This is a genomic window from Rhodococcus sp. 14-1411-2a, assembly GCF_002259485.1.
Classification (GTDB): domain Bacteria; phylum Actinomycetota; class Actinomycetes; order Mycobacteriales; family Mycobacteriaceae; genus Rhodococcoides.
The window spans coordinates 346,030-403,700 of the sequence record NZ_NPGA01000020.1 but is presented as its reverse complement, the minus strand read 5'-3'; the positions used below and the strand labels follow the sequence as shown (position 1 = coordinate 403,700).

Below are 57,671 nucleotides of genomic sequence, written 5' to 3'. Positions count from 1 at the left end.
AGCCTGGGCTTCGAGATCTTTCCGCTCAGCGGCGGCGAGCAACCGCCGCTTCTCGCACTGTCCGAGAGACTGCGCCAGAACAAGGTGGTCTGCCTGCTCGGCGAGCGAGATCTCGCCAAGCACGGCGTGCCGGTCACCTTCTTCGGTGAACCGACCAGGATGCCCGCCGGTGCCGCGAAACTCGCGATCGACACCGGAGCGACGCTGTTGCCGGTACACGGCTATTTCGACGGCGACGGCTGGGGCTTCGACATTTCGCCTGCAGTGGACGTCTCGGCCGGAGTCGGTCCTGCCACCCAGACGTTGGCCGATCACTTCGCTGCCGGCATCCGAGCGCATCCGGCGGACTGGCACATGCTGCAACCGTTGTGGATGAGCGACTGGTCGGCCGAGCGACGTGCCCGAATCGAGGGCGCGTGAAGATCGGCATGGTGTGCCCGTACTCGTTCGACGTTCCCGGTGGAGTGCAGGCGCACGTTCAGCAGCTGGCCGAGGTGTTCATCGAACGCGGACATCGCGTCAGTGTCCTGGCTCCGGCGTCGGACGACGTCGAGTTGCCGGATTTCGTGGTGTCGGCGGGCGAGGCGCTCGCCATTCCCTACAACGGATCCGTCGCGCGGCTTCGATTCGGGCCGATCACGTATTCCCGAATCCGTAAGTGGATCTCCGACAACGATTTCGACGTGCTGCACATCCACGAACCGAACGCGCCCAGCCTGTCGATGTTGGCGCTCAAGGCCGCGGACGGACCGATCGTGGCAACCTTCCACACCTCGACGACGAAGTCCTTGGTGCTCAGCACCTTTCAGGGTGTGCTGCGGCCGTATCACGAGAAGATCAGCGGACGTATAGCTGTCTCGGAACTCGCCCGACGCTGGCAGGTCGAGGCCCTCGGCTCCGACGCCGTCGAGATCCCCAACGGAGTCGACGTTCCTGCCTTCGCCGACGCCCCTGTCCTGGAAGGCTATCCACGTGCCGGTCGCACGGTGCTCTTCCTCGGCCGCTTCGACGAACCACGCAAGGGAATGGCGGTCCTGCTCGGGGCACTGCCCACCCTCGTCGAATCCCATCCCGACATCGAGATCCTCATCGTCGGCCGCGGCGACGAGGACAAGCTCCGCAAGGACGCAGGCGCACTCGCCTCGCACCTGACGTTCCTGGGGCAGGTGGACGATGCGACCAAGGCATCGGCGATGCGCAGCGCGGACGTCTACTGCGCACCCAACCTCGGCGGTGAGAGCTTCGGCATCGTCCTCGTCGAGGCCATGGCCGCCGGAACTCCGGTGGTGGCAAGCGAACTCGACGCATTCCGGCGGGTGCTCAAGGACGGCACCTGCGGACTGCTGGTTCCGATCGACGATTCCGATGCCGTCGCCGCCGCAGTGACCGCGATCCTCTCCGACGACACCGTTCGTGCTCGCCTCGTCGATGCCGCCTCGGTCGCCGTGGCCGCCTACGACTGGCCCGTCGTCGCCGAGCAGATCCTGCGGGTCTACGAAACCGTCACCCTCGGGGGCCAGAAAGTGCGGGCGGCGAACTGATGACCCTCTCGGCGCTCACGATCCTGGTACTCGGTCTGGTCGCGGTACTGATTCTCGTCGTCGGCCTGTGGGCGTACGGCACGGCGAACCGACTGGACCGCTTGCACGTGCGTACCGACCTTGCCTGGCAGGCACTCGATGCAGCACTGGCCCGCCGTGCCGTCGTCGCGCGAGCGGTGTCCGCTGCCACCCGCGACACGGCCTCGGCGAGCAGAGAACTCGCCGCACTGGCCGATCGGGCCGAACGCGCCGACCGGTCGCAGCGGGAAGAGGCCGAGAACGCGGTGTCCATGGCTCTTGCCGTCGTCGAGCCGAACGCCCTGCCCCCGCAACTGGTCGCCGAACTGGCCGACGCCGAGGCCCGCGTGCTGATCGCACGGCGCTTCCACAACGACGCCGTCCGGGACACTCTGGCGCTGCGGGTCAGACGCCCGGTCCGGTGGTTGCATCTGGGTGGTACCGCGGCCCTGCCGTCGTATTTCGAGATCGCCGAGCGGTCTGCTGCCGCGACGTTCGGCAGCGAGAACAGAGCCACTCCGCGAACATCCGCTCGGGTGGTGCTGCTCGACGAACGGGGCCGCGTTCTGCTGTTGCGCGGACACGATCCGACGGTGCCCGACACCTTCTTCTGGTTCACCATCGGTGGGGCAGTGGAGAAGGGCGAGTCGCTCCGCGAAGCAGCGGTGCGCGAGGTGCACGAGGAAACCGGCCTGACCGTCGCGGCGGCAGATCTGCGCGGTCCACTGTGGCGACGGGTTGCCACGTTCCCGTTCAACGGAACCCTGATCCGTTCCGAGGAACTGTTCTTCGCGATCCGTACGCAGGAGTTCGAGCCCCACAGCGCCGGGTTCACCGATTTCGAGCGCCGCACCGTGACCGGCCATCAGTGGTGCACCGAGGCCGACATCCGTGCGCTCAGCGCAGTCGGCGAGAACGTCTATCCCCAGGACCTCGCGGAACTGCTGGACGAGGTGAACGTGGCTCTCGCGCGACGCGGCGACCCGGACGTGCGCGCTATCCGGTAGCAATCTGGACCCTTTTCGAGCAGTCCAGCAATCATGAAGTGGTTATGGGAAACTGTCGCCAGGAGGCCTACAGTTCTGGGCGCGACTTCGCGCCGCGCGTGATCGATTGCGCGACTGGACGTGGTCGCACATATCAGTCCGGAGCGCCACGAACGGTGCCCAGAACACAGGAGTCGGCTTGAGTACCCCACACGCATCCACTACACCCGCTGGATCTGCCGAAGGCGGTTCGGGCGAGAACGGAATCGGCACCGCGCGCGTCAAGCGGGGGATGGCCGAGATGCTCAAGGGCGGCGTCATCATGGACGTGGTCACCGCCGATCAGGCCAAGATCGCCGAAGACGCCGGAGCAGTTGCCGTCATGGCCCTCGAGCGCGTCCCCGCCGACATTCGCGCTCAGGGTGGGGTGTCGCGCATGAGCGACCCCGACATGATCGACAGCATCATCTCCTCGGTCAGCATCCCGGTGATGGCGAAAGCCCGCATCGGCCACTTCGTCGAAGCGCAGATTCTGCAGAGCCTCGGCGTCGACTACATCGACGAGTCCGAGGTGCTCACCCCGGCCGATTACGCCAACCACATCGACAAGTGGAACTTCACCGTTCCCTTCGTCTGTGGTGCCACCAACCTGGGTGAGGCGATGCGTCGAATCACCGAGGGGGCGGCCATGATTCGCTCCAAGGGCGAGGCCGGAACCGGCGACGTCTCGAACGCGACGACGCACATGCGCAAGATCCGCGACGAGATCCGTCGCCTCACCTCGCTCCCCGAGGACGAGCTGTACGTGGCGGCGAAGGAACTGCAGGCCCCGTACGACCTCGTCGTCGAGGTCGCCCGGGCCGGCAAACTGCCCGTCACACTGTTCACCGCCGGCGGCATCGCCACTCCCGCGGACGCAGCGATGATGATGCAGCTCGGTGCCGAGGGCGTGTTCGTCGGATCGGGAATCTTCAAGTCCGGCAACCCCAAGGAGCGCGCCGAGGCGATCGTCAAGGCCACCACGTTCTTCGACGACCCCGATGTGCTCGCCAAGGTCTCGCGCGGTCTCGGTGAGGCAATGGTCGGCATCAACGTCGACGACCTCCCCGTCGGACACCGTCTCGCCGAGCGTGGCTGGTGACGGTTCTGCGTCAGTAGCGTTCGAGTGCCGGGCGGTCGGGATGGTCCCATCGGACCAGAAGATCCGGCCGCTCGGCCGAGCCGTCGAGGCTCTCGTAGTACTCGAGCAACGGGGCGCAGGTCCACTGATCGGGGGCGCTCGTTCTGCGGCGTAAAGCGTTCGCGGACAGGCGTAGCTGCACCGACAGATCGACGTTCAATCCCCGTCCGAGCAGCATGGGTCCCGCGACCAGGACGATCTGATTCGCCGCCGCCGAGGTTGTGCGGGCCCGAGCCGAGCGGTCGGTGGCCTCATCCCACAGTCGCGGTAGAAAGTGACCTCCGCCACCGGGTCCCAGCGGGGCGATGACTTCTCGAACCAGGGCGTCGTAGTCGAACCACAGTGTGCGATAGCTCAATTCGTCGGTCCGCGAGTATTCGAATCGAATGGACGCAGGTCGGACGTAGTCGTGCAGGTCGACGACGGCAGCCGGACGGCCCCGAGAGCGGGCGTGTTCGGCTGTGCGCGTGGCGAAGTCGACCGGTCGCGCGGCATCGGCACCGTCGATCACGACGATCGAGCGGGCACCGTCCGGGCACGAATCGACGATCGACTCGACGAGAAGATCGGGAAATATCGGCATCGGTTGACCCACACCGACCATCTTGCCTGGTCCATCCATTGTTAGCCTGAGCCGTTGTCACAGAAAGGTGGACACCAGCCATGGCCAGCATCGAGGACATTCTCGAATTGGAACGGATCGAGAACGACATCTATCGGGGACGGACTTTCCCTTCTCGGTTGCCCCGTACGTTCGGCGGTCAGGTGGCGGGCCAGGCGCTCGTCGCGGCGGTGCGCACAGTGGCTCCCGAGTTTCGTGTGCACTCGCTGCACGGCTACTTTCTGCGTCCGGGCAATCCGAACGAACCGGCCGTCTTCATGGTCGATCGGATCCGCGACGGCCGGTCGTTCTGCACACGCCGCGTCACCGGAATTCAGCACGGCAAGGCGATCTTCACGATGTCTGCCTCGTTCCACGGCGACGACGACGGCATTTCGCACCAGGACGTCATGCCCGAGGTCGTCGGACCGGACAGCCTGCCCGATCCCACCACCCTCGCCGAATACGACCACTCGTACTACAAGGAGTGGTCGGAATGGGACATCCGTCTCATTCCCGAAGACCAGACCGTCAAGCATCCCAGTTTCGCTGCGCAGCAACGTGTGTGGTTCCGCTACCGCGATACGTTGCCCGACGATCAGGTGTTCCACGTCTGCGCACTCGCGTACATGAGCGACATGACGTTGATCGGCTCCGCCAAGGTGCCGCACCCGGACGCCGTCACCCAGACGGCCTCGCTCGATCACGCGCTGTGGTTCCTGCGGCCGTTCCGGGCAGACGAATGGTTGCTCTACGACCAGACGTCACCGTCGGCCGATTTCGGCCGGGCACTGGCTCAGGGGCGAATTTTCGACACGTCCGGACGCATGGTTGCCGCGGTGGTGCAAGAAGGGCTCATGCGTTACGAGCGGGACCCGGACGCGCCTCATGTCGATCCCTTCGGCCGCAAGTGACCGCTCCGACCATCGGTGTTCTCGCGCTGCAGGGCGACGTTCGCGAACACCTGGCTGCGCTCGAGTCGAGCGGTGCGCGCGGAGTCACCGTGCGGCGTCCTGCCGAACTGGCGCAGATCGACGGCTTGATCATCCCCGGCGGGGAATCGACGACCATGAGCAACCTGCTCGGCGTGTTCGAGCTCCTCGACCCGCTGCGCGCGCGGTTGGCGGAGGGACTGCCTGCCTACGGCTCCTGTGCGGGCATGATTCTGCTGGCGTCCGAGATTCTCGACACCAGGCCCGACGCCCGACATCTGGATTGCCTCGACATCACCGTGCGGCGCAACGCTTTCGGTCGTCAGGTCGATTCGTTCGAGACCGATCTCGACGTCACCGGTATCGACGGTGGGCCGGTGCGGGCGGTGTTCATTCGCGCGCCGTGGGTCGAGCGGGTGGGCGAGCGCGTCGAGGTGCTCGCCACCGTGCCGCACGGACCGGCCGCCGGACGCGTGGTTGCCGTTCGCCAGAACTCCGTTCTCGCGACGAGTTTTCATCCCGAGGTCACCGGCGACGATCGAGTGCACGCACTCTTCGTCGACATGGTGCGCAGCCGCTAGAACCTTCGACGGTCGGACGGTGCCGAGCGCGGTACCGGGCGAGTAAAGTCGACAACACTGATTTCGAGCAGGAAGGGGCCCTATCGCATGAGCGGCCACTCAAAATGGGCCACCACCAAGCACAAGAAGGCGGTGATCGACGCCCGACGTGGCAAGTCTTTCGCCAAGCTCATCAAGAACATCGAGGTGGCGGCCCGCACGGGTGGCGGTGACCCCACCGGCAACCCGACGCTCTTCGACGCCATTCAGAAGGCGAAGAAGACCTCGGTGCCCATCGACAACATCGAGCGGGCGCGCAAGCGAGGTGCAGGCGAGGAGACCGGCGGGGCCGATTGGCAGACCATCATGTACGAGGGCTACGGACCCAACGGTGTCGCCATCCTCATCGAGTGCCTCACCGACAACCGCAACCGCGCCGCAGGCGAGGTTCGTGTCGCGATGACCCGTAACGGCGGGAACATGGCCGACCCGGGTTCGGTGTCGTACCTGTTCTCGCGCAAGGGTGTGGTGACCCTGGAGAAGAACGGTCAGAGCGAGGACGACGTCCTGATGGCCGTTCTCGAAGCCGGTGCCGAGGAAGTCAACGACAACGGCGACACGTTCGAGGTCGTCAGCGAGCCGACCGACCTGGTCGCCGTGCGCACCGCGTTGCAGGAGGCCGGAATCGACTACGACTCGGCCGAGGCGAGCTTCCAGGCGTCGGTGAACGTCCCGGTCGACGCGGACGGTGCACGCAAGGTGTTCAAGCTCATCGATGCACTCGAAGACAGCGACGACGTCCAGAACGTGTGGTCCAACGTCGACCTCTCCGACGAGGTCATGGCCGAGCTCGACGCCGAGGACTGACGCCCCTCGCATCCGACGACGTGATCGACCGGGTGTCGTATCCCTGATCCGACGGGGGGCTCCGCTACGCTATCGAACAACAGTTCGTAAGCGGAAGGTGTGGTGGCGTGCGGGTGATGGGTGTCGACCCCGGTCTCACCAGGTGTGGGCTCAGTCTGATCGAGGGCGGTGTGGGCCGAACGGTGGTTGCGCTCGATGTCGATGTGGTGCGAACGCCCGCGGACATGGACCTCGCGCAGCGTCTGCTGCGGATTTCCGAGGCGGCGGAATACTGGCTCGATACCCACAAGCCCTCGGTGGTGGCGATCGAGCGAGTGTTCGCTCAACACAACGTTCGCACGGCCATGGGCACGGCCCAGGCCGGTGGCGTCATCGCCCTCGCAGCGGCCAGGCGTGGCGTCGACGTCTGCTTTCACACTCCCAGTGAGGTCAAGGCGGCCGTCACGGGCAACGGTTCGGCCGACAAGGCTCAGGTGACCGCCATGGTCATGCGCATTCTCGGACTGCAGACTGCACCGACTCCCGCCGACGCGGCCGACGCTTTGGCCCTCGGTATCTGTCACTGCTGGCGAGCACCCATGATCGCGCGGATGGCGAAGGCCGAAGCCATGGCCGCCGAGCAGAAACGCAAGTACGACGCGCGTCTGGCCGAGGAGCGCAAGGCTCGCGCCGTCGTGGCACGCAGGATCGAGAAAATGGCCAAGAAGGAGGCGGGCGCACGATGATCGCGTCGATCAGGGGTTCGGTGGTGGACATCGCGCTCGATCACACCGTGCTCGAGGCCGCGGGCGTCGGGTACCGGGTCAACGCCACTCCGGCGACGCTGGCCACGCTGCACCGGGGGAGCGAAGCGACCCTCCTGACGACCATGATCGTGCGCGAGGATTCGCAGACGCTGTACGGGTTCCCCGACAAGGAGTCGCGTGAGCTGTTCGAGTTGCTCCTCACCGTGACCGGCGTCGGCCCGCGAATCGCCATGGCGACTCTTGCCGTACACGAGCCCGATGCGCTGCGAACTGCGTTGGCGGACAGTGATATCGGAGCTCTGACCAGGGTGCCCGGTATCGGGAAGCGCGGCGCGGAGAGAATGGTCGTCGAGTTGCGCGACAAGGTCGACGCGGTGGTCGGGCGCGCCGGAAGCGCAGCCGTGCCGGGGTCCGGTGCCGGCAACTCGATGCGAGACCAGATCGTCGAAGCGCTGATCGGTCTCGGATTCCCCACCAAGCAGGCCGAGGAAGCCACCGATGCGGTGCTCGCCCAGCAGCCCGAGGCCACGACGTCGACCGCGTTGAGGTCGGCGCTGGCGTACCTCGGAAAGTCCAGGTAGGCCCGGGTGACCGAGGACGACCAGTTCGCCGAATCCCAGGTCGGTGCGGACGCGATGTCCGACGATCTGGATGTCGAGACGAGTCTGCGTCCGAAGAATCTCACCGATTTCATCGGTCAACCGCGCGTGCGAGAGCAGCTCCAGCTCGTGTTGTCGGGTGCCAAGATGCGCGGGGGAACCCCCGATCACATCCTGATGTCCGGTCCGCCGGGACTCGGCAAGACCAGCATGGCAATGATCATCGCCGCCGAGCTGGGAACCTCGCTGCGGCTCACGTCGGGTCCGGCGCTCGAGCGGGCAGGCGATCTCGCGGCGATGCTCAGCAATCTGGTCGAGGGGGACGTGCTGTTCATCGACGAGATCCATCGCATTGCCCGCCCGGCCGAGGAGATGCTGTACCTGGCGATGGAGGATTTCCGCGTCGACGTCATCGTCGGCAAGGGGCCGGGAGCGACGTCGATTCCACTCGAGGTGGCACCGTTCACCCTCGTCGGTGCCACCACCAGGTCGGGTGCGCTCACCGGGCCGCTGCGAGATCGCTTCGGATTCGTGGCGCACATGGACTTCTACGAGCCCAGCGAACTCGAGCGCGTCCTCATGCGGTCGGCGGGAATTCTGGGCGTACCGATCGACCGGGACGGCTGCGCGGAAATCGCCGGTCGTTCGCGCGGCACCCCCAGAATCGCGAACCGACTGCTTCGGCGAGTTCGTGACTACGCGGACGTGCGCGGCGACGGCACCGTCACCCAGGACACCGCGAAGGCCGCGCTGGTGGTCTACGACGTCGACAAGCTCGGGCTCGACCGACTCGATCGCGCGGTACTCAGCGCGCTCATCCGAAGCTTCGGCGGTGGGCCGGTGGGTGTATCGACACTGGCCGTCGCCGTCGGCGAGGAACCGTCGACGGTCGAGGAAGTGTGCGAGCCGTTTCTGGTGCGTGCCGGAATGATCGCCCGCACCCCCCGCGGGCGCGTGGCGACCGCTGCTGCGTGGCAACACCTCGGTCTGACACCGCCACCGGACCTCGCAGTGGGTGGGATTTCGGTCCGATCCTCGGAGGTCCAGCAGGGATTATTCGAATGAATCGGGCACAACAGGACACGAACGGACCGGACCGGTTCCAGGTAATGGCACACTGGGTAGCTGCGAGGCCCGCACCGGCGGCGTTCTCGCACGAGACAATGACGTATATCGAACCCGACTTCGAGGACTGACCTTCCGATGGATTTGCTGTTTCCGCTGCTGATCGTGGCCCTTCTGGTACCGCTGTTTCTCAATGCGCGTCGACAGAAGAAGGTGTTGGCCAAGACCACGGAAATGCAGGACTCGCTGAAGATCGGCGACGAGGTCGTCACCACCGCCGGTCTGTACGCCCGCGTCGTCCTGGTCGAGGACGACACGATCGACCTCGAGATCGCCGACGGCGTCATCACCACGTGGTCGCGCGCAGTCGTGCGTGAGGTGCTGCCCGACGATTCCGAGTTCGACGACACCGACATCGACGCCACCACCGAGGCGGACATCGCGGCCCTCGGCTCGAACAACACCGCGGGACCGTCGCTGAGCAAGACAGACGCGGCCCGGCCGGACGAGACCGTCGAGCAGACGGCGAAGAGGCTCGAAAAAGAGTGAGCTCGATGTGATCGACAACCGCTGTCGGAGACAGTATCCGGCAGCGGTTTTCTCTGCGGTGACCGATGTGGTGCACAATCGCACCGCTCACCGCTGACACAGCGGGCCGCCAGGCCCTGCAGGAACCGACATTTTCCATCGCCTCAGAGGAGAAACACACACCGTGGCACCTTCCAGCGGACCGGTGCAACCCGCCCGCTATCTCGCCGTTTTCGCGGTGCTGATGGCAGCGGTGTACGCCATGGTCTTCTTCACCGGAGACAAAGACCCCTCGCCGAAGTTGGGAATCGACCTGCAGGGCGGCACGCGCGTGACACTCACCGCGCGGACCCCCGACGGCAACGCACCGACGCAGGACAGCTTGCAGCAGGCGCAGCAGATCATCGAGACCCGCGTCAACGGTCTCGGTGTCTCCGGCTCCGAGGTGGTCATCGACGGCGACAACCTCGTCATCACGGTGCCCGGCGACGACAGCTCTCAGGCGCGCACCCTCGGGCAGACCGCGCGACTGTTCATCCGTCCCGTGATCGGATCCGTTGCTCCGTCGACGGGCGAGGGTGCAGGCACGCAGCAGACCCCGGTCGACCCGGCCGCGCCGGTCGATCCTGCGGCACCGGCAGACCCTGCTGCTTCCGCGGATCCGGCTGCACCCGCAGATCCGGCCACTCCGCAGCAACGTGTGTTCCCGGCGCAGGATCCGTCTGCAGTCGATCCGACTCCCGCTCCCGCCACTGATGCACCTGCCACGGATGCACCGGCCACCGACGCACCGGCCGAGGACCCCGCCACCGACGCTTCGCTGTCCGACGCCGATCGTGCCGCCCAGGAGATCGCCGACGCGAAGGCACTGCGGCAGAGCGAAGACCAGCAGGTCCAACAACTCGCGATGCAGTCCCTCGACTGCAACGCCGCCGACCCGCTCGCCGGCAACGACGATCCCGCTCTTCCCCTCGTCGCATGCTCGACCGATGGAACGGCCGTTTATCTACTCGGTCCGACGATCATCGACGGTCAGCAGATATCCGACGCGACCTCCGGGTTCGACAGTCAGCAGGCACAGTTCCAGGTGAGCCTGACGTTCGACACGGAGGGCTCGAACACCTGGGCTCAGTTCACCGCGGCCAACCTGCAGAAGCAGGCTGCGTTCGTGTTGGACTCCAAGGTGATCAGTGCGCCGGTCATCCAGGGGGCCACCCCAGCCGGCAGCGCCACCTCGATCACCGGCAACTTCAATGCCCAGACCTCCTCGGAGCTGGCCAACACGCTCAAGTACGGCTCATTGCCGCTGTCCTTCGTGTCCTCCGAGGCCGAAACTGTTTCGGCCACACTGGGATTGGCCTCGCTCGAAGCCGGACTGCTCGCAGGTGCCATCGGACTGGCGCTGGTGTTGGTCTACTGCCTGCTCTACTACCGTGCCCTCGGGCTGCTCACCGCGCTGTCGTTGGCGCTGGCCGGTCTCGTCGTCTACGGAATCATCGTTCTGTTGGGCAGATGGATCAGCTTCACGCTGGACCTGGCAGGAATCGCAGGCCTGATTATCGGTATCGGTATGACCGCGGACTCGTTCGTGGTGTTCTTCGAGCGCATCAAGGACGAGATCCGGGAGGGCCGCAGCTTCCGCTCGGCGGTTCCTCGTGGTTGGGCACGCGCACGCAAGACGATCCTGTCCGGCAACGCGGTCAGCTTCATCGCTGCCGCGGTGCTGTACGTGTTGGCCGTCGGTCAGGTCCGCGGCTTCGCGTTCACCCTCGGACTGACGACGATCCTGGACATCATCGTCGTGGTGCTGGTGACCTGGCCGCTGGTGTACCTGGCGTCGAAATCCACGTTCTGGTCCAAGCCATCGGTCAACGGCCTCGGTGCCGTCCAGCAGATCGCGCTCGAACGCAAGCGCGCAGCCAACAAGGCACTCGCCGTCAAGACCGGCACTGCGCCGTCGAAGGAGGCATGACATGTCGGACACGACCACGTCGACCCCATCGCCCCTCGACGATTCGGGCGTCGATCAATCCACCCAGCCCAAGCACAGCTGGCTGTCCAGGTTGTACACCGGCACCGGTGCCTTCGACATCGTCGGTCGTCGCCGGTTCTACTACATCCTCACCGGCGTCATCGTGCTGGTGTGCCTGCTGAGCTTCCTCGTCCGCGGCTTCACCCTCGGTATCGATTTCGAGGGCGGAACCCGGATCGCGCTGCCCGCCGCCGACAACATCTCCACCGAGCAGGTCGAAACCGTCTACGACGACTCGCTCGGCATGCCGCCGGTCTCGGTTCAGACCGTCGGTTCGGGTGCCGCAGCAACGGTGCAGATTCGTTCCGAAGCTCTCGACCCCGCCGAAGTGGACACCCTTCGCCAGGCGTTGTTCGAGGCCTTCCAGCCGCAGGACAACTCGGGTACCGCGACCCCGAACGCCATCAGCGTGTCCGACGTCAGTGAGACCTGGGGCAGCCAGATCACCCAGAAAGCCCTGATCGCACTCGTGGTCTTCCTGGTCATCGTCAGTATCTACATCGCGGTCCGATACGAGCGAGACATGGCGTTGGCGGCTCTGGCTGCCCTGGCCTTCGACCTTCTGGTGACCGCAGGTGTGTACTCGCTCGTCGGATTCGAGGTGACGCCTGCGACGGTCATCGGTCTGCTGACGATCCTCGGCTTCTCCCTGTACGACTCCGTGGTGGTGTTCGACAAGGTCGAGGAGAACACCCGCGGCATCCTCAACCTGCATCGCAAGACCTACGCCGAACAGGCGAACCTGGCCGTCAACCAGACCCTGATGCGCTCGATCAACACCACCGTGATCGGTGTTCTCCCGGTGATCGCACTGATGATCATCGCGGTGTGGCTACTCGGAGTGGGCACGCTCAAGGATCTGGCGCTGGTACAGCTGGTCGGCATGATCGTCGGTGCCTACTCGTCGATCTTCTTCGCCACTCCGTTGCTGGTGACGCTCAAGGAGAAGTGGGGCCCCGTCGCAGTCCACACCCGCAAGGTCCACTCCAAGCGTGCCGAGGCGGCGGCTCGCGCGGCCGGTCTCGCTCCTGAGCCGGTGGCTGTCGGCGTGGCCACTCCGAAGTCTTCTGCTCCCCAGCCGGGCAACCGCCCCACCGGGAAACGAAACAAGAAGCGTCGGTAGACCACCTTCGACAGGGACGGAGAGTGCACGTGAAACGACGGTGGATCGCGGCACTGGTGGCAGCGAGTGTCGGCGCGGTGTCCATCACGGCGTGTTCGTCGCCCGAGGACAAGGTGCCCTCGATCGGCTACTCGTTCGACAACGTGGTGAACACGTACAACGCCAGAACCGTCGACGGCGCGGCGTCGGGAGCCCGGCAGGCGTTCACCCGGGTGCAGGTGGGCTTCAGCTACCTCGGGCCCGAGGGAGACGCGTTGTCGGACAACGACATCGGAACAGTATCGGTGGTACCCGGTGACACCCTGACCGTGCAGTACTCCATCGCCCCGGCCGCGACGTACTCGGACGGTGCGCCTATGGCCTGCGACGACCTGGTGTTGGCCTGGGCGGCGAACAGCGGAAGGTTCGCCACCGACCGCCCCATGTTCGACGCGGCGTCGACGGCCGGGTACTCCGACATCGAGCGCATCGAGTGCGTTCCGGGGGCCAAGGAAGCCACCGTCGTCTTCGCATCCGGCCGCAGCTACCAGAACTGGCGAGCGCTGTTCGGTGCCACCGATCTGCTACCGGCGCATGTCGCGGCCCGGGTCGCAGGCGTGCCGAACGTCGTCGATCCCATCCTGGCCGAGGACGACGACGTGGTGCGCCGCATCGCCGACTTCTGGAACACCGGATGGACCCTGACGCCGGGTTCGATCGACACCTCGCTGTTGCCGTCGGCCGGCCCGTACCGGGTCGAGTCCTACACCGCCGAGGACGGTCTCGTGCTCGTGGCGAACGACGCCTGGTGGGGAAACCCGCCTCAGACCGAACAGGTGGTCGTCTGGCCCAAGGGCACCGACCTGGCGGCGAAGTCCGCGGACGGTTCGCTGGATGTGGTCGACCACGGTGCCGGTGCCGTCGATCTCGGGACCACCGAGGGTTTCACCACCACCGAGGAACCGTCGCGAGGCGTCGAGCAGTTGACGTTCTCGACCCAGGGGGTGCTGGGCCAGGCGAGTGCACGTCGAGCAGTGGCCGCATGCATCCCGAGATCGGACCTGTTCGACACACTGGGCCACCCCGGTTCCGAGGCGGCAGATGCGGGTCTCGGCTCTGGTGTCGTCGACTCGCGTCTCGTTCAGCCCGACACGCTGGTGTACCCGTCGGTCGCGGCGGTGGTGGGTGATCGCTACCAGCGCTCGGACCTGGACCAGGCCGGCCGAGAGCTCGAGGCCGCAGGCGAGAATGCAATGACCGTTCGTGTCGGCTACCGGGGACCGGACGCGCGGCGCGCCCAGGTGGTGAGCCGCATGGCCGCCGATTGTGCCGCCGCGGGCATCACCGTCGAGGATGCGAGCTCGCCGGACTTCACACCGTCCGTCCTGCGGGCCGGGGCGGTCGATGCCGTCCTGGGTAGCAGCGGATCGCTTCCTGGACCCTCGGGTTCGGCTGCCGCGGTGACCGCACGGTATTCGCTGCGCACTGGAATCGGTCTGAACGTCGGCGGATACAGCAACGGCAGGATCGATTCCATCGTCGATCAATTGGCGGTGACCGACGATCCCGAGGGCATTCTGGCGCTGGCCACCGAGGGCGAGAACATCCTGTGGAACGACATGCCGTCGCTTCCCCTGTACAACGAGCCGCGTACGACCGTCGTCAGTGACGGCATGCAGGACGTGGTGCCCAACCCGACTGCCGCTGGTGCCGGATGGAACATGGATCGGTGGGTGCTTCTTCGATGAACGATGCAGACGGTGCAGTGGGTGCGGCCGCTGCCGTGGCCAGGCTGACGCGGTGGGTGGACGATTTTCCCGTCCCCGGTGTGCGCTTCGGCGATCTGACACCGGTGTTCGCGGACGGGCCGGCGTTACGCAGCGTCGTATCGGAGTTGGCGCAGGGATTCGAGGACGTCGACCTGGTGGCGGGTATCGACGCACGGGGATTTCTGTTGGGGGCCGGAGTTGCCCTCGAACTCGGGTGCGGTGTGCTGGCGGTGCGCAAGGCGGGAAAGTTGCCGCCTCCGGTGCATTCACGGTCGTACGATCTCGAGTACGGAACCGCCGAATTGCAGATCCCGACTGCGATCGACGTGACCGGGAAGCGAGTGCTGGTGGTCGACGACGTACTGGCGACCGGCGGTACCGTCGATGCGACGGCTCGGTTGTTGGCCGAGCAGGGAGCAGTGATCGCCGGAGCCGCTGTGGTTCTCGAGATCGCTGTTCTGGGTGGGCGCGACAAGTGCAGTGGCTACCCGCTCGGCTGCCTGGTTCGAGTATGAGGACTAAAGTCGCTTTCACGAAGCGTTGACCGAACAATTCCGGCGACAACGCGGAACGTGTGGCAGGAGGTGATGAGAGTGACCCGTTACATCGATCAGCCCTTGCCCGATGGGCCTGCCGTCCCCGAACGGCCCGTTGCCGATCAGACCGGGGTCACCGAACGGACCGGTGTCGACGTCGTCACGACAGACGAGGCCGCGTCCGGTGATTCCCGCCCGGCCGTCGACACTCCGGTACCCCACGGCCCGGTGGCGAACGATGCGCAGGCTCCGTCGGGAACCCGTAATTCGGCACCCGTCCCCACCTCGGCATCGCGTCGGGTGCGGGCGCGTCTGGCGCGCCGCATCACCGCCGGACGCAGCGCGGCGGTCAAGCCGGTGCTCGAGCCACTGGTCAGCCTGCACCGCGAGCTCTATCCCAAGGCCGACCTGACATTGCTGCAGCGGGCCTACGACGTGGCCGACGAGCTGCACGCCTCGCAGATGCGCAAGTCCGGCGATCCCTACATCACGCATCCGCTCGCTGTGGCGAACATTCTGGCCGAACTCGGAATGGACACGACCACCCTGGTTGCGGCGCTGCTGCACGACACCGTCGAGGACACCGGGTATTCGCTGGCCAAGTTGACCGAGGAATTCGGCGACGAGGTGTCTCATCTCGTGGACGGAGTGACAAAGCTCGACAAGGTCGTGCTCGGAACTGCGGCCGAGGGCGAGACCATCCGCAAGATGATCATCGCGATGGCGCGAGATCCACGGGTGTTGGTCATCAAGGTCGCCGACCGGTTGCACAACATGCGCACCATGCGGTTCCTGCCCCCGGAGAAGCAGGCGCGCAAGGCCAAGGAGACGCTGGAAGTCATTGCGCCGCTTGCCCATCGGCTCGGAATGGCCACGGTCAAGTGGGAGCTCGAAGACCTGGCGTTCGCCATACTCCACCCCAAGAAGTACGACGAGATCGTGCGTCTGGTGGCCGATCGTGCGCCGTCCCGCGACACCTACCTCGAGAAGGTTCGGGCCGAGATCAACGCGACACTCGCCGCGTCGCGCATCAGTGCCGTCGTCGAGGGTCGCCCTAAGCACTACTGGTCGATCTACCAGAAGATGATCGTCAAGGGCCGCGACTTCGACGACATCCACGACCTCGTGGGCGTCCGCATCCTGTGCGACGAGATCCGCGACTGCTACGCCGCTGTCGGCGTGGTGCATTCGCTGTGGCAGCCGATGGCGGGCCGTTTCAAGGACTACATCGCGCAGCCGCGCTACGGGGTGTACCAGTCGCTGCACACCACGGTGATCGGACCCGAGGGCAAGCCCCTCGAGGTGCAGATCCGGACGCGGGACATGCACCGTACAGCCGAGTTCGGAATTGCGGCGCACTGGCGCTACAAGGAGACCAAGGGCAAGCATTCACAGGACAATGCCGAGGTCGACGACATGGCGTGGATGCGTCAGCTGCTCGACTGGCAGCGAGAAGCCGCCGATCCGGGAGAGTTCCTCGAGTCGCTGCGTTACGACCTCGCGGTCAAGGAGATCTTCGTCTTCACGCCCAAGGGCGACGTGGTCACCCTGCCCGCCGGATCGTGTCCGGTCGACTTCGCGTACGCGGTGCACACCGAGGTGGGGCATCGCTGTATCGGTGCGCGGGTCAACGGTCGACTCGTGGCACTGGAACGGACTCTCGACAACGGTGAAGTGGTCGAGGTGTTCACCTCGAAAGCCGCCACTGCCGGTCCGAGCCGGGACTGGCAGGGTTTCGTCGCCTCACCGCGTGCCAAGACCAAGATTCGCCAGTGGTTCGCCAAGGAGCGCCGCGAGGAAGCTCTCGAGGCGGGCAAGGACGGCATCGCCAAGGAGGTCCGTCGAGGCGGGCTACCCTTGCAGCGCTTGATGAATGCCGAGTCGATGTCGGCAATCGCGCACGAGCTACGGTACGTCGACGTCTCTGCGCTCTACACCGCGGTCGGCGAGAATCATGTGTCCGCTCGGCACGTGGTGCAGCGGCTGGTCGCCCATCTCGGCGGCGTCGGCGATGTCGAGGAAGAGCTCGCCGAGCGGTCGACCCCGTCGACCATCCCGACTCGACCCCGTCAGGTCGGCGACGCGGGCGTACTGGTCACCGGATCCGAGGGCGTCGTCGCGAAACTCGCCAAGTGCTGCACCCCGGTGCCGGGAGACGAGATCCTCGGATTCGTCACCCGTGGTGGATCGGTGAGTGTCCACCGCACCGACTGCACCAACGCACGGTCGCTCGAGGAACAGTCCGAACGGTTCATCGAGGTTCAGTGGGCGCCGTCGGCGTCGTCGGTGTTCCTGGTCGCCATTCAGATCGAGGCACTCGACCGTCATCGACTGCTGTCCGACGTCACCAAGGCGCTCGCCGACGAGAAGGTCAACATTCTTTCGGCGTCCGTCGCGACATCGGGGGACCGGGTGGCGATCAGCAAGTTCACGTTCGAGATGGGCGACCCGAAGCACCTCGGGCACGTGCTGAACGTGGTGCGCAACGTCGAGGGCGTCTACGACGTGTACCGCCTGACGTCTGCTGCCTGAGCGGCAGTCCGAGAACGACGAGAGGGTGAGCAGATGTTCTGCTCACCCTCTCGGCCTTCGAGCGCGAACTCAGGCGGCGGACTCCACGATCACCGGGTTCGCCGGTGCGCCGTCCTCGGAGCCACCGGTGACCCCGCCCGCAGCGATGGCGTCGAGGGTCTGCAGACCGGAGTCCGAGATCGTGCCGAACACCGTGTACTGCGGCGGCAGCACCGAATCGGCGTACACCAGGAAGAACTGGCTGCCGTTGGTATCTGGGCCTGCGTTGGCCATGGCCAACGTTCCTCGGGGATAGACCACCGGATTCTCGGCCTGGGCCGGGTCGTCGGTGTACGCGGTGGTGGGGTACTCGTTGGCGAAGGTGTATCCCGGTCCACCTCGACCGGACCCGGACGGATCACCGCACTGCAATACCTCGAGGCCCGGTGACGTCGTCAGTCGGTGACAGGGCGAGCCGTCGAAATATCCCTGCTGGACGAGGCCGACGACGCTGTTGACGGTGCACGGTGCCTGAGTGCGGTCGAGTGTGATGTCGATCGGACCCTGATTGGTGGACAGCGTCACGTCGACGTTTCCGAACACGTCGATGTTGTCGGTCGCAGGAGCGTCGACCTCCTTGGCGGCCGGCGACTCCGCCGGATACGAGCAGGACACCGTATCGGTCGTCGGCTGCGGCACGGGCGGCAACGCACCGAACCGGGACAGGTCGAGTGCAGGACGCGGCGCGGGTGCTTCGGTCGTCGTGGTCGTCGGCGACGACGGTGTGGTGGTCGGTGCGGCTGCCGGTTCGGTCGAACCGGAACACCCTGCGAGTACCAGCGCGGTGGCCGAGACCGCGATCGTCAGCGCCGAGGCGCGGTTCACAGGTCGCTCAGCATGGACGTGATGTCGACCGGTTCGGCGGGGGCTCCGTCGGATGCGCCGCCCTCCACACCCTTGGCCGCGATGGCGTCGAGTGTGGCAAGTCCGGTCTCGTCGATGGTGCCGAACGCGGTGTAGGCGGGCGGCAGTTCGGAATCGCCGTAGACGAGGAAGAACTGGCTGCCGTTGGTACCCGGGCCTGCGTTGGCCATGGCCAACGTTCCGCGCGGGTAGGAGATCGGGGTCTGTGCGGCGGGGTCGCCTTCGGCATAGGTATCGGTGGGGAATTCGTCGGCGAACTGGTACCCCGGCCCGCCGGACCCGGTGCCGGTGGGATCGCCGCACTGCAGCACCTGCAGGCCCGCGCCCGTGGTGAGTCGATGGCAGGTGGTGCCGTCGAAGTAGCCCTGGTTGGCGAGCGATACGAAGCTGTTGACCGTGCACGGAGCCTCGGGATTGTTCAGTGTCAGACCGATGTTGCCCGCAGACGTGGTCACGCTGTAGCTCAGCGGCTCGTCGCTGGTGGGGACGTTGTCGGTGCGCGGGGGAGTGTTCTCCTTGGCCGCCGGTTGCGTCGCAGCGGGATAGGAGCAGTTCACCGTCTCGGGCAGCGGCTCGGTGCGTCCCGCTGCGATGATCGAATCGGCGGGTGCCGACGTCGACGATTCCTGCGCGGTGCTCGCATCGTCGTCACCGCGCGTCACCACGAACACGACCGAGACGACGGCCACGACCGCGACGACGCCGAGAACGGAACCGACGATCGTCAATTGCTTACGACGCCGCGCTCGCTCGGCTCGGCGTACGAGTTGGCGTTCGAGCTTTCGTTTGGCAGCCTCGCGCCGTTGCTCGTTGCTGGGCAATTCGTGTTCCTCCCGCTTGTCGAAAAACGACCTCGCCCGCTCGCTGCACGGACCGATCGTGTGGTAACCGGCCGAGAATCGGCCAACGCGAGTTTGCCACTGTTGCCTGAGAGCATGCTGGGGGGACCCGACGCGAGCGGCCACACTAAGCTTGCTCGGTACTTCGGCCTCAGCCTTTAGGAGCGTTTGTCTTGCTCGTCACCGGATTCCCCGCAGGCATGTTTCAGACCAACTGTTACATCCTGGCCCAGGACGACGCGTCCGAGTGTGTCGTCGTCGATCCCGGTCAGGACGCCGCGGATCCGCTGATCGACTTCCTGACGCAGTCCTCGCTCACCCCCACCGCAGTGTTGCTCACGCACGGTCATCTGGACCACACGTGGTCGGTGGAGCCGATCTGCGAAAAGTACGGCATCCCGGCGTACATCGCACCCGAGGACCGCTACATGCTGGCCGATCCGATCAAGGGAACGGGTCCGACGTTGGCGGCAGTGCTGGGCGACCTCGAGTTCCACGAACCGGCCGAGGTGATCGAGCTCACGGACGGTCACCGGCTCGAGCTCGCCGGAATCGAGTTCACGGTGGTGCACACCCCCGGGCACACCCAGGGATCCGTCGTGTTCCTCGCCCATGCAGTCGGGCCCGACGGCTCGGTTCCGTTGGCACTGACCGGGGACACCCTCTTCGCGGGATCGATCGGGCGCAGCGACCTGCCCGGCGGCGATCATGATCAGCTGCTGCGATCGATCGCGAGTCGGCTGCTACCGCTCAGTGACGACACGGTGGTGCTCCCGGGGCACGGCGGACAGAGCTCGATAGGCCAGGAGCGCGAGTCCAATCCGTTCCTCGTTGGACTCACCGACCCCGAGCAAGGGAAGCTGTGAACGTGAGCAAGCCGACCGCCTTTTCTGCGCCCAAGGGCGTCCCCGATTACTTCCCCCCGAACTCGGCCGAGTTCGTCGCAGTACGCGAGGGGCTGCTCGACGCCGCCCGCAACGCCGGCTACGGCCACATCGAACTGCCGATCTTCGAGGACACCGGGCTGTTCGCCCGCGGAGTCGGGGAGTCGACCGATGTGGTGAGCAAGGAGATGTACACCTTCGCCGACCGCGGAGATCGATCGGTGACGCTGCGTCCCGAAGGCACTGCGGGAGTCATGCGCGCGGTGATCGAGCACGGATTGGATCGGGGAGCGCTGCCGGTCAAGCTCGCCTACGCCGGGCCCTTCTTCCGCTACGAACGCCCGCAGGCCGGCCGGTATCGGCAGCTGCAGCAGGTGGGTGTCGAGGCGATCGGCGTCGACGACCCGGCGCTGGACGCCGAGGTCATCGCCGTGGCCGACGCCGGTTTCCGTACCCTCGGGCTCACCGGGTTCCGGCTCGAGATCACCTCGCTCGGCGACGACACCTGCCGCCCGCAGTACCGAGAGCTGTTGCAGCAGTTCCTGTTCGCGCTTCCCCTCGACGAGGACACCCGTCGACGCGCCGAGATCAACCCGCTGCGGGTGCTCGACGACAAGCGCCCTGAGGTGCGCGCGATGACCGCAGACGCACCGCTGATGCTCGATCACCTCTCCAAATCGGCGAAGGAACACTTCGACGAAGTGCTGGCATACCTGGACGTGATGAACGTTCCGTACCTGGTGAATCCGCGGATGGTGCGGGGCCTGGACTACTACACCAAGACGACGTTCGAGTTCGTGCACGACGGGCTCGGCGCACAATCGGGCATCGGCGGCGGCGGACGCTACGACGGGCTGATGGAACAGCTGGGCGGGCAGGCGCTCTCCGGAATCGGGTTCGGCCTCGGCGTCGATCGCACCGTGCTGGCCCTCGCCGCCGAAGGCAAGACCGCGGGCGCAACGTCACGATGCCAGGTCTTCGGCGTTCCGATGGGTGCCGGCGCCAAGCTGGCGATCGTCGACATCGCGGCTCAGCTACGCGAACGAGGAATAGCCGTGGACATGGCCTACGGCAATCGCGGGATCAAGGGTGCCATGAAGGCCGCCGACCGGTCCGGGGCGCGGTTCGCGTTGATGCTCGGCGATCAGGAACTGGCTGCGGAATCGGTTCTGGTGAAAGACCTTTCGAACGGCGAGCAGGACACCGTTCCGATGGCCGACGTGGTCGACGCCCTCGGAGCGCGCCTTGCCCAGTGAGTCCCGGCCCGGTGACTCTCGGTCCAACGCGGGGCCGGTAGCCCTCGACCTGGTCTCGGTGGAGTTCCTGGCACCGCGCCTGCGCAAGATAATGGTCGGGTCGGCCGTGATCGGGATCGTTCTCGCCGTCGTCCTGGCGCTGTTCGCGCCGGTGTGGGTCGCAGTTCTCGTCGGGGTGATCGTCGGCGGTCCCGCAGTGCTGTCGGGTTGGCTCGGTCTGCGCCGACGGGTGTGGCTCGACGGCCCGCAACTGTGCGCGCGAGGGTTGCGCACTCGCCGGCTGAAAATGCCGGAGGTGGTGACGGCCGAACTGACAATTCGGACGGCCGGAATCGATCAGATCTCGCTGCGGCTCTACGACGGGCGTACACACATCGTGGTTCCGCTTGCGCTCTACACCAGGGACGGGGGCCGTGAGCTGCCGATTCTCGCGTTACGCAGCCTCGCCGACTCGCTGTGGACCACCGAGCTGGTACCAGCCGCAGCGATCGCATCGGTGCTGGTGGATCAGCTACGTGCCGAGGCGCGCGATGCCGGACTCGATCAGCGGCCGCTCTATCGCGCCGTCGAACTGGTTCGCAGCAAAGGGCGAACTCCGCAGGCGACGCTGACCGACCGCGAGGTCGCGCAGTTGCTCGACTGAACCGTGATCAGGTGACCAGGAAGGCGTCGAGCACGACGGCTTCGGCGGAGCGGGATCCGGACGTGACGACGAGTGCGCGGTTGAGATAGGTGAACTTCGGCACTGCGGTCGACACGCGGAGTGTGCCGCGGAAGTAGTACGTGGCGGGATCGACCTCTCGCTCGGGATCGTTCAGAGCTTCGATGACCTCGGCAGGCCCGAACTGAACCCCTCGGTAGTCCAAGGAGAGGTAGCCTCCGGTCGCCAATTCCAGAACGAGGTCGCTGCTGAACTCGGTGCATCCGTCGGACCGCGTCACGCTGACGACGGTCGACCCGGCTGCGAGAGTTCCCTCGATGTCGGGGCCGGGAGCTGCGCCGCCGAGCACGGTGGTGACGACCCGCTCGCCCGCGGGTACCGAACCGATGTCGATTCCAGGTCCGAGTGTGAGGCCGAGACGCAGAATGGGTTCGAGGGTCGGTGTGTTCGGGGCGGTCACGGCGGTGCACTCCTAGGATCGACTGGGGGCCTACGGTATCGCCTTCCCATGACCACACCCGAGCGGGGATCGGCAGTGGCGGGCCGGCCTTGACACGGCATAGAACAAATGTTCGACTGTGTGCATGCGATGGGCGGGTCAGACTCTCGACGCCGCGGACGACGGGGCGCTACCGGGGCTCAAGCGGTCGGGTTTGGTCCGCAGCGTGCAGACGCCGGAGTTCGAGGGCATCACCTTCCACGAGGTGCTGTGCAAGAGCGCCCTGAACGAGGTTCCGAGCGAATCGCAGGTGCCCTTCTCGTGGACCGTCAACCCGATGCGCGGATGCTCGCACGCATGTCGATACTGCTTCGCCCGCCCCACCCACGAGTACCTGGATCTGGACTCCGGCAACGACTTCGACTCGCAGATCGTCGTCAAGACCAACGTCGCGGCCGTTCTGCGCAAGGAGCTTTCGCGGCGATCGTGGAAGCGTGAGCCGGTGGCGCTGGGAACCAACACCGACCCCTACCAACGCGCGGAGGGCCGATATCGGTTGATGCCCGGCATCATTCGGGCGCTGACCGAATCTGGCACTCCGTTCTCGATTCTGACCAAGGGCACACTCTTGCGACGCGATCTACCCCTGTTGACGTTGGCTGCCCAGCAAGTCGACGTGCACGTGAGCATCAGCCTCGCTATTCACGACGCCGACCTGCAGAAGCAGCTCGAGCCCGGAACCCCCGGTCCGCGAGCACGATTGGACCTCGTTCGAGCGGTCCGCGACGCCGGACTGGAGTGCGGAGTTCTGGTGGCACCGGTCATTCCGTTCCTCACCGACGGGGCCAAGCAACTGGACGGCCTCATCGGTGCTCTGGCCGAGGCGGGTGCGACGACCGTGACGGCCCTGCCGATGCATCTGCGTTCGAGCACCAAAGACTGGTACATGAGCTGGCTGGTGAAGGAGCACCCCGCGTTGGTGCGGCGGTACCGTCAGCTCTACGGGCACGGGGCCTACGTGACTCCGGAGTACAAGCAGTGGCTACGTGGCCGCATCGATCCGTTGCTCGACAAGTACGGGTTCGCCCCAGAGCAGACCCGCTCGCTGCCCGTGAACGAACCTGCCGAACCCCGAGCGTCGGTGACCTCGGGGCCGGCCCTCACCTTGTTCTGACTACGTCGTTCCGACTACTTCGGGGATCAGGGATTGTTCAGGTCCCGCGCCGAGAACGTGTCGCAGGCCGCCACCTGCCCGGTCTCGTAGCCCGCGGTGAACCATGCCTGTCGCTGTGCAGACGAACCGTGCGTCCAGCCCTCGGGGTTGACGCTGCCGGTGGATGCCTGCTGAATCCGGTCGTCGCCCACCGACGACGCGGCGGAGAGAGCGTCATCGATGTCGGTGGTGGTCAGCGGCTCGAGGAACGGAACCCCGGTGTCCGGATCGACTGTGTCGGCTGCATAGTGCGCCCAGATTCCCGCGTAGCAATCGGCCTGCAGCTCCACCTTGACGCCACCGGACTCGGGTCCCTGAGGATCGGCCTGCGCGCGGCCGATGTCGCCCAGTTGGTTCTGCAGGTGATGGCCGACCTCGTGCGCCACCACGTACTCCTGCGCCAGGGGGCCGCCGCTCGAGCCGAACTGGTCGACGAGAACCTGGAAGAAGCTGGTGTCGAAGTAGGCGGTGGAATCGGCGGGGCAGTAGAACGGCCCGACGGCGCTGGTGGCGTTGCCGCAGCCGGTATTGGTCGCTCCCGAGAACAGATTCACGCCGGGCTGAACGTAGGCGACGCCGGTCTGAGCTTGCAGCTGCGATTCCCAGACGGTGTCCAGGCTCGACACCGTGAATCCGATACGGCAGTCGATCTTGGTGTTCGCGTCCGCCTCGGTCTCGCAGCCCTCGAGGGTCCCCGAGGTGCCGGAGTCGACCTGCCCCGCCGAGCTGTCACCGCCACTGATCTGATTGAGAATCGAACCGGGATCTCCGCCGAAGAGCAGCGCGATGACGATGATGATCAGGCCGCCTGCACCACCGCCGATGGCGAGTTTGCCACCGCGTCCGCCGCCACCGCTGCCGCCGACGGAGACTCGACCCCGCTCCATCCGCGAACCTTCTCTGAAGGTCATGCCCGAGTTCCTCTCCGCCGAGCTCCCACCCTGTGGCGAGAACACACATCGCTGCTGTCGGCCATAGCTTCGCATGCCGCGTCGCGATCTCGTTTCCTTCTACGGTCATGTGCTCCGTAGGATCGGTGAGCGAAGAACACGATCAGCGGATTTTTCTCGAAAGGACACCCGTGCTGCGCACCCACCTCGCCGGCTCATTACGCCCCGAGCACGTCGACCGAACCGTGACGCTGACGGGATGGGTGGCCCGCCGACGCGATCACGGCGGCGTCATCTTCATCGATCTGCGCGACGCGTCCGGTGTGTCCCAGGTCGTCTTCCGTGAGGGAGCAGCACTCGAGCAGGCCCATCGCCTGCGCGCCGAATACGTCGTGAAGGTCACCGGCAAGGTCGAGGGCCGCCCCGAGGGCAACGCCAACTACGAGATCCCCACCGGTGCGATCGAGGTCGAGGCCTCCGAGATCGAGGTTCTGTCCGAGGCGGCACCGCTGCCGTTCCAGCTCGACGACCAGCCGGGCGAAGAAGCGCGTCTGAAGTACCGCTACCTCGATCTGCGTCGTGAGGGCCCCGGGCATGCCATTCGCCTGCGCTCTCATGTCAACGCCGCCGCCCGCTCGGTGCTCGCGCACCACGAGTTCGTCGAGGTCGAGACTCCGACGCTCACGCGATCCACCCCCGAGGGTGCCCGCGACTTCCTGGTGCCGGCGCGGTTGCAGCCGGGTAGCTTCTACGCTCTGCCGCAGAGTCCGCAGCTGTTCAAGCAGCTGCTCATGGTCGGCGGTATCGAACGCTACTACCAGATTGCCCGGTGCTACCGAGACGAGGACTTCCGCGCCGACCGTCAGCCGGAGTTCACTCAGCTCGACGTCGAGATGAGCTTCGTCACCCAGGACGACGTCATCCTGTTGGCCGAGGAGATCCTGGCATCGCTGTGGAAGCTCGTCGGGCATCACTTCACGGCTCCGATTCCGCGGATCACCTACGCCGAGGCGATGCGTCGCTACGGTTCGGACAAGCCCGATCTTCGCTTCGAGATCGAACTGGTCGAGTGCACGGACTTCTTCTCCGACACCACCTTCCGAGTGTTCCAGGCCCCGTACGTCGGTGCGGTCGTCATGCCCGGTGGCGCGAGCCAGCCCCGGAAGCAGCTCGACCGATGGCAGGAATTCGCCAAGCAGCGTGGCCACAAGGGCCTCGCGTACGTTCTCGTGGGTGAGGACGGCACGCTGGGTGGTCCGGTTGCCAAGAACCTGACCGACGCCGAGCGCGACGGCCTCGCCGCACACGTCGGCGCGAAGAACGGAGATGCGATCTTCTTCTCCGCCGGCCCTGTCAAGGCATCCCGTGGATTGCTCGGTGCCGTGCGCGGCGAGATCGCTCGGAAGCTCGACCTGATCGACCCGAAGGCGTGGGCGTTCGTGTGGGTCGTCGATGCCCCGCTGTTCGAGCCCACGTCCGACGCCACCGCCAGTGGGGACGTAGCGGTCGGATCCGGTGCGTGGACGGCGGTGCACCATGCGTTCACCTCGCCGAAGCCGGAGTCGATGGATACGTTCGACACCGACCCCGGATCTGCTCTGGCCTACGCCTACGACATCGTCTGCAACGGAAACGAGATCGGCGGCGGCAGTATTCGTATCCACCGCAAGGACATTCAGGAACGGGTGTTCGCGATCATGGGTATCGGCAAGGAAGAAGCACAGGAGAAGTTCGGCTTTCTTCTCGATGCCTTCTCGTACGGCGCACCGCCGCACGGCGGCATCGCTTTCGGCTGGGATCGCATCACCGCGCTGCTCGCCGGAGTCGATTCCATCCGAGAGGTCATCGCGTTCCCCAAGTCCGGCGGCGGCATCGACCCGTTGACAGACGCGCCCGCACCCATCACGCCGCAGCAGCGTAAGGAATCGGGCGTCGACTTCAAGCCGGAGAAGAAGGAAGAACCAGCCGAGGCCTAGAAGGATCGAAAACGAATGTCCCCGTAACGCACTGCGCTACGGGGACATTCGTCTGTAGGGGGAGTTTTTTCAGGAGCAGTGGGTCAGCGTGCGGGGGACAGCGGACCGCCGGTGAGGACGCGGTAGGCGTAGTTGGTCGCGATCACCGAGATCGGGATGGTGAACAGCAGACCGAGGCCACACAGCAGCGCGCCGCCGATGTTGATCGCGGTCAACAGAAGTAGTAGCAGCAGCATCGGGCCGAAGTTCTTGACGGTCAGGTCGACACTCGACTTGATGGATTCGATCGCCGACTGGTTGCGATCGATCAGGAACGTCAAGGCGAAGTTCGCGAGGAAGCCGATCGCGATCAGAAGGACCGTTCCGAGGAACGGGATGAAACCGAGCACCACGCTGACGACGGTCCAGATCAACGCCAGGACGGCGATCTGGCCGACGTTGGTGAGTTGAAAGAACCGCCCGAACGACGGTTTCTCGGGAGCGCCGGTCTCGTCCAGGGCTCCGCGAACGTAGGCGGCGTTGACGAAATACGACACGAACGTGGCGATGGCCGTGACGACGATGGCCACCCCGGATGTCGTGGTCGTGAACGTCGTGTCACCGCTGTCGGCGGCTGCCATCGCCGCGGTGAACGTCGACGCGAAGATCAGGACGACCCCGATAGCACTGACAGCCCACACGATGGCCGTGATGGCGAGCCACGGGCCGACGTTGTCCTTGAACTTGGCAAAGCTGTAGCTCAGCGCTGCACCGACATCCAGGCGACCGGGATTGGGACCCAACGGCACCTGTCCGTACCCCTGGTTGCCGTAGTTCGCGTAGTTGCCGGGCGGGGGTGGATACGCACCGGGTGGCGGTGGATAGCTGCCGGGCGCGCCGATCTGAGGCGGGTAGTTTCCTGGCGGGGGTGGGTAGCCACCGGGAGGCGGGTAGCCGCCCTGAGGTCCCTGCGGTCGGTAGTTCCCCTGCGGCGGGTAGTTCCCGGGCGGGGGCAGATACTGACCGCCGGCAGGCGGCGGGGTGTTTCCCGTGTTCGGCGGGGGAGTGTTCGGCGTTTCGGGGCGGTCGGGATCGGAACCCTGGCCGGGCCGAGGTTCGTCGGTCGGATCGTCGTTCACGTCGTTCTCCTGGTCTGTGGTCGGGACGCGTGGGGTGGTTCGGAGCACCGAGACCCCGAAACACTGTGAACGCAGACGAGCGGGCCTCCGCCTGATGTCGGAGGTCCGCTCGTGCGTGGACGGGTTGTTACGAAATGCTGATGACCTGGGTTCCGCCGGCGATCTCGTCGTGCTTGCCCTGTTTGGTCGGGCTGGAGTTGATGGTCACCGCAACGACGATGTACGCCACGATCACCAGGAAACTGCCGACGAACGGCACGATGTTGAGCAGAAGGAAGGCATTGCGCTTGGCCGCCTCGGCCTGAGTGGGCAGTCCGCCTGCTGGGCCGAGGGTGCGTAGGCCGAGGAGTTGCTTGCCCAGAGTCTGGCCGCGGGAGGACTCGAGCAGCGTGAAGTACGCGAAGCCGAGGAGCGCAGTCGCGAGACCCATCAGGAAAGTTCCGAAGAACCCGCTGGGGAGAATCAAGTACAGGATGATCTGGACGATCGCGAGAATGAGCAAGTCCAGGAAGCGCGCCGCGAAACGTGATCCGAGGCTGCCGGGCTGCGCGCCGCCGGGCAACTGCGAGCCCAGTCCGAATCCGGCGTTTCCGCCTACCGGTGGCGGCGGATAGTTGCCCGGGGGCGGATAGTTGCCGGGCGGTGGGTAGTTGCCGGGCGGCGGGTAACCGGACGCTGGATTCGTGGGGTACTGGGGTTGGTTCGGATCGGAGCCGTACTGCGGTCCGTTGGGTGAATTGTCACTCACGAGATTCCCTTTGGTTGCAAAGTGTGGCGTGCGTCGAACGAATACTCGATTCTCGCCGAGCGAACCCCACCACGAAGAGGGTGTCAAGCACTACACACCTGCCCGGTCGGTACATTTCGGACACGATTTCTCGCCGAGCGCACCGGGCCCGGTCCTACTAGGGTTGGGTGTTCTACCCATACCGGGACTATCACGAGGGGCTCGCCGTGGGCATCAAGGTTGCACTCGAACACCGCACCAGCTACCGATTCGACCGCACCGTCAAGATCTTTCCGCACGAAATTCGGCTGCGACCGGCACCGCATTCGCGCACTCCCATCGAGGCGTACTCGCTGAAGATCGAGCCGGCGGAGCATTTCGTCAATTGGCAGCAGGACGTGTTCGGAAACTTCCTCGCTCGGGTGGTCTTCCCCGAGCGAACCGATCACCTGTCGATCACCGTCGGACTCGTCGCGGACATGGCGTCCATCAATCCCCTCGACTTCTTCGTCGAGGAATGGGCCGAGCACTACGGCTTCGCGTACGAAGAGCACGACCTGCCCGACCTCGAGCCGTATCTACGGCCGGTGGACGAGGGCAAGGCCGGATCCGGACCGGGACCGGTGGTCTCGGCCTGGGTGGAGAAGCTACAGGCGGCTGTCACCGAACGCGGAGAGTCGTTGCGCACCATCGATTTTCTCGTGATGGCAAACCAAGCCGTCATGGGCGACGTCGGGTACTCCGTGCGCATGGAACCCGGAGTGCAGACCCCCGATCTGACCCTGACGTCCGCCGTCGGGTCGTGCCGCGACTCGGCGTGGTTGCTGGTGTCGGTACTGCGTCAGATGGGTCTGGCAGCGCGGTTCGTCTCGGGTTACCTGGTTCAGTTGTCCTCCGACGTAAAGTCGCTGGACGGCCCGTCCGGGCCGGTGGAGGACTTCACCGATCTCCATGCCTGGACCGAGGTCTACCTCCCCGGTGCGGGCTGGGTCGGGATGGACCCGACATCGGGTCTGTTCGCCGGCGAGGGCCACATTCCACTGTCGGCCACACCGCACCCGTCGACGGCCGCCGCCATCTCCGGTGCGACGAGCAAGTGCAAGGCCGAACTCGACTTCTCGAACACCGTCGTCCGCGTCCACGAGGATCCGCGAACGACGTTGCCGTACACCGCCGAGCAGTGGGAATCGATCAAGGCCACAGCCGAGAAGATCGACGAGCGGATGATCGATCAGGACATTCGGTTGACCGTCGGCGGCGAGCCCACGTTCGTCGCGATCGAGAATCAGGAAGCGCCCGAGTGGAACACCACTGCCGACGGTCCGCACAAGCGCAAGCTGGCAAGTGTGCTCGCTGAACGGCTTCGCACCATCTACGCACCGGACGGTCTGGTGCAGCGCAGCCAGGGCAAGTGGTACCCCGGCGAACCTCTGCCGCGGTGGCAGGTGGGACTGTTCTGGCGTACCGACGGTCAAGCTCTGTGGCACGACTCCGATCTGATCGCCGATCCCTGGTTGGCCGAGGACCTGCGCCCGGATCCGGTGGACAATTCGGCGTCGCAGGCATTGATCGACGAGTTGGTCAAGGCGCTCGGACTGCCCGCCTCACAGGCGCGTCCCGCCTACGAGGACCCGTTGGTGAAACTGTTGGACCTGGTTCGCCAGCCCTACGGTGATCCGCCCGCCGACGACGAGGATCTCGAACCGGGAGCCGATTCCGCGGATGCCAGAAAGAAACTGCTCGAACGGCTCGATGCCAGTACCGACGAGCCTGCGGCATTCGTTCTGCCCATCTCGCGCACCGAGGACGGCTCCGGCTGGGAGAGCTCGGACTGGAAGTTGCGCCGCGGCCGAATAGTGTTGCTGGAGGGCGATTCTCCCGCGGGCCTGCGGCTGCCACTTCGCGCGATCTCCTGGGACGGCGGTCCCGTCGAGAACCCGGCAGACCCCACCGCGCCCAAGCCGGATCTGCCCACACCGCAGCTGACCCAGCAACCGCCGCGTGCGGTGAACCCGGCCGAGTCGCGTTACGCGCAGTTGGTGAACGAGACGTCCGGGGTGGGCGGCACCGCCGTCACCGCACTGGTCGCCGAGGTTCGCGACGGCGTCCTGCACGTGTTCATGCCGCCGATGGATCGGTTGGACGACTTCGTCGATCTCGTCTCGCGGGTCGAGCAGGCGGCGTCGACCATCGACACGCCCGTCGTGATCGAGGGCTACGGTCCGCCGTCCGATCCTCGTATCCAAACCCTCACCGTCACACCGGATCCCGGTGTGATCGAGGTCAACGTGCAACCGACCTCCTCGTGGGCGGAACAGAACGATCTGATGGAGCGTCTCTACCTCGAGGCGCGTCAGTCCCGTTTGAGCACAGAGGGATTCGACAACGACGGCACCACGCGTGGAACGGGCGGTGGAAACCACATCACGCTCGGCGGGGTGACGCCGGTGGATTCACCCGTTCTGCGTCGACCGGACCTGTTGGTCTCGCTGCTGACGCACTGGCAGCGGCACCCGTCGCTGTCGTACCTGTTCTCGGGCCGCTTCATCGGCACCACGTCGCAGGCTCCTCGCGCCGACGAGGGCCGCGAGGAATCGCTCTACGAGCTCGAGGTCGCATTCAGCGAGATCGAACGACTGACCGGGGCCGACCGATCGGCGTCGCCCTGGGTCGTCGACCGAGCGCTGCGGCACCTGCTCACCGACATCACCGGCAACACGCACCGCGCCGAGTTCTGCATCGACAAGCTCTACAGTCCCGACTCCACTCGCGGACGACTGGGACTGCTCGAACTGCGCGGGTTCGAGATGCCGCCGCACCATCAGATGGCGATGGTGCAGTCACTGCTCGTGCGATCGATGGTCTCGCGGTTCTGGGACACCCCGCTGAAGGCACCTCTCATCCGGCACGGTGCCAATCTGCACGGTCGGTACATGTTGCCGCACTTCGTCATCAACGATATCGGGCGTGTCGTCGAGGACCTCCGCGAGCACGGCATCGATTTCGACACCAGCTGGCTCGATCCGTTCACCGAGTTCAGATTCCCCCGAATCGGCACCACCGTGGTCGGTGACGCCGAGATCGAGCTGCGGGGTGCGATCGAGCCATGGAACACCCTCGGCGAAGAATCGACGTCCTCGGGCACCGCTCGGTACGTGGACTCTTCGGTGGAACGAATCCAGGTTCAGGTCGCCGGAGCCGACGCGGGCCGCTACATGGTGACGTGCAACGGGGTGCCGGTGCCGATGTTGCGGACCGAGCGTCAGGACGTGCAGGTCGCCGGTGTGCGTTACCGCGCTTGGCAGCCGCCGAGTGCTCTGCACCCGACGATCGAGGTGCAGAGTCCGCTGCGTTTCGATCTGGTGGAAATGCAGACCGGACGTGCGGTCGGCGGGTGCTCGTACCACGTGGTGCACCCGGGCGGTCGCTCGTACGAGGGACCGCCGGTCAACTCCGTGGAAGCCGAAGCGCGCCGTAACGGCCGCTTCGAGGAGGGCGGGTTCACCTCGGGCAAGGTGGACGTAGCAAGATTGCTCGAGATGCACGCTCGCCAAGCGATCGATGTGTCCGCGCCCGGCATGCTCGACCTGCGCCGGACCGGAGTCATCACGTCCTGACGCGCGACTGCACAGGAGAACGAGTCGACCGGTAGCGATCTCGGTCCGACGCGTATCGGGTGGTTCCGCAGGCAGCGGAGTCACCCGGCGGCGGAGTGTGATCGACCGACGGAAGGAACAACGGCTCGATGGTGCCCGTGGATACCACCCTGAGTGGAGCCGGCAGGAACGACGATGTTTCGAGTGGTGCCGGCAGGAACGACGACGTTTCGAGTGGGGCCGGCAGGAACGACGACGTTTCGAGTGGTGCCGGGTCGCCGTGGCTCGCGTATCGCGGTCGGCGTGAGGCTGTGACCGGTCGTGTCGATCGGTTCGACGAGATGCTCGATGCCGACGACGCCGTCCGTCCGCATTGGGCGGAATTAATCGACGGTATGCGCGAGGCCGGCTCGGGTGCCATGCAGACGTTGCAGTCGCGGGTGAGCCGTCTGGTCGACGACCACGGCATCACGTACAACCCGATTCCGTCGGGTGGCAGCGAGGCGTTGCCCAGTGCTGTTCGGTGGGGGTTGGACAGTGTTCCGTTGGTCGTCGCGGCCGACGAGTGGGACCGTCTGGAAGCAGGTTTGGTTCAGCGGTCGATGTTGCTCGATGCGATGCTCACCGACATCTACGGTGCTCAGGAAACCGTTCGTCGGGGGTTGATTCCGCCGGAGTTGGTCTTCGGCAACCCGGGCTATCTGCGGACGGCGCATGCGATCACCGTTCCGGGGCCGCATCAGCTGTTCATGCATGCCGCCGATGTCGCCCGAGGTTCCGACGGCGAATTCCGGGTCGTCGCCGACCGCACGCAGGCACCGTCGGGAGTGGGGTACGCGCTCGCCGATCGGCGGGTGATGTCGCGCGCGATGCCGGAGTTGTTCCAGGCCAGCAATCCCAGGCCGCTGTCCACGTTCGCTCGGGCGGTTCGTCTGGCGCTTCGCGATGCGGCACCCGCATCGGCCGAGAATCCGGTCGTGGTGGTGCTCAGTCCCGGTTCGCATTCCGAGACGGCATTCGATCAGGCTTATCTCGCAACGGTTCTCGGCTTTCCGCTCGTGGAGAATGCCGATCTCGTGGTCCGCGACGGCTGTCTGTGGATGCGGTCGCTCGGCAAGTTGCGCCGGGTCGATGTGGTGCTGCGCCGAGTCGACGCCGAGTTCGCCGACCCACTCGATCTGCGCCCGGATTCGCATCTGGGAGTCGTCGGTCTGGTCGAAGTGCTGCGGCGTGGGGCCGTGAGCGTCGTGAACACTCTCGGTAGTGGTGTCCTCGAGAACCCGGCTCTTCTTCCGTTGCTTCCGGCGTTGAGCCGTGCCCTGCTGGACGAGGATCTGATTCTCGGTTCGGTACAGACCTATTGGGGTGGCGACCCGGATCAGCTCTCGCACATCGGAAGCCGGATGCGTTCGCTGGTGCTGCGCTCGACCACCTCACGTCGCACGGTGGTGGGGCACGATCTCACCGACGTCGCCGCGGAGGAGCTGTGGAAGCGAATTCTCGCCGAGCCATGGAAGTGGACCGGGCAGGAAGTCCCCGAGTTCTCGTTGGCTCCGGTCGGTTCGTCGATCGACGGCGGCTCGGGTTCGCAGTTGTCGGTGGCACCGGCGCAGGTGGGGATGCGGCTGTTCACGGTTGCCCAGCGGGGCGGGTACACGCCGATGCGCGGCGGCCTGGGGCAGGTGGTGCTCACCGCACCGGTCACCGAACCGCTCATCACAGTGGCGTCGAAGGACGTATGGGTCAAGTCGGTGGAACGGGTCACCCCGGCGGACTCCGCTCCGCACACCCCGCCCGCCACGGTGGAGGAGTTGCCGCAGTACGCCGCGTCCAACGTCGATGTCGTCAGTTCCCCGCGTGTGCTCGGCGACCTGTTCTGGTTCGGCCGCTACAGCGAGCGTGCCGAGGACATGACTCGACTGCTCATCGCCGCGCGCGAACGCAATCAGGACTACCGCTCGATGCCGTGGCTCGAAGGCAGCGAGAGTCTGCCGATCCTTCTCGAAGCGGTCACGAAGGTCTCGCGCACCTGGCCGGGATTCCTCGACGAGAAGAACCGCGGTGATGCGAGCGTGGAAATGCGCTCGCTGATGCTCTCCACGGGACGTCTGGGTTCGCTGGCCCAATCGGTGGATCGGATGCAGCAAGCGGCGCGCGCGGTGCGCGACCAGCTCTCGAACGACACCTGGGCGGTGCTGAATCGCATCGACACCGCGCTCGAGGAGCTGGCCGAGTCGCCGGTTCACAACGGCGCGCAACTGGCGTCGTCGCAGTCGAGTGTGCTGCGCGGGTTGCTTGCGCTGGCCGGCTTGGCATCGGAATCGATGGTGCGAGACGCGGGCTGGTACCTGATGGATGCAGGCAAACGGATCGAGCGTGGTCTGCAGCTGACTGCGCTGCTCTCGGCCACGCTGAGTCACGCTCTCACGCCGTCCACCGAACAAGCGGTCATCGATTCGGTGCTGTCCGCGGCCGAGTCCTCGGTGATCTACCGCAGACGCAACAGCGGGCGCGCGCGTCCGGCTGCCGTCGCGCAACTGTTGTTGTTCGACGAGGGCAATCCGCGAGCGTTGGTCTACCAGCTCGATCGGCTTCGGGACGACCTGGGTTCGTTGCCCGACGCCTCGGGTACGTCGCGGCCCGAGCAGCTCGTCGAGCAGATGCGGGTGCGGTTGCGGCGCGTTGACCCGGGCGATCTGGAATCGGTCGATGCGAACGGCAGGCGAGTGGAGTTGCTCGAGCTGGTGGACGGCATCCACGACTCGCTGGAGGAATTGTCCCGCGTCGTCCTCGCCACGCACATGTCGTTGCCCGGTGGCACGCAGCCGCTGTGGGGCAGCGCCAACATCCGAACTGCGAACGGAGTGCGGTGATGAGTCGTCGGTACCGAATCAAGCACATCACCACCTACACGTATTCCGACCGCGTGACCTCGTCCTACGGGCGCGGATTCCTCGCGCCGCGCGACATGGACGGGCAGCACTGTCTGGAGAAGTCGGTCACGGTGGAGCCGGCTCCCACCGATCAATCCTTCGGCGTGGACGTCTACGGCAACGAGGACGTGTACTTCCACGTCACGCACGACCACGAGAAGCTGGTGGTCACGGCGGATTCGCTGGTGGAGGTCTATCCTCGTCCGGCGGACGAGACGACCTCGTGGCCGGCGACGGCATCCTGGGAGTCGGCTCGGATGGCGCTGTTCGATGCGAGCGTGCCTGCGGATCCGGCCCGCGCGTCGGCCGTGGAGTTCGCTCTCGATCTGCCGACTCCGGAGATCACCGACGAGGTGCGCGCCTACGCGGCCCCCAGCTTCTGGCCCGGTCGTCCTCTCGCGGACGTCGTCGTAGATCTGACGCATCGGATCTTCACCGATTTTCGCTATCTGTCCGGCTCGACGACGGTCTCGACCACCGTTGTCGACGTCCTCGCCGCGAGGTCGGGAGTGTGTCAGGACTTCGCTCGCCTTGCGATCGCGTGCTTGCGGTCCCAGGGTCTGGCGGCCCGGTACGTGTCGGGATACCTCGCAACCGAACCTCCGCCCGGCAAGGAACGGATGATCGGTGTCGACGCGACCCACGCGTGGGCTGCGGTGTGGATGCCGAACGATCGGTGGCTCGCGTTCGATCCCACCAACGATCAGCTGGTCGACGAGCGATACGCGACCGTGGCGTGGGGACGCGATTACGCCGACGTGCCTCCCCTGCGCGGAGTGATCTACACCGAAGCGGAGGAGAGCACCATCGCCGTATCGGTGGACGTTGCACCGGAGTAGCGAACCCGGCATAATTCGGTGGCTCGGGGGTAACCGACCATCTGGTCGAATCTACGAATGCAACGTGCGAAAAGCCGCAAAACGGACAATCGTTTCCCATTCGTAGTCACCGAGACGGCACAGCAGAACACACCGAACGGGTAGCTTGGATATCGATGACCGCAACACTGGCAGACCCTGTATCAGAGGTAGTAGCAGCAGCCCAGCGACTCCTCACCAAACGCACCGGAGCTCCGGTGACGTTGATCGACCCGGTGAATCTGGGGGGTAGCGGTCAAGCGATCGTGTTGCGAGTCAGAGTGTCCGAGAACCCGTTTCAGCTGCCCCGCACCCTGGTGATCAAGCAGGTCCGGGAGCTGCCCGCCGAATCGGAACTGCATGCCGAGCTCGCCGACATCTCCGGTTCCAGCGCCTTCCTGCGCGAGGCGGCGTCGTACCAGTTCGCCAACGCTCTGGCCACGGACAGCAGGCCCGGACCCGAGCTGCACGCGTACGACCTCGACGCGAGGTTGCTGGTGCTCAGCGATCTCGGCGACGCCAGTCCCATCACTGCTCTGCTGCGCAACTCGGACGAAGCCGCGGTGACCAATTCCCTGATGGCCATGGCGCAGGCGCTCGGCCGCATGCACGCCGCCACCGTCGGCCGTGAGGACGACTTCGCTGCTCTGCTGCGACGGGTGGGACAACCCGACTCCACCGACGGGATCTCCGCCCAGATACCCGACGCGCTCGCCGAGGTCTCCGGCTTGCTGACCGATCTCCTCGGCGTCGGAACGACTCCGGATGCCATTCTCGATCGCGTCTCTCGCAGCGGACGGCTGTTCGCGCACGGAGCCTTCCGCGCCTTCAGCCCGTCAGACCTGTGTCCCGACAACATCATCGTCAACGACGAAGGCGTGCGGTTCCTCGACTACGAGTGGGGCGGATTTCGTGACGCCACCCTCGACATCACCTACGCGTTGGCGTCGTTCCCCGGTTGCCTGTGCAGCTTCGAGCTCTCACACGATCGCGAGCAGGCGATGATCGACGCGTGGCGCTCGGAAGTGGTGGGGATATGGCCAGCGTTGGCCGACGACACCACGCTGGCGAGCAAGATTCTCGACGCGCGTCTGATCTGGGTGTGGCTGAGCACCTACTGGTTCCTGCCCGACGACCACACTCGCATCGCAGCGGCGCGTGCTCACCACCTGTCGGTTCCGCGGTCGCAGGCACTGATCTCGCGGTGGACGACGCTGGCAGACAGTGCCGCGCGCGTCGGTGAGACCGACATCGCCGACTACGCGACGTCGGTCGCCACCGCTCTGCGCACCAAGTGGGAGCGCTGAGGAAGACGTCGTTCGCGCATCCGCCGGTCGCATCGGTAGCGTTCGACGGGTGAGCGGCGGCATCGGTAGTGACTTCTCCGGCGGGGACATCTCGGGAAGCGACGAGTTGGGCGACGGACTGTTCGACGCGCCTGCGCCCCCGGAGGCGATGATCGCCGAGTCCCGTCCCACGTCCACCTACGTCAGGCCCGACGCACCTCTGGCGGTGCGTATGCGTCCGACGAGCCTCGACGAGGTGGTGGGGCAGTCTCATCTGTTGGCTCCGGGCGCACCGCTGCGCCGGCTGGTCGAGGGCTCCGGTGCGTCCTCGGTGATGCTCTACGGTCCACCGGGAACCGGTAAGACGACGCTGGCGTCGCTGATCTCGGGGGCTACCGGACGCAAGTTCGAGGCGCTGTCGGCTCTCTCGGCCGGTGTCAAGGAAGTACGCAACGTCATCGAACTCGCGCGCCGCCGACTGCTCTCGGGCGAGCAGACGGTGCTGTTCATCGACGAGGTGCACCGATTCTCCAAGACGCAGCAGGATGCACTGCTCGCTGCCGTCGAGAATCGGATCGTGTTGTTGGTGGCTGCGACCACGGAGAACCCGTCGTTCTCGGTGGTGTCGCCGCTGCTGTCCCGGTCGTTGGTTCTGCAGTTGCAGCCGCTGGCATCCGAGGACATCGAGTTGTTGCTCACTCGCGCCGCCAACGATCCGCGCGGACTGGACGGTGCGGTGACCATCGCCGACGACGCGATGGATCACCTGGTGCGTCTCGCTGCCGGCGACGCCCGACGGGCGTTGACGGCACTCGAGGCGGCAGCGGGCGCTGCAACCGACGGGATGCTCGACCTCGCGACGGTCGAGTCCAGTGTCGACAAGGCCGCCGTGCGTTACGACCGCGACGGAGATCAGCACTACGACGTCATCAGCGCGTTCATCAAGTCGATCAGAGGGTCCGACGTCGACGCCGCCCTGCACTATCTTGCGCGGATGATCACGGCAGGCGAGGACGCGCGGTTCATCGCGAGACGTCTCGTGGTGCACGCCAGCGAGGACATCGGGATGGCCGACCCCACGGCACTGCAGACCGCGACGGCCGCTGCCAGCGCCGTGCAGATGATCGGTATGCCCGAGGCACGGTTGGCGCTGGCGCAGGCGACGATTCATCTGGCCACTGCGCCCAAATCCGGTGCCGTGATCGGCGCACTCGGTGCTGCCATGGCCGACGTGTCTGCAGGCAAGTCGGGATCGGTGCCGCCGCATCTGCGCGACGGCCACTACAAGGGAGCTCAAGGGCTGGGGAACGCCGTCGGGTATCGGTACCCGCACAGCAGTCCTGGCGGCGTACTGGGGCAGCAGTATCCGCCGGACGAACTGGTGGGCGTGAACTACTACGAGCCCACCGAGCACGGTGCCGAGCGGGAAATCGCGACCAGGGTCGGGAAACTGCGCCGCATCATCCGAGGCCGATAGGCCCTCGAGTCGGTGCGGGGTCCGACGACGCTAACCTGTATCCGTGCAGACCCATGAGATCCGCAGGCGTTTCCTCGACCATTTCGTGAAGGCGGGACACACCGAAGTACCCAGTGCGTCGTTGATCCTCGACGACCCCAATCTGCTGTTCGTCAATGCGGGCATGGTTCCGTTCGTGCCGTTCTTCCTCGGTCAGCAGACACCGCCGTACAAGACGGCGACGAGCGTCCAGAAGTGCGTGCGCACGCTCGACATCGAGAACGTCGGTATCACCACCCGCCACAACACGTTCTTCCAGATGGCAGGAAACTTCTCGTTCGGCGACTACTTCAAGCGAGACGCCATTCGGCACGCCTGGTCTCTGTTGACCGACAGCGTCGAGGACGGCGGATACGGGTTCGATCCCGAGCGCATCTGGGCCACCGCGTATCTCGACGACGACGAGGCGATCGAGCTTTGGAAGGAGATCGCAGGCCTGCCCGACGAGCGAATTCAGCGCCGAGGAATGGCCGACAACTACTGGTCCATGGGCATTCCCGGACCCTGTGGCCCGTGCTCGGAGATCTACTACGACCGAGGACCCGAGTTCGGTGCCGAGGGCGGTCCCGAGGCCGACGAGGATCGGTACATCGAGATCTGGAACCTCGTGTTCATGCAGAACGAACGCGGCAAGGGAATCAGCAAGGACGACTTCGAGATCCTCGGTCCGCTGCCGAAGCAGAACATCGACACCGGCATGGGCGTCGAGCGCGTCGCCTTCCTGCTGCAGGGCGTGGACAACGTCTACGAGACCGACCTCGTCCGACCGGTGATCGCCAAGGCCGAGGAACTCTCGGGACGCGCCTACGGTGCCAACCACGACGACGACGTGCGTTTCCGAGTCATCGCCGATCACGCCCGGACCGCCGCGCTGCTGATCTCCGACGGAGTCAATCCCGGCAACGACGGTCGCGGCTACGTGCTGCGCCGATTGCTGCGCCGCATCGTCCGATCGGCACGCCTGCTCGGCGCACCCGACGAGACCATGGCGCAGTTCGTCACCGTCGTACGAGACACGATGGCCGAGTCGTACCCGAATCTGGTCACCGACTTCGATCGCATTCTGACCGTCGCAGTGGGGGAGGAAACGGCGTTCCTCAAGACCCTGACCTCGGGTTCGCGGCTGTTCGAGGGAGCGGCGGAGGCAGTCAAGGCGTCGGGCGCGAAGAAGATCGGCGGTGCCGAGGCATTCGCGCTGCACGACACCTATGGTTTCCCGATCGATCTGACGCTCGAGATGGCCGCCGAGGCCGGCCTGTCGGTGGACGAGGACGGTTTCCGCTCGCTGATGGCCGAGCAGCGCAACCGGGCCAAGGACGACGCCCGTGCCCGCAAGCACGCACACGCAGACCTCACGGTCTACAAGGATTTCGTCGACGGTTCGCCGACCGAGTTCACCGGATTCGACGAACTCGGCTCCGAGGCCACGGTATTGGCCCTGATCTCGAACGGCGTCCGCGTACCGACCGCGGTTGCGGGAGACTCGGTGGAGATCATCCTCGACCGCAGCCCGCTCTACGCCGAGTCCGGTGGCCAGATCGCCGACATCGGCACGATCACTGCACCCGGCCTCGGCGTCAAGGTCAACGACGTGCAGAAGATCGCCAAGAAGCTCTGGACGCACAAGTCGGTGGTCGAGTCGGGTCAGATCACCGAGGGCGACACCGTGCACGTCGACGTCGACCACGCGTGGCGTAAGGGCGCGACTCAGGGCCACTCGGGTACCCACATGGTGCACGCGGCACTGCGACAGGTGCTCGGGCCGAACGCGACACAGGCCGGATCGCTCAACAAGCCCGGCTACCTTCGGTTCGACTTCTCGTGGCAGGGAGCGCTCTCGGAGGCGCAGCGCGACGACATCGAGAACGTCGCCAACGACGCGGTGGGCTCGGACTTCGCGGTCAACACCATGGTCACCGACCTCGACAGTGCCAAGAAGATGGGCGCCATGGCCCTGTTCGGTGAGAACTACGGCGACGAAGTGCGCGTCGTCGAGATCGGCGGACCGTTCTCGATGGAACTGTGCGGTGGTACGCACGTGCAGCACTCGTCGCAGATCGGCCCGGTCACCATTCTCGGTGAATCGTCCGTGGGCTCGGGAGTACGCCGAGTCGAAGCCTTCGTCGGCCTCGACTCGTACCGCTATCTCGCCAAGGAACGCGCGCTGCTGGCCGGCATCGCGTCCTCGCTGAAGGTGCCGTCCGAGGAGGTTCCGGCCCGCATCGAGACCCTGGTAGAGCGTCTGCGCGTCGCGGAGAAGGAACTCGACGCCGTCAAGGCCGCCGCAGTGCTGGCCTCGGCAGGGGAGTTCGTCGGCAGGGCCGAGCGATTCGGCGACGTGCGAGCGGTCATCGCGCAGGCACCGGACGGCGTCGGCGGCAACGACTTGCGCACCTTGGTCACCGATATCCGAGGCCGGCTGGGCGCGGATCCGGCCGTGGTGGTGCTGTTCGGCACCGTGAACGGCAAGGTCCCGTTCGTGGTCTCGACCAACAAGGCAGCTCAGGATGCAGGCATCGCGGCAGGCGATCTGGTGGCGGCCTTCGGTCCGAGTATCGGTGGCCGAGGCGGCGGCAAGCCCGAGTTGGCTCAGGGTTCGGGATCGGACCTCGCCGGAATTCCAGCCGGTATCGACGCAGCCCGGGCTCGATTGACCGAACTCACCACCCACTGACGATCGTGGTAGCTCAGGGGCGCGGCCCCGATCGGCCAGGAGTCGACGATCCCGGCCGCGGCCGTCGTATCGGCATCGACGTCGGCAGTGTGCGCATCGGTATCGCCTCGAGCGATCCCGACGGTGTACTCGCCACGCCGGTCGAGACCGTGCCGCGATCGAAGATCAAGGGTCCCGACGCCCCGGACGTGGCGCGGGTGGCGGAGATCGTCGCCGAATACGAGGCCGTCGAGATCGTCATCGGGCTTCCTCGGACGCTGCGCGGAGAGCGCGGCAACGCCGTCGACGCAGCCGAGAAATTCGGCCGCTCCCTGCACCGGCGACTGGGTGATGTGCCGATTCGGATGGCCGACGAGCGACTGACTACCGTGAGTGCATCGCGCGCGCTACGGGACAGTGGAGTGCGAGCCAAGAACCAACGATCGGTGATCGATCAGGCTGCGGCGGTCGCGATACTGCAGGGCTGGCTCGACGAGCGCCGTGCCGTATCGGATCGTGCAGCGAACAATTCAGGATCGACGGAGGTCGACGAGTGAACTACGAAGGGTCCGATCGGGACCGGCGAGATGCGCGCTCGGACGAGGCGCACACCGACCCGATCGGCTATCGCGTGGACGAGGGCAGCGAGTTCCACCGCGCTGTGCACGGCCCGCCGCAGCATCAGGAGCCGCATCCCCGGTCCTCTCGTGACGCAGATCGGGAGCACGAGGCCGAGCGCGGAGCGTTGCCACAGGAGGTCGGCCGCAGCCGTGCCGCGACCCGGAAGGACCGAGCTGCCTCCAGCCGCAAGCGCCGCGGCCGCCTGATCGCTCTGGTACTCGGGCTCGTACTGGTCGTGGCAGTCGCGGGAGGAGCGTATTTCGCGGTGAACAAGTTCGGCAATCGCACGACACCGAACGCCGACTTCACCGCGGGCTCACCGGGGGACGGCGTGGTGATTCAGGTTCATCCCAACGACACCGCGCAACAGATCGGTACCCAGGCAGCGGACAAGGGTGTGGTCGCCAGTTCGGGAGCCTTCCTCGAAGCGGCGCTCCTGAACAACGCCATCACCTCGGTTCAACCCGGTTTCTATCTGCTCGCCAGCAACGTGCCTGCCTCGCAGGCCGTGAACGAACTCGTCGACCCCGCGTCCCGGGTGGGCAACATGGTGATCTCGGAGGGCCGTCAGCTGCACGACGCGCGCGACGTGAACACCGGTGCCGTCAAGAAGGGCATCTACACCCTGATCTCCGAGGCCAGCTGCGTGGACCGAACCGGCAGTGGAACCCCCACCTGCGTGAGCTACGACGACCTCAACGTGGCCGGAGCCGTGGACGACCCGGCCGCCTTGGGCGTGCCCGACTGGGCCACCGATCGCGTCGAGGGAGTCCCGGACCGCGATCGCCAGCTCGAAGGCCTGATCGCCGCAGGAACCTGGGACTTCGATCCCAGCGCGGCTCCGACCGACATTCTGAAGCAGCTGGTGTCCGAGAGCGCGACCCGCTACGAGGACACCGGAATCCTCACCGCGGGTGCCAACTCCGGGCTGACTCCGTACGACACCCTCGTCGCTGCGTCGCTCGTCGAGCGGGAGTCGCTGCCGCAGGACTTCAGCAAGGTGGCCCGGGTGATCCTCAATCGGCTCGCGGTGCCGCAGAAGCTCGAGTTCGACTCGACGGTCAACTACTCGCTCGACACGACCGAGGTGGCCACCACCGACGCCGATCGCGCCCGCGTCACACCGTGGAACACCTATGCCAGCGAAGGGCTGCCGGCAACTCCGATCTCCTCGCCGAGTATCGGTGCGGTGCAGGCGGTCGAGATGCCCGCCGACGGTGACTGGCTGTACTTCGTGACCATCAACCAGGCGGGCGAAACCCTGTTCACCCGCAGCTACGAGGAACACCTGGCCAACATCACCAAGGTCGAGGGTGGCTTCCTCGACAGCGGCCGCTGACGTGCGCGCCGCTGTACTCGGAAGCCCTGTCGAACACTCGAAGTCGCCGGTGCTGCACTGTGCCGCGTACCGCGCGCTCGGCCTCGCCGACTGGACGTACGAGCGCATCGACTGCACCGGTGAGCAGTTGCCCGGCCTGCTCGACGGTTTCGGCCCCGAATGGGTCGGCGTGTCGGTCACCATGCCGGGCAAGGTCGCGGCTCTGGCGTACGCGACCGAGCGCACCGCGCGGGCAGTTCTGGCCGGCTCGGCGAACACCCTGGTGCGCACCGAGTCGGGCTGGCGCGCCGATTGCACGGACGTCGATGGGATAGTCGGTGCACTGCGCGACGCCGGAATCGAGGACCTGTCCGGTCGCACCGTGACGGTGGTCGGCGCAGGAGGAACGTCGAGGCCGGCGATCGTGGCGCTGGCCGGACTCGGAGCGACTGCGGTCACTGTCGTCGCGCGGTCGGCCGACCGCGCCCGAGACACACTGGACTGCGCCGTCGCCGCGGGGATGCGCGCGGAATTCGCGGACATGACCTACCCTCGGCTCGCCACCGTCGCAGCGGAGTCCGCTGTGCTCGTCAGCACCGTGCCCGCGGCCGGGGCTGCGGACATCGCGTCGGATCTCGCCCAGGCGCCCCTGGTCCTCGACGCAATCTACGATCCCTGGCCGACGCCCCTGGCAACTGCCGTGGACGAGGCCGGTGGAACCGTCATCAGCGGATTGTCGATGCTGCTCAATCAGGCGTACGGGCAGGTGGAGCAGTTCACCGGCAGGCCCGCGCCGCGAGCGGTCATGCGGGACGCACTGTTCACCGCGTTGTGAGTTCGAGCCGGCAGTAGTCCACGGGCCGGAGTAGTCCACGGGCCGGAGTAGTCCACAGGCCCCGAGTTGTGCACAGGGCAATGTTCCACCTGGGCTTTCGTCACAGTCGATCGCTGCCGTGGTGCAAGCCTTCGGTCATGATTGTCGTGTGTGGTGCGGTCGTGGTCGGTGCCGTTGTGGGGCTGACGATGCGCCGATGTTTGGTCCGATGGAGTCCTCGGCTCCTGCCGCTGCTGTCTGCGATCGGTACCGGATGGGTCTGGTGGCGTTTCGGCGGTACCGAGTACGCGGTTCCGTTGTGCGTGACGACGTGGTGGTTCGCCGCACTCAGCGCGGTCGACCTGCAGCGACGCCGGTTGCCGAACGCCTTGACCGTCCCCGGGGCGGTCGTGGTGACGATCGCGCTCGTGTTCACCGGTTCGCCGGGGGCACTGCTGGGCGGTGCTCTGTTGTTCGCGATCTACCTCGTCGTTCACCTCCTCGCGCCCGCGGCATTCGGAGCGGGGGACGTCAAACTCGCCTGGTCGGTCGGCTCGATCGCGTCCGTCGGCGGCGGGGGAGGATGGGCGATCGCCGCGCTGTCGGCACCGGTGGCAACTGCCGTGGTGGGGTCGATCGCCGCGGCGTTGGGGCACCGGCGAGCCCGCATCCCGCACGGCCCGTCCATGTGCGCGGCCACCCTGCTGGCATCCGCGGCGTCCCTGGCGTGAAAAGATGTTCGAGTGCTGCGCTGGATAACTGCCGGAGAATCCCACGGACCCGCTCTCGTCGCCATTCTCGAAGGAATGGTCGCGGGAGTAGAGGTGACCTCGGACGACATTGCCTCTCAACTTGCTCGCCGTCGCCTCGGCTACGGCCGAGGTGCCCGCATGAAGTTCGAGGCCGACAAAGTGACCCTCACCGGTGGTGTCCGACACGGACGCACGATGGGTGGTCCGGTCGCGATCGAGGTCGGCAACACCGAGTGGCCCAAGTGGGAGCAGGTGATGTCGGCCGATCCCGTCGACGAGGCAGTGCTCGCGGATCTCGCGCGCAACTCCCCGTTGACGCGGCCGCGGCCCGGCCACGCCGACTTCTCCGGGATGCTCAAGTACGGCTTCGACGACGCTCGCCCGGTGCTCGAGCGCGCCAGCGCGCGTGAGACAGCCGCCCGGGTCGCCATCGGCACCGTCGCCCGCCTGTTCCTGAAGCAGGCGTTCGGAGTGGATGTCGTGTCCCACGTGATCTCCATCGGGGCATCCGACCCCTATGTCGGGCCGCCGCCCGCAGGCGCGGACCTCGACGCGATCGACGCATCTCCGGTTCGCGCCTTCGACAAGGCCGCCGAAGAATCGATGATCGCCGAGATCGAAGCAGCGAAGAAGGACGGTGACACCCTCGGCGGCGTCGTCGAGGTCGTGGTGCACGGTCTGCCCGTCGGCCTCGGGTCGTTCGTCTCCGGAGAACGCAAGCTCGACGCAAGACTCGCCGCGGCCCTGATGGGAATCCAGGCCATCAAGGGGGTCGAGATCGGGGATGGCTTCGAGACCGCGCGTCGACGCGGAAGCGTCGCTCACGACGAGATCAAGCCCGGTCCGGACGGTGTGTTGCGCTCGACCAACCGGGCAGGCGGCATCGAGGGCGGTATGACCAACGGTGAGGCACTGCGAGTGCGGGCGGCGATGAAGCCCATCTCGACGGTTCCGCGCGCGTTGGCAACGGTCGACATGACGACCGGCGACGAGGCGGTGGCCATTCATCAGCGCTCGGATGTCTGCGCTGTTCCTGCTGCCGGTGTCGTGGCCGAGACGATGGTCGCCCTGGTCGTCGCGCAGGCAGCGTTGGAGAAGTTCGGTGGGGACTCGCTGGCGGAGACGACGAGCAACGTCGACCACTACGTGAAGGGCACCGCCGCCCGACCTCCACGATGACCCCGTACGCGGTCCTCGTCGGACCGCCGGGAGCAGGCAAGTCGACGATCGGTCGGCGGCTGGCACAGGCTCTCGACCTGGACCTGTTCGACACCGATGTGGCCATCGAGCGAGACACCGGTCGTACGATCGCCGATATCTTCTCGCACGACGGCGAGCCGGCCTTCCGGCAGATCGAGGAGCGGATAGTCGCCGGTGCTCTGGCCTCGCACGACGGGATCGTCTCCCTCGGTGGTGGTGCTGTGCTGTCGCCCGCGACCCGCGCCCTGCTGTCCGGGCATACCGTGGTGTACCTGGAAATCAGTGTGGCCGAAGGGCTTCGGCGTACCGGTGCGAACACGGTTCGGCCGTTGCTCGCCGGTCCTGATCCGCGTGCGAAGTACCAGGAACTGATGCGTCATCGGCGACCTCTCTATCGATCGGTGGCCACGGTGCGCGTGCGTACCGACAGTCGCAGCCCCGCTCGGGTCGTGGGCCAGTTGGTGTCGAAGCTGACCGCCATCGCCCCTGTTCCCGGGCGCGATGCGAACGAGAAAAACCCCCAGTAGATGAAGGTGATTCGATGACAGAGCCAGTGCGCGTCCAGGTCGAGACTGCCAACCCGTACCCGGTGATCATCGGCCGAGGTCTGTTGACGGATCTCGTCGACCAGCTCGCCGGAACGGCCACCGTGGCGATCTTCCACCAGCCTCCGCTGGCAGAGACCGCGGAAGCAGTGCGAGCGGCGTTGGCGGACAAGGGAATCGACGCTCATCGCATCGAGATTCCGGACGCCGAGGACGGCAAGGATCTGGCCGTGGCCGGGTTCTGCTGGGAGGTCCTCGGCCGAATCGGTCTCACTCGCAGCGACGCCATCGTCAGCCTGGGCGGCGGAGCGGCGACGGACCTGGCCGGATTCGTGGCCGCGACCTGGATGCGCGGAGTTCGTATCGTCCACGTCCCGACGACGCTGCTGGCCATGGTCGACGCGGCCGTGGGCGGCAAGACCGGCATCAATACCGATGCCGGCAAGAACCTCGTCGGCTCCTTCCACGAACCGGCTGCCGTGTTGATCGATCTGGCGACCCTGGAGACCGTGCCGAAGAACGAGATCGTGTCGGGCCTGGCCGAGGTGATCAAGACCGGATTCATCGCCGATCCGAAGATTCTGGACATCATCGAAGCCGATCCTGCCGCGGCGCTGGATCCGACCGGCGACGTGCTCCCGGAGCTGATTCGGCGCTCGGTCGAGGTCAAGGCGAAGGTCGTGGCGGCAGATCTGCGTGAGTCGAACCTGCGCGAGATCCTGAACTACGGGCACACGCTCGCGCACGCCATCGAGCGGCGGGAGCAGTACCGGTGGCGTCACGGTGCCGCGGTGTCGGTCGGTCTGGTGTTCGCGGCCGAGCTGGGACGTCTGGCCGGACGCCTGGACGACGCCACTGCCGACCGCCACCGTTCGATTCTCGAATCGGTCGGATTGCCGGTCACCTACGACGAGTATGCGTTCTCGGATCTGCTCAAGGGCATGCAGACGGACAAGAAGAACCGGGCCGGGCTGCTGCGGTTCGTGGTTCTGGACGGTTTGGCCAAGCCCGGACGGCTCGAAGGTCCGGATCCGGCACTGCTCGTCGCTGCATTCTCCGCGGTCGGCCGCGAGGCCCCGGCCGCAGGTGGGTCGGCCATCATGTTGTGACGCCGTCGGCCCGTCTCGGGGCCTGACGACAACGGGCGGTGATCGACGCTTACAGCGTCGATCACCGCCCGTAGGTCGATGTAGGGGAGTCAGGAACCGTCGGCGCTGCCGTGGCGGCCGCGCTTGTCGAGCCGCGGCTTGCCGTCCGCGTCCACTGCCGAGAACACCTCGGTGTCGGCGTCGCCGTGCTCGGGAGCCCACTGCGTTTCGGTCCGCGTGGGTTCGGTCCGCGTCGCCTCTGCCTGACCCGAACGGTTCTCCTGGCCGGCGTTGACCAGCTGGCGGTCGTGCGCACGTTCGGCGTCCGAGGTGGCCAACTTCTTCTTGGCCTCGCGGTTGACGATCTGTCGTCCCACGAACACCGCGACGCTGGCACCGATGAAGATGGTGAGAATCGTGAACGCGGCTCCGGACGTGAGCTCGAAGACCAGACCGTTCTGACCCAGGCTGAAGTCGACGAAGAAGTCGACGATCCAGCTCAGGAGACCACCGAGGAGTCCACCGACCACAGCGGCTTTGAGCCAGACCATGGTGAGGTCCTCGCCGTCCTCGGGGTCGGGATGCTTGCGCCGGTCGCGGATTCCATCGATGCCGGCCCACACGATGATGACGAGCAGCACGAGGGCGTATGCCACCCAGCGCAGTGCCGATCCGCTCAGCGGCCACATCGACACTGCTGCCCCCAGCAGCAGTCGGACGACGACGTTGACCAATCCCATACTTATGCCACGCACTGCCCACCCAGTCATGCGGCACAGCATATCCGCACGTCGAAGTTTGTGTGTCGGGGCCCACAAGTTCGACGAGCCGGTCGAGGGAGGGGGAGCCTGTGGGGCGACCGGTAATGTCGGGCTCATGCCTGCCGATTTCGGTGCCCGTCGTGGTGCCCTACGAGAACTGTTGGCCGCCGACGGACTCGATTCGATGCTGATCACCGATCTTCTCAACGTGCGATATCTGACTGGATTCACCGGGTCCAACGCCGCGCTACTGGTCTCGGTGGCCGATTCGGCCGGTGACGAGGATCGGACGGTCATCTGCACCGACGGTCGGTACGTCACTCAGGTGGCCGAGCAGGTGCCGGATCTTCGGGCCGAGATCGACCGGGCGTCGGCGATACACCTGCTTCGATCGGGCGTGTCGGGTAGCGGCGGCCGGATCGGTTTCGAGAGTCACGTGGTGACCGTCGACGCCCATCGCGCGTGGTCCGAGCTCGACGGTGCTGCGGAGTTGGTCCGCGCACCGGGTGTCGTGGAGTCCTTGCGCATGGTCAAGGACGAGTTCGAGGTGGGGTTGCTCCGGGACGCCTGCCGCGCCGCCGACGAGGCCCTGGCTCGATTGATCGGTGGAGGCGGCATCCGGGCAGGCCGGACCGAGCGTGAGGTGGCCCGCGAGCTGGAATCGGCGATGCTCGACCACGGTGCCGATGCGATCTCGTTCGAGACCATCGTTGCGGCGGGTGCCAACTCGGCGGTCCCGCACCACCGGCCCACCGATGCGGTGTTGGCCGACGGCGACTTCGTCAAGCTCGACTTCGGTGCACTCGTCGGCGGCTACCACTCGGACATGACTCGAACCTTCGCCATCGGTAGTCCCGCGCAGTGGCAGCGCGATCTGTACGAGCTGGTGCAGCGGTCGCAGACTGCCGGTCGCGACGCCCTGGCACCGGGAGTGACCACCGCCTCGGTCGACGCCGCGTCACGCTCGGTGATCGAGGACGCAGGGTACGGGGAGTACTTCCTCCACGGGCTCGGCCATGGCGTCGGCCTGGAAATCCACGAAGCGCCGGGAATCGCGAAGACGAGCACCGGTACACTGCTGAGCGGTGCAGCGGTCACCGTCGAGCCGGGTGTCTACTTCTCCGGTCGCGGCGGCGTTCGGATCGAGGACACACTCGTCGTTCGCGACGGGGGTCCGGAACTGCTCACCCTGACAAGCAAGGAACTCACGTCCGTCTAGCGCGCGGGCGGGAGCGAATCCAAGCCCGTGACCGACGGCGCGTCACGCGCACAAACGATTGAGGAGACGCGAAGCAAGTGGCTTCCACCAGCGATTTCAAGAACGGACTGGTTCTCAACCTGGAGAACCAGCTGTGGTCGATCATCGAATTCCAGCACGTCAAGCCAGGTAAGGGACCCGCATTCGTGCGGACCAAGCTCAAGAACGTGCTCTCGGGCAAGGTCGTCGACAAGACGTTCAACGCCGGTGTGAAGGTCGAGACCGCAACGGTCGACCGCCGCGACATGACGTACCTCTACCACGACGGCAGCGACTACGTGTTCATGGACGCCGACACATACGACCAGCTCTCGATCGGTGAGGCCACCGTCGGTGACGGCGCACGCTTCCTGCTCGAGAACCTCCGCGTTCAGGTCGCCATGCACGAGGGCGTTCCGCTGTACGTCGAGCTTCCCGTCACCGTCGAGCTCGAGGTCAAGCACACCGATCCCGGCCTGCAGGGCGATCGCTCCACCGGCGGCACCAAGCCGGCGACCCTCGAGACCGGAGCCGAGATCTCGGTGCCGCTGTTCATCAACACCGGCGACAAGCTCAAGGTCGACTCGCGTGACGGAAACTACCTCGGGCGTGTGAACTCCTAACGTGTCATCGAAGAAGTCGACGTCCTCCGCCTCGCAGAACGGTGCTCCCGGTGCGAAGAAGCTGGGTGCGCGTCACAAGGCCCGCAAGCGGGCGGTGGATTTCTTGTTCGAGGCGGAGGCGCGCAACGTCGACCCGGTGAACCTGACCACCGAGCGCATCGAACTCGCACGCGGCGACGACACCATCGCTCCCGTCAGTGATTACACCTCGACCTTGGTCGAGGGCGTAGCCGAGAATCTCGATCGCCTAGACGGCGTGATCGCCGATCACCTCAAGGACTGGACGCTCACCCGTCTGCCTGCGGTGGACAGGGCGATCCTGCGCGTCGCCGTCTGGGAGTTGTTCCACGCCACCGACGTGCCACCGGTCGTCGCCGTCGACGAAGCCGTCGAGCTGGCCAAACAGCTCTCCACCGACGATTCGCCCGGCTTCGTCAACGGCGTGCTGGGTCAGATCGTCCTGGTCGCGCCGCAGGTACGCGCCGCGGCCGCGGCCGTCTCGAGCCGTACCCAGTCCGATGCGTCCGGTGAAGCGTCGGTCGACGCCGAGCAGTGATCGCACGGTCGACGCACGTGTGACCGAACGCTCTGCGAGCCTGCTGGTCTCGGTTCGCAGAGCGTTGCTAGGCTCTACGCAGTTGTTGTCAGACATCCTTTAACGATCCGTCCAGAGAGGCGGAGAAGGAGGTCGTAGTTTGCCTGCGCCCGAAAGCTCGTCCGCGAACCCCGCCGTTCGTGAATTGCTGTCCTCGGCCGATGTGGGACGCACCATCTCCCGCATGGCCCATCAGATCATCGAGAAGACGGCCCTCGACGCTGCGGACTCGCCGCGCGTGGTGCTACTGGGCATCCCCACACGTGGGACCACGCTGGCGGAACGGCTCGCAGAACGTATCGAGGCATTTTCGGGCGTGCGGCCTCCGCTCGGGTCCCTCGACATCACTCTCTACCGCGACGATCTGCGGAACAAGCCGCACCGACCACTCGAGCGCACCTCGGTGCCCACAGGCGGCGTCGACGACGCGCTGGTCGTACTGGTCGACGACGTACTGTTCTCCGGGCGAACCGTACGGTCCGCGCTCGACGCACTGCGTGACCTCGGTCGCCCCCGTGCGGTGCAGCTGGCGGTCCTCATCGACCGCGGCCATCGCGAACTTCCACTTCGTGCGGACTACGTCGGCAAGAACGTCCCCACAGCGCGCACCGAGGACGTGTCGGTGCTGCTCTCCGAACACGACGGCCGCGACGGGGTCAGCCTGTCCGAGGGAGGATCCGCTCGATGAAGCACTTGCTCTCGGTCGCCGACCTGACGGCCGAATCGGCCACCGAGATCCTCGACGAAGCCGAACGATTCGAGCAGGCGCTTCTCGGCCGCGAGGTCAAGAAACTACCGACACTGCGCGGACGCACCATCATGACGGTGTTCTTCGAGAACTCGACGCGCACCCGCGTCTCGTTCGAGGTCGCAGGCAAGTGGATGAGCGCCGATGTCATCAACGTCAGCGCCAGCAGCTCGTCGGTGTCGAAGGGGGAGTCGCTCCGCCACACCGCGATGACGTTGCGCGCCGCCGGAGCCGACGCGCTCATCGTCCGACACCCGGCATCGGGTGCTGCGCATCAGATCGCTCAATGGACCGCCGATCAGGGAACTGGCCTCGACGGTCGTTCCGCAGGCTCCACTCCTGGCCTCGATGGTCGTTCCGCAGGCTCCACTCCTGGTGGCGGCCCGGCGGTGATCAATGCCGGTGACGGTACCCACGAACATCCCACCCAGGCGCTGCTCGACGCCCTGACGGTTCGCCAACGACTCGGGGACATCGCCGGCCGTCGGGTGGCGATCGTCGGCGACATCCTGCACAGCCGGGTGGCGCGCTCGAATGCGATCCTGCTGGCCACGCTCGGTGCCGAGGTGGTGCTGATCGCACCACCGACGCTGCTGCCCGTCGGAGTGACCGGCTGGCCGGTGCGGGTCTCGCACGACCTCGACGCCGAACTGCCCGGTCTGGACGCGGTGCTGATGCTCAGGGTGCAGGCCGAGCGAATGAACGGCGGGTTCTTCCCCTCCGCTCGTGAGTACTCGATCACGTACGGGCTCTCGCAGCGCCGCCTCGACCTGCTGCCCGAGCACGCCGTCGTCCTGCACCCGGGTCCGATGCTTCGCGGTATGGAGATCGCGTCCTCGGTGGCCGATTCTCCGAGAACTGCAGTTCTGCAACAGGTTACGAATGGAGTTCACGTGCGGATGGCGGTGCTGTTCCGATTGCTGGTCGGTTCGGACGGGGGTGCATCGTGAACGCACCTGCGACCTCCGTCCTGCTCCGCGGCGTGCTGCTGTACGGCGAGGGCCCAGAGACCGACGTTCTGATCTCCGGCGAAGAGATCGCCGGAATCGGTGCGGACCTCGACGCCGACGGTGCCGAGGTGGTCGATGCCCGCGGCCAGATTCTGCTGCCCGGGTTCGTCGACATGCACACGCACCTGCGCGAGCCCGGCCGCGAGGACACCGAAACGATCGAATCCGGTTCGGCGGCAGCGGCTCTGGGTGGCTACACCGCGGTGTTCGCGATGGCGAACACCGATCCGGTTGCCGACTCGGTGGTGGTCACCGATCACGTGTGGCGTCGAGGACAGGAAGTGGGCCTCGTCGACGTCCACCCGGTCGGTGCGATCACGGTCGGTTTGAAGGGAAAGCAGCTCGCCGAGATGGCCACGATGGCAGCGGGAATCGGCCGGGTGAAGATGTTCTCGGACGACGGCCACTGCGTCGACGATCCACTGATCATGCGTCGGGCATTGGAATACTCGAGTTCGCTCGGTGTCCTCATCGCTCAGCACGCCGAGGAGCCCAGGCTCACCGTCGGTGCCGTCGCCCACGAGGGCCCCACTGCGGCGCGGCTCGGACTGGCCGGTTGGCCACGCGCGGCAGAAGAATCGATCGTCGCGCGCGACGCCCTGCTGGCCCGTGACGCGGGTGCGCGGGTGCACATCTGCCACGCGTCCACCGCGGGAACCGTCGAGCTGATGAAATGGGCACGCGGACAGGGTATTTTGATCACTGCCGAGGTCACCCCGCATCACCTGCTGCTGGACGATTCGCGGCTCGAGACGTACGACGCGATCAACAAGGTGAACCCGCCGCTACGCGAGAAGTCCGATGTCGACGCCCTGCGCAGAGGCCTGGCCGACGGTGTGATCGATTGTGTGGCAACCGATCACGCGCCGCATGCCGAACAGGACAAGTGCTGTGAGTTCTCGATCGCCCGTCCCGGGATGCTCGGGCTCGAAACCGCACTGTCGATCGTCGTCGACACGATGGTGACCCCGGGCCTGCTCGATTGGCGCGGCGTGGCGCGGGTGATGAGCGAGCGTCCTGCCGAAATCGTCGGACTGGTTGATCAGGGACGGCCCATCGAGGTCGGTGAGATCGCCAATCTGACGCTGGTGGATGCGAATTCGAGCTGGACGGTCTCGGGCGAGAAGCTGGCCAGTGTCGCACACAACACGCCGTTCGAGGACATGACCTTCTCCTCGAAGGTGACCACGACGGTGTTGCGCGGACGAATCACCGCTCGCGACGGAGTCGTGGCGAACAGAGCGGGAGAGTAGAGCCGTGGACAGAGTTCTCATCGTCATCGGATTCGTCCTGTTCTGGGCGCTGATGATCGCCCTGATCTTCTGGGGTTGGAGAGGACGGCAGAAGCGTCAGGAAGACCGAATCGGTGAATTCCCGGCCGTGCCCGAAAATCTGGGTGCCACTCACATCGAGCCGGCCACGGGCCTGTACGTCGGCAGCACCATCGCGCCGAGCTGGCAGGACCGCATCGCCGTCGGCGACATCGGCCATCGCGCCACCGGCGAACTGTCGCGATACGAGAAGGGCATTCTGCTCGATCGAGACGGTGAATCTCCCATCTGGATTCCAGCGGAATCGATTCGTGCAATCCGCACCGAGCGCGGGTTGGCGGGCAAGGTCATGACCAAGGACGGGCTTCTGGTCATTCGTTGGGAGCTCCCGACGGGGACCGAGATAGACACCGGCTTCCGGGCCGACGACAAGCAGATCTACCCGGTGTGGACAGCGAGTTCCACCGGAGAAACCAAGGAGGAAACCGCGTGAGCAGCGCAGTTCTTGTTCTGGAGGACGGCCGGACATTCCGCGGCACCACATTCGGCGCACAGGGGCGCACCCTCGGCGAGGCCGTGTTCTGTACCGGAATGACCGGGTACCAGGAGACACTGACCGACCCGAGCTATCACCGACAGATCGTCGTCGCGACCGCGCCGCAGATCGGCAACACCGGCTGGAACCAGGAGGACGGTGAAGCCGCCAGCGCCCAGGATCCCAACAAGATCTGGGTCGCCGGATACGTCGTTCGAGATCCGGCGCGCCGTACCTCGAGTTGGCGCTCGACCGGAACTCTGCAGGATCAGCTCGAGGCCCAGAACGTGGTGGGCATCGCCGGAATCGACACACGCGCCCTGGTACGGCACCTGCGCACCCGCGGCTCGATGCGAGCGGGAGTGTTCTCCGGCGACGCACTCGGCACCTCGGAGGAGATGCTCGAGCAGGTGGTCGATCAGCCGTCCATGCTCGGTGCCGACCTCGCCGGTGAAGTGACCACCGGAGCCGGCTACACCATCGAGCCGTCCGGTGATGCTCGGTTCACCGTCGTCGCAGTCGATCTCGGTATCAAGACCAACACTCCGCGGATGTTCGCCGAGCGCGGTATCCGCGTGCACGTGGTGCCGTCGAACACCACCATCGAGCAGGTTCTGGAACTGAACCCGGACGGTGTCTTCCTCTCCAACGGACCGGGCGACCCGGCCACGGCGGACACCAGCGTCGCGTTGACCAGGCAGGTACTCGAACGTGAGCTGCCGCTGTTCGGTATCTGCTTCGGAAATCAGATCTTCGGGCGGGCACTGGGCCGTGGCACCTACAAGATGAAGTTCGGCCACCGCGGCATGAACATCCCGGTCATCGAGCACACCACCGGACGCATCGCGATCACCGCGCAGAATCACGGATTCGCACTCGAAGGCGAAGCGGGCGAGGAGTTCGACACCGACTTCGGCCGCGCCCGGATCAGCCACACCTGCGCCAACGACGGCACCGTCGAGGGCGTCGAACTGATCAGCGGTAGCGCCTTCTCCGTGCAGTACCACCCCGAGGCCGCGGCAGGTCCACACGACGCCGCCTACCTCTTCGACCGTTTCACCAGCGTCCTTCAGGAGAAGAAGTAATGCCACGCCGCACAGACCTGAACCACGTCCTGGTCATCGGATCCGGCCCGATCGTCATCGGTCAGGCCTGTGAGTTCGACTACTCCGGCACCCAGGCCTGCCGAGTGCTGCGCGAGGAGGGACTGCGCGTCAGCCTCGTCAACTCCAACCCCGCGACGATCATGACCGACCCCGAGTTCGCCGACGCCACCTACGTCGAGCCGATCACTGCGGAATTCATCGAGAAGATCTTCGCCCGCGAGGCCGAGCAGGGCCACCCCATCCAGGCCGTGCTCGCGACCCTGGGTGGGCAGACAGCACTCAATGCCGCTGTCGCACTGCACGATCAGGGCATTCTCACCAAGTACGGCGTCGAGCTGATCGGTGCCGACTTCGACGCCATCCAGCGCGGCGAGGATCGGCAGAAGTTCAAGGACATCGTGACCAAGGTCGGTGGCGAATCCGCCAAGTCTGCCGTCTGCTACACGATGGACGAGGTGCGCGAGACCGTCGCCGAGCTCGGCTTCCCGGTCGTCGTACGGCCGTCGTTCACCATGGGCGGTCTGGGTTCGGGATTGGCCTACAACGACGAGGACCTGACCCGAATCGCCGGTGGCGGTCTGTCGGCCTCACCCACGGCGAACGTGCTCATCGAGGAGTCCATCCTCGGCTGGAAGGAATACGAGCTCGAGCTGATGCGCGACGGCCGCGACAACGTGGTCATAGTGTGCTCCATCGAGAACGTGGACCCAGTGGGCGTACACACCGGCGACTCGGTGACCGTCGCCCCGGCCATGACGCTGACCGACCGCGAGTACCAGAAGATGCGCGACCTTTCCATCGACATCCTCCGTGAGGTGGGCGTCGACACCGGTGGCTGCAACATCCAGTTCGCGATGGATCCGGCGGACGGCCGCCTCGTCGTCATCGAGATGAACCCCCGCGTGTCGCGCTCGTCGGCGCTGGCATCGAAGGCAACCGGTTACCCGATCGCGAAGATGGCCGCCAAGCTGGCCATCGGCTACACCCTCGACGAGATCGTCAACGACATCACCCGCGAGACCCCGGCCTGCTTCGAGCCGACCCTGGACTACGTGGTCGTCAAGGCACCGCGGTTCGCGTTCGAGAAGTTCCCCGGTGCCGACGGCACGCTGACCACGACGATGAAGTCCGTCGGTGAGGCGATGTCCATCGGCCGCAACTTCACTGAGGCATTCGGCAAGGTGATGCGCTCGCTCGAAACCAAGCGCGCGGGGTACTGGACCGGCCCCGACGTCGAGGCCGAGAGCCTCGACGCTCTGCTGAAGGACCTGTCCGTTCCTCAGGACGGTCGGATGTACGGGATCGAGAAGGCCTTCGCGATGGGCGCCACCCTCGAGCAGCTCTTCGAGGCCACCAAGATCGACCCCTGGTTCCTCGATCAGTTCCAGCAGATCCACGAACTCGGCGTCCAGGTCCGCGAGGCGGCCGAATTCGACGAGGCGCTGCTGCGTCAGGCGAAGTACCACGGTCTGTCCGACCGCCAGATCGCAGCTCTGCGTCCCGAACTGGGCGGTGAGGACGGTGTGCGTGCGCTGCGTACCGAGCTGGGTGTGCATCCGGTCTACAAGACGGTCGACACCTGCGCCGCCGAGTTCGAGGCCAAGACGCCGTACCACTACGGCACCTACGAGCTCGACCCCGAGGCCGAATCCGAGGTGGCCCCGCAGCCGGACCGCCCCAAGGTGCTCATCCTGGGCTCGGGTCCCAACCGCATCGGCCAGGGCATCGAATTCGACTACAGCTGTGTACACGCGGCGCAGACACTGTCCGAGGCCGGCTACGAGACGGTGATGGTCAACTGCAACCCCGAAACCGTCTCCACCGACTACGACACCGCCGACCGCCTGTACTTCGAGCCACTGACCTTCGAGGACGTACTCGAGGTGTACCGGGCCGAGGCCGCGTCGGGCACGGTGCGAGGCGTCATCGTCCAGCTCGGCGGTCAGACCCCGCTCGGACTCGCCAAGCGACTGAAGGCCGCGGGCGTCCCGATCGTCGGAACGTCGCCCGAGGCCATCGATCTCGCCGAGGACCGGGGCGAGTTCGGCAAGGTGCTCGACGCAGCCGGACTGCCGGCAGCGAAGTACGGCACCGCAACGACGTTCG

At 66.0% G+C, this 57,671-nt stretch carries 51 protein-coding genes (2 of these 51 only partly in view); 43 read left to right on the top strand and 8 right to left on the bottom strand.

The genetic code is table 11. The features are described 5' to 3' along the window. From CH291_RS22810 to pdxS, 4 genes are all read left to right on the top strand, one after another. Positions 1–420, top strand: the 3' portion of a protein-coding gene (locus CH291_RS22810) for a phosphatidylinositol mannoside acyltransferase (protein WP_094688720.1). Its footprint begins 486 nt before the window's first position; 420 of the gene's 906 nt are visible here — the last part of the coding sequence; its start codon lies beyond the left edge, outside the window; it ends in the stop codon at positions 418–420. After that, positions 417–1,541 carry a glycosyltransferase family 4 protein gene (locus CH291_RS22805; RefSeq protein ID WP_094641948.1) on the top strand — a complete coding sequence of 375 codons (1,125 nt, stop codon included), beginning with the start codon at positions 417–419 and terminating at the stop codon, positions 1,539–1,541. Before CH291_RS22810 ends, CH291_RS22805 begins: the two co-directional genes overlap by 4 nt. Beyond that, positions 1,541–2,566, top strand: a complete 1,026-nt coding sequence (locus CH291_RS22800) for an NUDIX hydrolase (protein WP_068050596.1) — start codon at positions 1,541–1,543, stop codon at positions 2,564–2,566. The genes CH291_RS22805 and CH291_RS22800 overlap by 1 nt, the downstream gene beginning before the upstream one ends. Before the next feature lie 178 nt (positions 2,567–2,744). Further along, entirely contained in the window at positions 2,745–3,686 is a 942-nt protein-coding gene (pdxS, locus tag CH291_RS22795) for a pyridoxal 5'-phosphate synthase lyase subunit PdxS (RefSeq protein ID WP_082899040.1), read from the top strand. 10 nt (positions 3,687–3,696) lie between these two features. On the opposite strand, the gene CH291_RS22790 is transcribed toward pdxS, so the two are convergent. Continuing rightward, positions 3,697–4,329 (bottom strand): hypothetical protein, encoded by a 633-nt coding sequence (locus CH291_RS22790; protein WP_256980952.1) that lies wholly within the window; start codon positions 4,327–4,329, stop codon positions 3,697–3,699. 59 nt (positions 4,330–4,388) lie between these two features. On the opposite strand from CH291_RS22790, the gene CH291_RS22785 reads away from it, so the two are divergent. From CH291_RS22785 to CH291_RS22730, 12 genes are all read left to right on the top strand, one after another. Next, the gene (locus tag CH291_RS22785) at positions 4,389–5,240 is read left to right on the top strand and encodes an acyl-CoA thioesterase (RefSeq protein ID WP_068050595.1); all 852 of its coding nucleotides are present in this window, start codon (positions 4,389–4,391) and stop codon (positions 5,238–5,240) included. Then, positions 5,237–5,839 (top strand): pyridoxal 5'-phosphate synthase glutaminase subunit PdxT, encoded by a 603-nt coding sequence (gene pdxT / locus CH291_RS22780; protein ID WP_068050594.1) that lies wholly within the window; start codon positions 5,237–5,239, stop codon positions 5,837–5,839. The genes CH291_RS22785 and pdxT overlap by 4 nt, the downstream gene beginning before the upstream one ends. Before the next feature lie 87 nt (positions 5,840–5,926). Next, positions 5,927–6,685 carry a YebC/PmpR family DNA-binding transcriptional regulator gene (locus CH291_RS22775; RefSeq protein ID WP_094641944.1) on the top strand — a complete coding sequence of 253 codons (759 nt, stop codon included), beginning with the start codon at positions 5,927–5,929 and terminating at the stop codon, positions 6,683–6,685. Between the two features lie 107 nt (positions 6,686–6,792). Continuing rightward, positions 6,793–7,410 carry a crossover junction endodeoxyribonuclease RuvC gene (gene ruvC / locus CH291_RS22770; protein ID WP_037189428.1) on the top strand — a complete coding sequence of 206 codons (618 nt, stop codon included), beginning with the start codon at positions 6,793–6,795 and terminating at the stop codon, positions 7,408–7,410. Next, positions 7,407–8,012 (top strand): Holliday junction branch migration protein RuvA, encoded by a 606-nt coding sequence (gene ruvA / locus CH291_RS22765; protein WP_094688719.1) that lies wholly within the window; start codon positions 7,407–7,409, stop codon positions 8,010–8,012. The genes ruvC and ruvA overlap by 4 nt, the downstream gene beginning before the upstream one ends. A gap of 54 nt (positions 8,013–8,066) precedes the next feature. After that, positions 8,067–9,095 (top strand): Holliday junction branch migration DNA helicase RuvB, encoded by a 1,029-nt coding sequence (gene ruvB, locus CH291_RS22760; protein WP_179276663.1) that lies wholly within the window; start codon positions 8,067–8,069, stop codon positions 9,093–9,095. A gap of 138 nt (positions 9,096–9,233) precedes the next feature. Further along, positions 9,234–9,644 (top strand): preprotein translocase subunit YajC, encoded by a 411-nt coding sequence (gene yajC / locus CH291_RS22755; RefSeq protein ID WP_094641939.1) that lies wholly within the window; start codon positions 9,234–9,236, stop codon positions 9,642–9,644. A gap of 163 nt (positions 9,645–9,807) precedes the next feature. Continuing rightward, the gene (secD, locus tag CH291_RS22750) at positions 9,808–11,595 is read left to right on the top strand and encodes a protein translocase subunit SecD (protein ID WP_179276635.1); all 1,788 of its coding nucleotides are present in this window, start codon (positions 9,808–9,810) and stop codon (positions 11,593–11,595) included. A 1-nt stretch (position 11,596) separates the two neighbouring features. Next, positions 11,597–12,778, top strand: a complete 1,182-nt coding sequence (secF, locus tag CH291_RS22745) for a protein translocase subunit SecF (protein WP_094688717.1) — start codon at positions 11,597–11,599, stop codon at positions 12,776–12,778. 23 nt (positions 12,779–12,801) lie between these two features. Then, on the top strand, positions 12,802–14,505 hold the full coding sequence (locus CH291_RS22740) for an ABC transporter substrate-binding protein (protein WP_094688716.1): 1,704 nt from the start codon (positions 12,802–12,804) through the stop codon (positions 14,503–14,505). Continuing rightward, the gene (locus tag CH291_RS22735; protein WP_068050586.1) at positions 14,502–15,041 is read left to right on the top strand and encodes an adenine phosphoribosyltransferase; all 540 of its coding nucleotides are present in this window, start codon (positions 14,502–14,504) and stop codon (positions 15,039–15,041) included. Before CH291_RS22740 ends, CH291_RS22735 begins: the two co-directional genes overlap by 4 nt. 249 nt (positions 15,042–15,290) lie before the next feature. After that, the gene (locus CH291_RS22730) at positions 15,291–17,594 is read left to right on the top strand and encodes a RelA/SpoT family protein (RefSeq protein ID WP_068050588.1); all 2,304 of its coding nucleotides are present in this window, start codon (positions 15,291–15,293) and stop codon (positions 17,592–17,594) included. Between the two features lie 69 nt (positions 17,595–17,663). Here the strand turns inward: CH291_RS22730 and CH291_RS22725 are convergent, their stop codons facing one another. Beyond that, complete coding sequence (locus tag CH291_RS22725; protein ID WP_068050585.1) at positions 17,664–18,458, bottom strand: peptidylprolyl isomerase; 795 nt, start codon at positions 18,456–18,458, stop codon at positions 17,664–17,666. Continuing rightward, positions 18,455–19,318, bottom strand: coding sequence for a peptidylprolyl isomerase (locus CH291_RS22720; protein ID WP_094688715.1), 864 nt, complete (start codon positions 19,316–19,318; stop codon positions 18,455–18,457). The genes CH291_RS22725 and CH291_RS22720 overlap by 4 nt, the downstream gene beginning before the upstream one ends. 191 nt (positions 19,319–19,509) lie before the next feature. Between CH291_RS22720 and CH291_RS22715 the strand changes: the two genes are divergently transcribed. Genes CH291_RS22715 through CH291_RS22705 form a run of 3 tightly spaced genes read left to right on the top strand, consistent with a single transcriptional unit; the run spans position 19,510 to position 22,119 of the window. Further along, positions 19,510–20,202 carry an MBL fold metallo-hydrolase gene (locus tag CH291_RS22715; protein WP_094688714.1) on the top strand — a complete coding sequence of 231 codons (693 nt, stop codon included), beginning with the start codon at positions 19,510–19,512 and terminating at the stop codon, positions 20,200–20,202. Between the two features lie 2 nt (positions 20,203–20,204). Further along, the gene (gene hisS / locus CH291_RS22710; protein WP_094688895.1) at positions 20,205–21,476 is read left to right on the top strand and encodes a histidine--tRNA ligase; all 1,272 of its coding nucleotides are present in this window, start codon (positions 20,205–20,207) and stop codon (positions 21,474–21,476) included. Further along, on the top strand, positions 21,466–22,119 hold the full coding sequence (locus tag CH291_RS22705; protein WP_094688713.1) for a hypothetical protein: 654 nt from the start codon (positions 21,466–21,468) through the stop codon (positions 22,117–22,119). The genes hisS and CH291_RS22705 overlap by 11 nt, the downstream gene beginning before the upstream one ends. Positions 22,120–22,126: 7 nt before the next feature. Here CH291_RS22705 and CH291_RS22700 read toward each other — a convergent pair whose 3' ends face one another. Further along, positions 22,127–22,597 carry a DUF3237 domain-containing protein gene (locus tag CH291_RS22700; RefSeq protein WP_068050581.1) on the bottom strand — a complete coding sequence of 157 codons (471 nt, stop codon included), beginning with the start codon at positions 22,595–22,597 and terminating at the stop codon, positions 22,127–22,129. 124 nt (positions 22,598–22,721) lie between these two features. Between CH291_RS22700 and CH291_RS22695 the strand changes: the two genes are divergently transcribed. Continuing rightward, complete coding sequence (locus CH291_RS22695; RefSeq protein WP_094688712.1) at positions 22,722–23,750, top strand: Rv2578c family radical SAM protein; 1,029 nt, start codon at positions 22,722–22,724, stop codon at positions 23,748–23,750. 26 nt (positions 23,751–23,776) lie between these two features. On the opposite strand, the gene ypfJ is transcribed toward CH291_RS22695, so the two are convergent. Beyond that, positions 23,777–24,700, bottom strand: coding sequence for a KPN_02809 family neutral zinc metallopeptidase (ypfJ, locus tag CH291_RS22690; protein ID WP_068284208.1), 924 nt, complete (start codon positions 24,698–24,700; stop codon positions 23,777–23,779). 170 nt (positions 24,701–24,870) lie between these two features. Between ypfJ and aspS the strand changes: the two genes are divergently transcribed. Further along, a complete protein-coding gene (gene aspS, locus CH291_RS22685; protein WP_068050575.1) occupies positions 24,871–26,655 on the top strand; it encodes an aspartate--tRNA ligase in 1,785 nt (594 codons plus the stop codon). Positions 26,656–26,738: 83 nt separating this feature from the next. Here aspS and CH291_RS22680 read toward each other — a convergent pair whose 3' ends face one another. Both CH291_RS22680 and CH291_RS22675 read right to left on the bottom strand, forming a co-directional pair. Further along, the gene (locus CH291_RS22680; RefSeq protein WP_143545960.1) at positions 26,739–27,773 is read right to left on the bottom strand and encodes a hypothetical protein; all 1,035 of its coding nucleotides are present in this window, start codon (positions 27,771–27,773) and stop codon (positions 26,739–26,741) included. Between the two features lie 127 nt (positions 27,774–27,900). After that, a complete protein-coding gene (locus CH291_RS22675; protein ID WP_256980950.1) occupies positions 27,901–28,521 on the bottom strand; it encodes an RDD family protein in 621 nt (206 codons plus the stop codon). Positions 28,522–28,727: 206 nt separating this feature from the next. On the opposite strand from CH291_RS22675, the gene CH291_RS22670 reads away from it, so the two are divergent. From CH291_RS22670 to aroB, 13 genes are all read left to right on the top strand, one after another. Next, positions 28,728–32,117 (top strand): transglutaminase family protein, encoded by a 3,390-nt coding sequence (locus CH291_RS22670; RefSeq protein ID WP_094688894.1) that lies wholly within the window; start codon positions 28,728–28,730, stop codon positions 32,115–32,117. A gap of 320 nt (positions 32,118–32,437) precedes the next feature. Further along, positions 32,438–34,969, top strand: a complete 2,532-nt coding sequence (locus CH291_RS22660) for a circularly permuted type 2 ATP-grasp protein (protein WP_373455162.1) — start codon at positions 32,438–32,440, stop codon at positions 34,967–34,969. Continuing rightward, on the top strand, positions 34,969–35,868 hold the full coding sequence (locus CH291_RS22655) for a transglutaminase family protein (protein ID WP_094688709.1): 900 nt from the start codon (positions 34,969–34,971) through the stop codon (positions 35,866–35,868). The genes CH291_RS22660 and CH291_RS22655 overlap by 1 nt, the downstream gene beginning before the upstream one ends. 155 nt (positions 35,869–36,023) lie before the next feature. After that, a complete protein-coding gene (locus CH291_RS22650) occupies positions 36,024–37,193 on the top strand; it encodes a kinase (protein ID WP_094688708.1) in 1,170 nt (389 codons plus the stop codon). 148 nt (positions 37,194–37,341) lie between these two features. Then, on the top strand, positions 37,342–38,649 hold the full coding sequence (locus CH291_RS22645; RefSeq protein WP_256980971.1) for a replication-associated recombination protein A: 1,308 nt from the start codon (positions 37,342–37,344) through the stop codon (positions 38,647–38,649). 43 nt (positions 38,650–38,692) lie between these two features. Further along, positions 38,693–41,362: an alanine--tRNA ligase gene (alaS, locus tag CH291_RS22640; protein WP_094688707.1), complete on the top strand. Its 2,670-nt coding sequence runs from the start codon at positions 38,693–38,695 to the stop codon at positions 41,360–41,362. Between the two features lie 5 nt (positions 41,363–41,367). After that, the gene (gene ruvX, locus CH291_RS22635) at positions 41,368–41,898 is read left to right on the top strand and encodes a Holliday junction resolvase RuvX (protein ID WP_068050567.1); all 531 of its coding nucleotides are present in this window, start codon (positions 41,368–41,370) and stop codon (positions 41,896–41,898) included. Beyond that, positions 41,895–43,301, top strand: a complete 1,407-nt coding sequence (locus CH291_RS22630; RefSeq protein WP_094688706.1) for an endolytic transglycosylase MltG — start codon at positions 41,895–41,897, stop codon at positions 43,299–43,301. The genes ruvX and CH291_RS22630 overlap by 4 nt, the downstream gene beginning before the upstream one ends. Beyond that, a complete protein-coding gene (locus CH291_RS22625; RefSeq protein ID WP_373455152.1) occupies positions 43,276–44,115 on the top strand; it encodes a shikimate dehydrogenase in 840 nt (279 codons plus the stop codon). Before CH291_RS22630 ends, CH291_RS22625 begins: the two co-directional genes overlap by 26 nt. 137 nt (positions 44,116–44,252) lie before the next feature. Further along, positions 44,253–44,825, top strand: a complete 573-nt coding sequence (locus CH291_RS22620) for a prepilin peptidase (protein ID WP_256980949.1) — start codon at positions 44,253–44,255, stop codon at positions 44,823–44,825. A 12-nt stretch (positions 44,826–44,837) separates the two neighbouring features. Beyond that, positions 44,838–46,025, top strand: coding sequence for a chorismate synthase (aroC, locus tag CH291_RS22615; RefSeq protein ID WP_094641913.1), 1,188 nt, complete (start codon positions 44,838–44,840; stop codon positions 46,023–46,025). Continuing rightward, a complete protein-coding gene (locus CH291_RS22610) occupies positions 46,022–46,573 on the top strand; it encodes a shikimate kinase (RefSeq protein WP_068050563.1) in 552 nt (183 codons plus the stop codon). The genes aroC and CH291_RS22610 overlap by 4 nt, the downstream gene beginning before the upstream one ends. A gap of 14 nt (positions 46,574–46,587) precedes the next feature. Continuing rightward, positions 46,588–47,700, top strand: a complete 1,113-nt coding sequence (gene aroB, locus CH291_RS22605) for a 3-dehydroquinate synthase (protein WP_068050562.1) — start codon at positions 46,588–46,590, stop codon at positions 47,698–47,700. A gap of 89 nt (positions 47,701–47,789) precedes the next feature. On the opposite strand, the gene CH291_RS22600 is transcribed toward aroB, so the two are convergent. Further along, positions 47,790–48,449 carry a B-4DMT family transporter gene (locus CH291_RS22600; protein WP_094688704.1) on the bottom strand — a complete coding sequence of 220 codons (660 nt, stop codon included), beginning with the start codon at positions 48,447–48,449 and terminating at the stop codon, positions 47,790–47,792. Positions 48,450–48,555: 106 nt separating this feature from the next. On the opposite strand from CH291_RS22600, the gene CH291_RS22595 reads away from it, so the two are divergent. The 9 genes from CH291_RS22595 to carB form a co-directional block, all read left to right on the top strand. Beyond that, positions 48,556–49,659 (top strand): M24 family metallopeptidase, encoded by a 1,104-nt coding sequence (locus CH291_RS22595; RefSeq protein ID WP_094688703.1) that lies wholly within the window; start codon positions 48,556–48,558, stop codon positions 49,657–49,659. Between the two features lie 77 nt (positions 49,660–49,736). After that, the gene (gene efp, locus CH291_RS22590; RefSeq protein ID WP_027496978.1) at positions 49,737–50,300 is read left to right on the top strand and encodes an elongation factor P; all 564 of its coding nucleotides are present in this window, start codon (positions 49,737–49,739) and stop codon (positions 50,298–50,300) included. Between the two features lies 1 nt (position 50,301). Further along, complete coding sequence (gene nusB / locus CH291_RS22585; protein ID WP_094641906.1) at positions 50,302–50,856, top strand: transcription antitermination factor NusB; 555 nt, start codon at positions 50,302–50,304, stop codon at positions 50,854–50,856. Positions 50,857–50,995: 139 nt separating this feature from the next. Beyond that, positions 50,996–51,583 (top strand): bifunctional pyr operon transcriptional regulator/uracil phosphoribosyltransferase PyrR, encoded by a 588-nt coding sequence (gene pyrR / locus CH291_RS22580; RefSeq protein ID WP_094641904.1) that lies wholly within the window; start codon positions 50,996–50,998, stop codon positions 51,581–51,583. Continuing rightward, complete coding sequence (locus tag CH291_RS22575; protein ID WP_094688702.1) at positions 51,580–52,593, top strand: aspartate carbamoyltransferase catalytic subunit; 1,014 nt, start codon at positions 51,580–51,582, stop codon at positions 52,591–52,593. Before pyrR ends, CH291_RS22575 begins: the two co-directional genes overlap by 4 nt. Continuing rightward, positions 52,590–53,906 carry a dihydroorotase gene (locus CH291_RS22570; protein ID WP_094688701.1) on the top strand — a complete coding sequence of 439 codons (1,317 nt, stop codon included), beginning with the start codon at positions 52,590–52,592 and terminating at the stop codon, positions 53,904–53,906. Before CH291_RS22575 ends, CH291_RS22570 begins: the two co-directional genes overlap by 4 nt. A gap of 4 nt (positions 53,907–53,910) precedes the next feature. Next, the gene (locus CH291_RS22565; RefSeq protein WP_068050555.1) at positions 53,911–54,417 is read left to right on the top strand and encodes a PH-like domain-containing protein; all 507 of its coding nucleotides are present in this window, start codon (positions 53,911–53,913) and stop codon (positions 54,415–54,417) included. Next, positions 54,414–55,544: a glutamine-hydrolyzing carbamoyl-phosphate synthase small subunit gene (gene carA / locus CH291_RS22560; protein ID WP_094670216.1), complete on the top strand. Its 1,131-nt coding sequence runs from the start codon at positions 54,414–54,416 to the stop codon at positions 55,542–55,544. Before CH291_RS22565 ends, carA begins: the two co-directional genes overlap by 4 nt. After that, positions 55,544–57,671 carry the 5' portion of a carbamoyl-phosphate synthase large subunit gene (gene carB / locus CH291_RS22555; RefSeq protein ID WP_094688700.1) on the top strand. The gene runs 1,211 nt beyond the window's last position, so the window shows 2,128 of its 3,339 coding nt (coding positions 1–2,128); it begins with the start codon at positions 55,544–55,546; its stop codon lies beyond the right edge, outside the window. The genes carA and carB overlap by 1 nt, the downstream gene beginning before the upstream one ends.

Excerpts from the sequence above, each read along its gene's own strand:
- CH291_RS22800 (WP_068050596.1), top strand. The coding sequence starts at position 1,541 with ATGACCCTCTCGGCGCTCACGATCCTGGTACTCGGTCTGGTCGCGGTA.
- CH291_RS22790 (WP_256980952.1), bottom strand. The coding sequence starts at position 4,329 with ATGGTCGGTGTGGGTCAACCGATGCCGATATTTCCCGATCTTCTCGTC.
- CH291_RS22785 (WP_068050595.1), top strand. The coding sequence starts at position 4,389 with ATGGCCAGCATCGAGGACATTCTCGAATTGGAACGGATCGAGAACGAC.
- CH291_RS22775 (WP_094641944.1), top strand. The coding sequence starts at position 5,927 with ATGAGCGGCCACTCAAAATGGGCCACCACCAAGCACAAGAAGGCGGTG.
- ruvA (WP_094688719.1), top strand. The coding sequence starts at position 7,407 with ATGATCGCGTCGATCAGGGGTTCGGTGGTGGACATCGCGCTCGATCAC.
- ruvB (WP_179276663.1), top strand. The coding sequence starts at position 8,067 with ATGTCCGACGATCTGGATGTCGAGACGAGTCTGCGTCCGAAGAATCTC.
- yajC (WP_094641939.1), top strand. The coding sequence starts at position 9,234 with ATGGATTTGCTGTTTCCGCTGCTGATCGTGGCCCTTCTGGTACCGCTG.
- secF (WP_094688717.1), top strand. The coding sequence starts at position 11,597 with ATGTCGGACACGACCACGTCGACCCCATCGCCCCTCGACGATTCGGGC.
- CH291_RS22735 (WP_068050586.1), top strand. The coding sequence starts at position 14,502 with ATGAACGATGCAGACGGTGCAGTGGGTGCGGCCGCTGCCGTGGCCAGG.
- CH291_RS22695 (WP_094688712.1), top strand. The coding sequence starts at position 22,722 with ATGCGATGGGCGGGTCAGACTCTCGACGCCGCGGACGACGGGGCGCTA.
- ypfJ (WP_068284208.1), bottom strand. The coding sequence starts at position 24,700 with ATGACCTTCAGAGAAGGTTCGCGGATGGAGCGGGGTCGAGTCTCCGTC.
- CH291_RS22660 (WP_373455162.1), top strand. The coding sequence starts at position 32,438 with ATGCTCGATGCCGACGACGCCGTCCGTCCGCATTGGGCGGAATTAATC.
- CH291_RS22655 (WP_094688709.1), top strand. The coding sequence starts at position 34,969 with ATGAGTCGTCGGTACCGAATCAAGCACATCACCACCTACACGTATTCC.
- CH291_RS22650 (WP_094688708.1), top strand. The coding sequence starts at position 36,024 with ATGACCGCAACACTGGCAGACCCTGTATCAGAGGTAGTAGCAGCAGCC.
- CH291_RS22645 (WP_256980971.1), top strand. The coding sequence starts at position 37,342 with ATGATCGCCGAGTCCCGTCCCACGTCCACCTACGTCAGGCCCGACGCA.
- CH291_RS22620 (WP_256980949.1), top strand. The coding sequence starts at position 44,253 with ATGATTGTCGTGTGTGGTGCGGTCGTGGTCGGTGCCGTTGTGGGGCTG.
- CH291_RS22610 (WP_068050563.1), top strand. The coding sequence starts at position 46,022 with ATGACCCCGTACGCGGTCCTCGTCGGACCGCCGGGAGCAGGCAAGTCG.
- aroB (WP_068050562.1), top strand. The coding sequence starts at position 46,588 with ATGACAGAGCCAGTGCGCGTCCAGGTCGAGACTGCCAACCCGTACCCG.
- CH291_RS22600 (WP_094688704.1), bottom strand. The coding sequence starts at position 48,449 with ATGACTGGGTGGGCAGTGCGTGGCATAAGTATGGGATTGGTCAACGTC.
- CH291_RS22595 (WP_094688703.1), top strand. The coding sequence starts at position 48,556 with ATGCCTGCCGATTTCGGTGCCCGTCGTGGTGCCCTACGAGAACTGTTG.
- CH291_RS22575 (WP_094688702.1), top strand. The coding sequence starts at position 51,580 with ATGAAGCACTTGCTCTCGGTCGCCGACCTGACGGCCGAATCGGCCACC.